The organism is Enterobacter cloacae complex sp. IR53041 (assembly GCF_049238285.1).
Classification (GTDB): Bacteria; Pseudomonadota; Gammaproteobacteria; order Enterobacterales; family Enterobacteriaceae; genus Enterobacter; species Enterobacter roggenkampii.
Map to the genome: position 1 here is coordinate 113,549 of NZ_JBMKHB010000006.1, position 55,476 is coordinate 169,024.

60 protein-coding genes (2 of these 60 only partly in view) are annotated in these 55,476 nt (G+C 57.0%); 40 read left to right on the forward strand and 20 right to left on the reverse strand.

Features of this window, described 5'->3' with window-relative positions; all coding sequences use genetic code 11:
* The 3 genes in view from gsiB to gsiD are tightly spaced (at most 5 nt apart) and all read left to right on the forward strand, a layout consistent with a single transcriptional unit that may run on beyond the window.
* Positions 1–579 carry the 3' portion of a glutathione ABC transporter substrate-binding protein GsiB gene (gene gsiB, locus ACOTXF_RS06620; RefSeq protein WP_023292928.1) on the forward strand. Its footprint begins 960 nt before the window's first position, so only the last 579 of its 1,539 coding nucleotides appear in the window; its start codon lies off the left edge, out of view; it ends in the stop codon at positions 577–579.
* Between the two features lie 5 nt (positions 580–584).
* Positions 585–1,505, forward strand: coding sequence for a glutathione ABC transporter permease GsiC (gene gsiC / locus ACOTXF_RS06625; RefSeq protein ID WP_021240949.1), 921 nt, complete (start codon positions 585–587; stop codon positions 1,503–1,505).
* 1 nt (position 1,506) lies between these two features.
* Positions 1,507–2,418, forward strand: coding sequence for a glutathione ABC transporter permease GsiD (gene gsiD / locus ACOTXF_RS06630; RefSeq protein ID WP_021240948.1), 912 nt, complete (start codon positions 1,507–1,509; stop codon positions 2,416–2,418).
* 64 nt (positions 2,419–2,482) lie between these two features.
* Here gsiD and rimO read toward each other — a convergent pair whose 3' ends face one another.
* Positions 2,483–3,808, reverse strand: a complete 1,326-nt coding sequence (gene rimO / locus ACOTXF_RS06635) for a 30S ribosomal protein S12 methylthiotransferase RimO (RefSeq protein WP_008501203.1) — start codon at positions 3,806–3,808, stop codon at positions 2,483–2,485.
* A gap of 216 nt (positions 3,809–4,024) precedes the next feature.
* On the opposite strand from rimO, the gene bssR reads away from it, so the two are divergent.
* Both bssR and ACOTXF_RS06645 read left to right on the forward strand, forming a co-directional pair.
* Complete coding sequence (gene bssR, locus ACOTXF_RS06640) at positions 4,025–4,408, forward strand: biofilm formation regulator BssR (protein ID WP_021240947.1); 384 nt, start codon at positions 4,025–4,027, stop codon at positions 4,406–4,408.
* A gap of 106 nt (positions 4,409–4,514) precedes the next feature.
* The gene (locus ACOTXF_RS06645) at positions 4,515–5,633 is read left to right on the forward strand and encodes a PQQ-dependent sugar dehydrogenase (protein WP_023326977.1); all 1,119 of its coding nucleotides are present in this window, start codon (positions 4,515–4,517) and stop codon (positions 5,631–5,633) included.
* Here ACOTXF_RS06645 and ACOTXF_RS06650 read toward each other — a convergent pair whose 3' ends face one another.
* A complete protein-coding gene (locus ACOTXF_RS06650; RefSeq protein WP_023326978.1) occupies positions 5,634–6,260 on the reverse strand; it encodes a glutathione S-transferase family protein in 627 nt (208 codons plus the stop codon).
* Positions 6,261–6,501: 241 nt separating this feature from the next.
* Here ACOTXF_RS06650 and dacC point away from each other — a divergent pair, with 241 nt between their 5' ends.
* Positions 6,502–7,707 carry a serine-type D-Ala-D-Ala carboxypeptidase gene (gene dacC / locus ACOTXF_RS06655; RefSeq protein ID WP_008501207.1) on the forward strand — a complete coding sequence of 402 codons (1,206 nt, stop codon included), beginning with the start codon at positions 6,502–6,504 and terminating at the stop codon, positions 7,705–7,707.
* An 87-nt stretch (positions 7,708–7,794) separates the two neighbouring features.
* Here the strand turns inward: dacC and deoR are convergent, their stop codons facing one another.
* The 3 genes from deoR to ACOTXF_RS06670 form a co-directional block, all read right to left on the reverse strand.
* Positions 7,795–8,553 carry a DNA-binding transcriptional repressor DeoR gene (gene deoR, locus ACOTXF_RS06660; RefSeq protein WP_023292922.1) on the reverse strand — a complete coding sequence of 253 codons (759 nt, stop codon included), beginning with the start codon at positions 8,551–8,553 and terminating at the stop codon, positions 7,795–7,797.
* Positions 8,554–8,620: 67 nt separating this feature from the next.
* The gene (ybjG, locus tag ACOTXF_RS06665; protein WP_021240944.1) at positions 8,621–9,229 is read right to left on the reverse strand and encodes an undecaprenyl-diphosphate phosphatase; all 609 of its coding nucleotides are present in this window, start codon (positions 9,227–9,229) and stop codon (positions 8,621–8,623) included.
* A 7-nt stretch (positions 9,230–9,236) separates the two neighbouring features.
* A complete protein-coding gene (locus ACOTXF_RS06670) occupies positions 9,237–9,965 on the reverse strand; it encodes a phosphatase PAP2 family protein (protein ID WP_048961937.1) in 729 nt (242 codons plus the stop codon).
* 168 nt (positions 9,966–10,133) lie between these two features.
* Here ACOTXF_RS06670 and ACOTXF_RS06675 point away from each other — a divergent pair, with 168 nt between their 5' ends.
* Positions 10,134–11,366: an MFS transporter gene (locus ACOTXF_RS06675; protein ID WP_021240942.1), complete on the forward strand. Its 1,233-nt coding sequence runs from the start codon at positions 10,134–10,136 to the stop codon at positions 11,364–11,366.
* 59 nt (positions 11,367–11,425) lie between these two features.
* On the opposite strand, the gene ACOTXF_RS06680 is transcribed toward ACOTXF_RS06675, so the two are convergent.
* Both ACOTXF_RS06680 and ACOTXF_RS06685 read right to left on the reverse strand, forming a co-directional pair.
* On the reverse strand, positions 11,426–12,238 hold the full coding sequence (locus tag ACOTXF_RS06680; RefSeq protein ID WP_008503431.1) for a Cof-type HAD-IIB family hydrolase: 813 nt from the start codon (positions 12,236–12,238) through the stop codon (positions 11,426–11,428).
* Complete coding sequence (locus ACOTXF_RS06685) at positions 12,228–13,442, reverse strand: MFS transporter (protein WP_048961936.1); 1,215 nt, start codon at positions 13,440–13,442, stop codon at positions 12,228–12,230. Before ACOTXF_RS06685 ends, ACOTXF_RS06680 begins: the two co-directional genes overlap by 11 nt.
* Before the next feature lie 81 nt (positions 13,443–13,523).
* Between ACOTXF_RS06685 and ACOTXF_RS06690 the strand changes: the two genes are divergently transcribed.
* Together ACOTXF_RS06690 and ACOTXF_RS06695 are read left to right on the forward strand one after the other, a co-directional pair.
* On the forward strand, positions 13,524–14,087 hold the full coding sequence (locus tag ACOTXF_RS06690) for a TetR/AcrR family transcriptional regulator (RefSeq protein WP_021240939.1): 564 nt from the start codon (positions 13,524–13,526) through the stop codon (positions 14,085–14,087).
* Positions 14,088–14,251: 164 nt separating this feature from the next.
* Positions 14,252–15,709 carry a sensor domain-containing diguanylate cyclase gene (locus ACOTXF_RS06695; protein ID WP_223861889.1) on the forward strand — a complete coding sequence of 486 codons (1,458 nt, stop codon included), beginning with the start codon at positions 14,252–14,254 and terminating at the stop codon, positions 15,707–15,709.
* A gap of 69 nt (positions 15,710–15,778) precedes the next feature.
* Here the strand turns inward: ACOTXF_RS06695 and arsC are convergent, their stop codons facing one another.
* From arsC to ACOTXF_RS06715, 4 genes are all read right to left on the reverse strand, one after another.
* Positions 15,779–16,210, reverse strand: a complete 432-nt coding sequence (gene arsC / locus ACOTXF_RS06700) for a glutaredoxin-dependent arsenate reductase (RefSeq protein ID WP_048961934.1) — start codon at positions 16,208–16,210, stop codon at positions 15,779–15,781.
* Positions 16,211–16,222: 12 nt separating this feature from the next.
* Positions 16,223–17,512 carry an arsenic transporter gene (locus ACOTXF_RS06705; RefSeq protein WP_232926448.1) on the reverse strand — a complete coding sequence of 430 codons (1,290 nt, stop codon included), beginning with the start codon at positions 17,510–17,512 and terminating at the stop codon, positions 16,223–16,225.
* 40 nt (positions 17,513–17,552) lie between these two features.
* Positions 17,553–17,873, reverse strand: a complete 321-nt coding sequence (locus tag ACOTXF_RS06710) for a metalloregulator ArsR/SmtB family transcription factor (RefSeq protein WP_008503437.1) — start codon at positions 17,871–17,873, stop codon at positions 17,553–17,555.
* Positions 17,874–18,126: 253 nt separating this feature from the next.
* Positions 18,127–19,812, reverse strand: coding sequence for an aspartate:alanine antiporter (locus ACOTXF_RS06715; RefSeq protein ID WP_008503440.1), 1,686 nt, complete (start codon positions 19,810–19,812; stop codon positions 18,127–18,129).
* A 273-nt stretch (positions 19,813–20,085) separates the two neighbouring features.
* On the opposite strand from ACOTXF_RS06715, the gene ACOTXF_RS06720 reads away from it, so the two are divergent.
* On the forward strand, positions 20,086–20,460 hold the full coding sequence (locus tag ACOTXF_RS06720) for an inner membrane protein YbjM (RefSeq protein WP_025912901.1): 375 nt from the start codon (positions 20,086–20,088) through the stop codon (positions 20,458–20,460).
* Between the two features lie 35 nt (positions 20,461–20,495).
* Here ACOTXF_RS06720 and ACOTXF_RS06725 read toward each other — a convergent pair whose 3' ends face one another.
* Positions 20,496–20,765, reverse strand: a complete 270-nt coding sequence (locus ACOTXF_RS06725; protein ID WP_006809455.1) for a GrxA family glutaredoxin — start codon at positions 20,763–20,765, stop codon at positions 20,496–20,498.
* Between the two features lie 185 nt (positions 20,766–20,950).
* Between ACOTXF_RS06725 and nfsA the strand changes: the two genes are divergently transcribed.
* From nfsA to ACOTXF_RS06780, 11 genes are all read left to right on the forward strand, one after another.
* Positions 20,951–21,673: a nitroreductase NfsA gene (gene nfsA, locus ACOTXF_RS06730; RefSeq protein WP_232926449.1), complete on the forward strand. Its 723-nt coding sequence runs from the start codon at positions 20,951–20,953 to the stop codon at positions 21,671–21,673.
* Between the two features lie 69 nt (positions 21,674–21,742).
* Positions 21,743–22,645 (forward strand): 30S ribosomal protein S6--L-glutamate ligase, encoded by a 903-nt coding sequence (gene rimK / locus ACOTXF_RS06735; protein WP_021240931.1) that lies wholly within the window; start codon positions 21,743–21,745, stop codon positions 22,643–22,645.
* A 63-nt stretch (positions 22,646–22,708) separates the two neighbouring features.
* The gene (locus ACOTXF_RS06740; RefSeq protein WP_003858385.1) at positions 22,709–23,185 is read left to right on the forward strand and encodes a YbjN domain-containing protein; all 477 of its coding nucleotides are present in this window, start codon (positions 22,709–22,711) and stop codon (positions 23,183–23,185) included.
* A 351-nt stretch (positions 23,186–23,536) separates the two neighbouring features.
* Complete coding sequence (gene potF / locus ACOTXF_RS06745; protein WP_008503444.1) at positions 23,537–24,649, forward strand: spermidine/putrescine ABC transporter substrate-binding protein PotF; 1,113 nt, start codon at positions 23,537–23,539, stop codon at positions 24,647–24,649.
* 98 nt (positions 24,650–24,747) lie between these two features.
* Positions 24,748–25,881: a putrescine ABC transporter ATP-binding subunit PotG gene (gene potG, locus ACOTXF_RS06750; RefSeq protein WP_021240929.1), complete on the forward strand. Its 1,134-nt coding sequence runs from the start codon at positions 24,748–24,750 to the stop codon at positions 25,879–25,881.
* Positions 25,882–25,891: 10 nt separating this feature from the next.
* Complete coding sequence (gene potH, locus ACOTXF_RS06755; RefSeq protein ID WP_021240928.1) at positions 25,892–26,845, forward strand: putrescine ABC transporter permease PotH; 954 nt, start codon at positions 25,892–25,894, stop codon at positions 26,843–26,845.
* A complete protein-coding gene (gene potI / locus ACOTXF_RS06760) occupies positions 26,842–27,687 on the forward strand; it encodes a putrescine ABC transporter permease PotI (protein ID WP_008503447.1) in 846 nt (281 codons plus the stop codon). Before potH ends, potI begins: the two co-directional genes overlap by 4 nt.
* A 65-nt stretch (positions 27,688–27,752) precedes the next feature.
* Positions 27,753–28,226, forward strand: a complete 474-nt coding sequence (locus ACOTXF_RS06765; RefSeq protein ID WP_021240927.1) for a YbjO family protein — start codon at positions 27,753–27,755, stop codon at positions 28,224–28,226.
* A 40-nt stretch (positions 28,227–28,266) separates the two neighbouring features.
* The gene (gene rlmC / locus ACOTXF_RS06770) at positions 28,267–29,394 is read left to right on the forward strand and encodes a 23S rRNA (uracil(747)-C(5))-methyltransferase RlmC (protein WP_232926451.1); all 1,128 of its coding nucleotides are present in this window, start codon (positions 28,267–28,269) and stop codon (positions 29,392–29,394) included.
* A 72-nt stretch (positions 29,395–29,466) separates the two neighbouring features.
* On the forward strand, positions 29,467–30,174 hold the full coding sequence (locus ACOTXF_RS06775; RefSeq protein ID WP_021240925.1) for a response regulator transcription factor: 708 nt from the start codon (positions 29,467–29,469) through the stop codon (positions 30,172–30,174).
* Positions 30,158–31,627 (forward strand): sensor histidine kinase, encoded by a 1,470-nt coding sequence (locus tag ACOTXF_RS06780; protein WP_232926453.1) that lies wholly within the window; start codon positions 30,158–30,160, stop codon positions 31,625–31,627. The genes ACOTXF_RS06775 and ACOTXF_RS06780 overlap by 17 nt, the downstream gene beginning before the upstream one ends.
* An 86-nt stretch (positions 31,628–31,713) precedes the next feature.
* Here ACOTXF_RS06780 and artJ read toward each other — a convergent pair whose 3' ends face one another.
* The 6 genes from artJ to ACOTXF_RS06810 all read right to left on the reverse strand — a co-directional run bounded on the left by artJ (position 31,714) and on the right by ACOTXF_RS06810 (position 36,235).
* On the reverse strand, positions 31,714–32,445 hold the full coding sequence (gene artJ / locus ACOTXF_RS06785; protein ID WP_015571008.1) for an arginine ABC transporter substrate-binding protein ArtJ: 732 nt from the start codon (positions 32,443–32,445) through the stop codon (positions 31,714–31,716).
* A 174-nt stretch (positions 32,446–32,619) separates the two neighbouring features.
* On the reverse strand, positions 32,620–33,288 hold the full coding sequence (gene artM, locus ACOTXF_RS06790) for an arginine ABC transporter permease ArtM (RefSeq protein WP_008500034.1): 669 nt from the start codon (positions 33,286–33,288) through the stop codon (positions 32,620–32,622).
* Positions 33,288–34,004 (reverse strand): arginine ABC transporter permease ArtQ, encoded by a 717-nt coding sequence (gene artQ / locus ACOTXF_RS06795; RefSeq protein WP_232926455.1) that lies wholly within the window; start codon positions 34,002–34,004, stop codon positions 33,288–33,290. The genes artM and artQ overlap by 1 nt, the downstream gene beginning before the upstream one ends.
* Before the next feature lie 6 nt (positions 34,005–34,010).
* Positions 34,011–34,742, reverse strand: a complete 732-nt coding sequence (gene artI, locus ACOTXF_RS06800; RefSeq protein WP_008500032.1) for an arginine ABC transporter substrate-binding protein ArtI — start codon at positions 34,740–34,742, stop codon at positions 34,011–34,013.
* 19 nt (positions 34,743–34,761) lie between these two features.
* A complete protein-coding gene (gene artP, locus ACOTXF_RS06805; protein ID WP_232926456.1) occupies positions 34,762–35,490 on the reverse strand; it encodes an arginine ABC transporter ATP-binding protein ArtP in 729 nt (242 codons plus the stop codon).
* Positions 35,491–35,716: 226 nt separating this feature from the next.
* On the reverse strand, positions 35,717–36,235 hold the full coding sequence (locus tag ACOTXF_RS06810; protein ID WP_023292915.1) for a lipoprotein: 519 nt from the start codon (positions 36,233–36,235) through the stop codon (positions 35,717–35,719).
* A 97-nt stretch (positions 36,236–36,332) separates the two neighbouring features.
* Between ACOTXF_RS06810 and ACOTXF_RS06815 the strand changes: the two genes are divergently transcribed.
* From ACOTXF_RS06815 to ACOTXF_RS06825, 3 genes are all read left to right on the forward strand, one after another.
* Positions 36,333–36,656 carry a heavy metal-binding domain-containing protein gene (locus ACOTXF_RS06815; RefSeq protein ID WP_008500028.1) on the forward strand — a complete coding sequence of 108 codons (324 nt, stop codon included), beginning with the start codon at positions 36,333–36,335 and terminating at the stop codon, positions 36,654–36,656.
* Positions 36,653–37,483 (forward strand): N-acetylmuramoyl-L-alanine amidase, encoded by an 831-nt coding sequence (locus ACOTXF_RS06820; RefSeq protein ID WP_025912908.1) that lies wholly within the window; start codon positions 36,653–36,655, stop codon positions 37,481–37,483. The genes ACOTXF_RS06815 and ACOTXF_RS06820 overlap by 4 nt, the downstream gene beginning before the upstream one ends.
* A gap of 275 nt (positions 37,484–37,758) precedes the next feature.
* Positions 37,759–38,382 carry a helix-turn-helix domain-containing protein gene (locus ACOTXF_RS06825; protein ID WP_047747287.1) on the forward strand — a complete coding sequence of 208 codons (624 nt, stop codon included), beginning with the start codon at positions 37,759–37,761 and terminating at the stop codon, positions 38,380–38,382.
* Here ACOTXF_RS06825 and ACOTXF_RS06830 read toward each other — a convergent pair whose 3' ends face one another.
* Both ACOTXF_RS06830 and ACOTXF_RS06835 read right to left on the reverse strand, forming a co-directional pair.
* Entirely contained in the window at positions 38,383–39,015 is a 633-nt protein-coding gene (locus ACOTXF_RS06830) for a hypothetical protein (protein ID WP_232926458.1), read from the reverse strand.
* Positions 39,015–40,580 carry an ExeA family protein gene (locus tag ACOTXF_RS06835; protein WP_232926459.1) on the reverse strand — a complete coding sequence of 522 codons (1,566 nt, stop codon included), beginning with the start codon at positions 40,578–40,580 and terminating at the stop codon, positions 39,015–39,017. Before ACOTXF_RS06835 ends, ACOTXF_RS06830 begins: the two co-directional genes overlap by 1 nt.
* On the opposite strand from ACOTXF_RS06835, the gene ACOTXF_RS06840 reads away from it, so the two are divergent.
* The 16 genes from ACOTXF_RS06840 to ACOTXF_RS06915 all read left to right on the forward strand — a co-directional run.
* Complete coding sequence (locus tag ACOTXF_RS06840) at positions 40,566–40,931, forward strand: hypothetical protein (protein WP_133059710.1); 366 nt, start codon at positions 40,566–40,568, stop codon at positions 40,929–40,931. The two genes, ACOTXF_RS06835 and ACOTXF_RS06840, sit on opposite strands and share 15 nt — an antisense overlap.
* On the forward strand, positions 40,882–41,613 hold the full coding sequence (gspC, locus tag ACOTXF_RS06845) for a type II secretion system protein GspC (protein WP_039025170.1): 732 nt from the start codon (positions 40,882–40,884) through the stop codon (positions 41,611–41,613). Before ACOTXF_RS06840 ends, gspC begins: the two co-directional genes overlap by 50 nt.
* A 13-nt stretch (positions 41,614–41,626) precedes the next feature.
* On the forward strand, positions 41,627–43,549 hold the full coding sequence (gspD, locus tag ACOTXF_RS06850; protein ID WP_232926460.1) for a type II secretion system secretin GspD: 1,923 nt from the start codon (positions 41,627–41,629) through the stop codon (positions 43,547–43,549).
* 14 nt (positions 43,550–43,563) lie between these two features.
* Positions 43,564–45,042: a type II secretion system ATPase GspE gene (gspE, locus tag ACOTXF_RS06855; RefSeq protein WP_270588824.1), complete on the forward strand. Its 1,479-nt coding sequence runs from the start codon at positions 43,564–43,566 to the stop codon at positions 45,040–45,042.
* Positions 45,042–46,250: a type II secretion system inner membrane protein GspF gene (gene gspF / locus ACOTXF_RS06860; protein WP_023343664.1), complete on the forward strand. Its 1,209-nt coding sequence runs from the start codon at positions 45,042–45,044 to the stop codon at positions 46,248–46,250. The genes gspE and gspF overlap by 1 nt, the downstream gene beginning before the upstream one ends.
* A gap of 3 nt (positions 46,251–46,253) precedes the next feature.
* Positions 46,254–46,703 (forward strand): type II secretion system major pseudopilin GspG, encoded by a 450-nt coding sequence (gene gspG, locus ACOTXF_RS06865; RefSeq protein ID WP_008500018.1) that lies wholly within the window; start codon positions 46,254–46,256, stop codon positions 46,701–46,703.
* Positions 46,703–47,188 carry a type II secretion system minor pseudopilin GspH gene (gene gspH, locus ACOTXF_RS06870; protein ID WP_232926461.1) on the forward strand — a complete coding sequence of 162 codons (486 nt, stop codon included), beginning with the start codon at positions 46,703–46,705 and terminating at the stop codon, positions 47,186–47,188. The genes gspG and gspH overlap by 1 nt, the downstream gene beginning before the upstream one ends.
* Positions 47,181–47,564, forward strand: coding sequence for a type II secretion system minor pseudopilin GspI (gspI, locus tag ACOTXF_RS06875; protein ID WP_023292909.1), 384 nt, complete (start codon positions 47,181–47,183; stop codon positions 47,562–47,564). The genes gspH and gspI overlap by 8 nt, the downstream gene beginning before the upstream one ends.
* Complete coding sequence (gene gspJ / locus ACOTXF_RS06880; RefSeq protein WP_021240909.1) at positions 47,561–48,190, forward strand: type II secretion system minor pseudopilin GspJ; 630 nt, start codon at positions 47,561–47,563, stop codon at positions 48,188–48,190. Before gspI ends, gspJ begins: the two co-directional genes overlap by 4 nt.
* Positions 48,187–49,197, forward strand: a complete 1,011-nt coding sequence (gspK, locus tag ACOTXF_RS06885) for a type II secretion system minor pseudopilin GspK (protein WP_232926462.1) — start codon at positions 48,187–48,189, stop codon at positions 49,195–49,197. Before gspJ ends, gspK begins: the two co-directional genes overlap by 4 nt.
* A 15-nt stretch (positions 49,198–49,212) precedes the next feature.
* Entirely contained in the window at positions 49,213–50,355 is a 1,143-nt protein-coding gene (gspL, locus tag ACOTXF_RS06890; protein ID WP_232926463.1) for a type II secretion system protein GspL, read from the forward strand.
* Positions 50,352–50,837 (forward strand): type II secretion system protein GspM, encoded by a 486-nt coding sequence (gene gspM, locus ACOTXF_RS06895; RefSeq protein WP_232926464.1) that lies wholly within the window; start codon positions 50,352–50,354, stop codon positions 50,835–50,837. The genes gspL and gspM overlap by 4 nt, the downstream gene beginning before the upstream one ends.
* Positions 50,834–51,631 carry a prepilin peptidase gene (locus ACOTXF_RS06900; RefSeq protein ID WP_045352075.1) on the forward strand — a complete coding sequence of 266 codons (798 nt, stop codon included), beginning with the start codon at positions 50,834–50,836 and terminating at the stop codon, positions 51,629–51,631. Before gspM ends, ACOTXF_RS06900 begins: the two co-directional genes overlap by 4 nt.
* Before the next feature lie 257 nt (positions 51,632–51,888).
* Positions 51,889–54,621 (forward strand): glycosyl hydrolase family 18 protein, encoded by a 2,733-nt coding sequence (locus tag ACOTXF_RS06905; RefSeq protein ID WP_008500009.1) that lies wholly within the window; start codon positions 51,889–51,891, stop codon positions 54,619–54,621.
* A 136-nt stretch (positions 54,622–54,757) separates the two neighbouring features.
* Positions 54,758–55,192 (forward strand): type III secretion system invasion protein IagB, encoded by a 435-nt coding sequence (iagB, locus tag ACOTXF_RS06910; protein WP_232926466.1) that lies wholly within the window; start codon positions 54,758–54,760, stop codon positions 55,190–55,192.
* Positions 55,193–55,342: 150 nt separating this feature from the next.
* Positions 55,343–55,476 carry the 5' portion of a glycoside hydrolase family 19 protein gene (locus ACOTXF_RS06915; protein WP_316937115.1) on the forward strand. 1,678 nt of this gene lie beyond the right edge of the window, so the window shows 134 of its 1,812 coding nt (coding positions 1–134); its start codon is at positions 55,343–55,345; its stop codon lies beyond the right edge, outside the window.

The following is a 55,476-nucleotide window of genomic DNA, read 5'->3' on the forward strand; positions in this document are numbered from 1 at the left end:
GCGCAAAGCTATCAGCCGTGGCCGTACGATCCGGCCAAAGCGCGCGAGCTGCTGAAAGAGGCGGGCTATCCGAACGGCTTTAGCACCACGCTGTGGTCGTCGCATAACCACAGTACCGCCCAGAAGGTGCTGCAGTTTACCCAGCAGCAGCTGGCACAGGTGGGGATTAAGGCGCAGGTTACCGCCATGGATGCCGGACAGCGTGCGGCAGAGGTCGAGGGGAAAGGGCAGAAAGAGAGCGGCGTGCGGATGTTCTACACCGGCTGGTCGGCCTCGACCGGTGAAGCCGACTGGGCGCTGTCGCCGCTGTTTGCCTCGCAGAACTGGCCGCCAACCCTGTTCAATACCGCATTCTACAGCAACCCGCAGGTGGACAAAGACCTGGCTGACGCGCTGAAAACCACCAAACCGGAGGAGAAAGCACGCCTCTACAAGGACGCGCAGGACATCATCTGGAAAGAGTCGCCGTGGGTGCCGCTGGTGGTGGAGAAACTGGTGTCAGCCCATAACAAAGCGTTGACCGGGTTCTACATCATGCCGGATACGGGCTTTAGCTTTGACGATGCGGATTTAAAATAACGCCCATGCTGAACTATGTTTGCAAACGCCTGCTGGGGCTTATCCCGACGCTGCTGATTGTGGCGGTACTGGTGTTTTTGTTTGTCCACATGCTGCCGGGCGATCCGGCGCGTCTGGTTGCCGGGCCCGAAGCGGATGCCACGGTCATTGAGCTGGTGCGTAAACAGCTGGGTCTTGACCAGCCGCTGTATATGCAGTTTCTGCACTATATTGGCAACGTTCTGCAGGGCGATTTTGGTATCTCGATGGTGTCGCGTCGTCCGGTGTCGGAGGAGATCGCCAGCCGCTTTATGCCCACGTTCTGGTTAACGATAGCCAGCATGAGCTGGGCGGTGGTGTTCGGACTTGGCGCCGGGATTGTGGCGGCCGTCTGGCGCAACCGCTGGCCGGACAAGCTCGGCATGGCGCTGGCGGTGACCGGCATCTCCTTCCCGGCGTTCGCGCTGGGGATGCTGCTGATGCAGATCTTCTCCGTTGAGCTGGGCTGGCTGCCCACCGTCGGGGCCGATACCTGGAAGCATTACATTCTGCCCTCGATGACGCTGGGGGCTGCCGTGTCGGCGGTGATGGCCCGCTTTACCCGCGCCTCGTTCGTTGACGTGCTGAGCGAAGATTATATTCGCACCGCGCGGGCGAAAGGGGTCAGCGAGAAGTGGGTCATTCTCAAGCACGGGTTCCGCAATGCGATGATCCCGGTGGTGACGATGATGGGGCTGCAGTTTGGCTTCCTGCTGGGCGGCTCTATCGTGGTGGAAAAGGTCTTCAACTGGCCCGGGCTGGGACGTCTGCTGGTCGATTCCGTCGAGATGCGCGACTACCCGGTGATTCAGGCGGAAGTCCTGCTTTTCTCGCTGGAGTTTATTCTTATCAACCTCGTGGTGGACGTGCTCTACGCCGCCATTAACCCGGCCATCAGGTATAAGTAAGATGCGATTGTTGAACTGGCGGCGTCAGGCCGTATTAAACGCCATGCCGGGGCTAAAACCGGACCACATCCGCACCCCGTGGTCTGAATTCTGGCGGCGCTTTCGCCGTCAGCCGGTCGCGATGACCGCGGGGCTGTTCGTGCTGCTGCTGATCGTGGTGGCGATCGTGGCGCCGTGGGTGGCGCCGTTTGATGCGGAAAACTATTTTGACTACGACCGCCTGAACGACGGGCCCTCAATGCTCCACTGGTTCGGCGTGGACTCTCTCGGGCGGGATATCTTTAGCCGGGTGCTGGTGGGGGCGCAGATCTCGCTCGCCGCCGGGGTGTTTGCGGTGCTGATCGGCGCGGCAATCGGGATCGTGCTGGGGCTGGTCGCCGGCTATTACGAAGGCTGGTGGGACCGCATCATCATGCGCATCTGCGACGTGCTGTTTGCCTTCCCCGGCATTCTGCTGGCGATTGCCGTGGTGGCGATCATGGGCAGCGGCATGGCCAACGTCATCATTGCGGTCGCGGTGTTTTCGATTCCGGCCTTTGCCCGCCTGGTGCGCGGCAACACGCTGGTGCTGAAACAGCAGACCTTCATCGAGTCGGCCCGCAGTATGGGGGCCAGCGATGCGACCATCCTCTTCAGCCATATTCTGCCGGGGACGGTGTCGTCCATCGTGGTCTACTTCACCATGCGTATCGGCGTGTCGATTATCTCGGCGGCGAGCCTGTCGTTTCTGGGGCTGGGGGCACAGCCTCCGACGCCGGAGTGGGGCGCGATGCTGAACGAGGCGAGGGCCGATATGGTGATTGCGCCGCACGTGGCGATCTTCCCGAGTCTGGCGATTTTCCTGACCGTGCTGGCGTTTAACCTGCTGGGGGATGGGCTGCGCGACGCGCTGGATCCGAGGATAAAGGGGTAGTGCAGTGAAATGTGCCGGGTGGCGGCTACGCCTTACCCGGCCTACAAAAGCGGAGTGGGGGGAATTAAACCCGGCTACCCCACAGGTCATACTCATCCGCGTTTTCAACCTTCACGCGAATAATATCACCCGGCTTAACGTTGGTTTCGCCATTCAGGTACACCGCACCGTCGATTTCAGGGGCGTCCGCCATGCTGCGGCCAATCGCGCCTTCTTCGTCCACTTCGTCGATGATAACCATGATCTCGCGGCCCACTTTCTCCTGCAGACGTTCGGCAGAAATCTGCTGCTGCAGCTGCATGAAGCGGTTCCAGCGCTCTTCCTTAACCTCTTCCGGCACCTGATCCGCCAGCTCGTTGGCGGTTGCGCCTTCCACCGGGCTGTATTTGAAGCAGCCGACGCGGTCCAGGCGCGCTTCCTTCAGGAAGTCGAGCAGCATCTGGAAGTCTTCTTCGGTTTCACCCGGGAAGCCGACGATAAAGGTGGAGCGCAGGGTCAGATCCGGGCAGATCTCACGCCACTGCTTGATGCGCGCCAGCTGACGGTCAACGGAGCCAGGACGTTTCATCAGCTTCAGGATACGCGGGCTGGCATGCTGCAGCGGGATGTCCAGGTACGGCAGAATCTTGCCTTCCGCCATCAGTGGGATCACGTCGTCAACGTGCGGGTAAGGGTAAACGTAGTGCAGACGCGTCCAGATACCGAGTTTGGACAGCTGCTCGCACAGGCCGACCATGCTGGTTTTCACCGGCTCGCCGTTGTGGAAGCCGGAGCGGTGCTTAACGTCCACGCCATAAGCTGAGGTGTCCTGGGAGATGACCAGCAGTTCCTTCACGCCCGCATCGGCCAGACGTTTGGCTTCCGCCAGCACTTCGCCGATTGGACGGCTCACCAGATCGCCACGCATGGACGGGATGATGCAGAAGGTGCAGCGGTGGTTGCAGCCTTCGGAAATTTTCAGGTACGCGTAGTGACGCGGCGTCAGCTTCACGCCCTGTTCCGGCACCAGGCTCAGGAACGGGTTGTGTTTTGGTTTTGGCACGTAGTGATGAACATGTTGCAGCACCTGCTCGTAGCTGTGCGGGCCGGTAATCTCCAGCACCTTCGGGTGCACTTCGCGGATCTGGTCTTCTTTCGCGCCCAGACAGCCGGTCACGATCACTTTGCCGTTTTCGGTCAGCGCTTCACCGATGGCTTCCAGTGACTCCTGGACCGCGCTGTCGATAAACCCGCAGGTGTTAACGATCACCATATCGGCGTTGTCGTAGCTTGGCACCACGTCATAGCCCTCGGTGCGCAGTTCGGTCAGGATGCGTTCTGAATCCACCAGGTTTTTCGGGCAGCCCAGGGAGACGAAGCCGATTTTCGGCTGGTGCGTAACATTGCTCATAGGTTAAAAATTCATCAATTATGGAGTTATCAGGGCGGGATTTTACAGCGTATCGCGGGGGATTTATACACTCTTTGCAAGGTGGATGCGCCGGGCAGAGGTTGTAACATTGTAAATAATGTTAATCAGTTAATAAAAATTGATCCCAGGCATTAAACTGTACAAAAAATGTACTTATCCTGACTATGCACCATGGCTGACAGAGGAGGAAAGAGCATGACCGTTGACAGACTAAAACGCGATCTGCTGAACAAGCTGATCAACGCCCGAATCGACCTGGCCGCGTACCTGCAGTTGAGGAAGGCAAAAGGGTATATGTCAGTCAGCGAAAGCGAACATCTGCGTGATAACCTGTTTGAACTTTGCAATTTCATGCGTGAAAAAGCACCGGCCCTGCAGGCGAACTACGGCGAAAGTGAAGAAGTCGCGCTGCGCCGCGCCGCCGAGGTGCTCTCCATTGCAGGGGTGTGTCTGATGAACGGACGCCACGACTGCCCGAATTTTATCGCCGTAAACGCGGAGAAGCTTGAAAACTGCCTGACAACGCTCTCTCTATGCATCATGTGCCTGAACGAGCACAAACAGCTCGAACAGCACTGATCCCGGGGGAGGCAACTCCCCCTTCTGATTAAGCTTTTGTAAAAGTGGTAACGCGCCCGGACGCAGTGGCTAATCTTTAAGCCATATGCCGATAAAGGAGCGCATTATGCCTCGATCCTCGCTGATTTCCCTGCCTGCGTTATTTATTCCGTTTTCACTTCTAGCTGCGCCAGAGGCGGTGAAGGTCGAGGTGCTGCAAAACAGACTCGATCACCCCTGGTCCCTGGCGTTCCTGCCGGATAATAATGGGCTGCTGGTGACCCTGAAGGGTGGCCAGCTCAAACGCTGGCAGGCCGGAAAAGGGCTCTCCGATCCGATTGTCGGCGTACCGAAGGTCTGGGCAAACGGGCAGGGAGGATTGCTGGATGTGGTGCTGGCGCCGGATTTTGAAACGTCGCGCCGCGTCTGGCTGAGCTACGCCGAGGCCGGGCATGACGGCAAAGCCGGAACGGCGGTGGGCTTTGGCCGCCTGAGCGACGACTATTCCCGCATCGAGGGATTCCAGGTGGCGTTCCGCCAGATGCCGAAACTCTCAACCGGTAACCATTTCGGCGGACGGCTGGTGTTCGACGGCAAAGGCTCCCTCTTTATCGGACTCGGCGAGAATAACCAGCGTCCGACGGCGCAGGATCTGGATAAATTGCAGGGCAAAGTGGTGCGCCTCACCGAAGACGGAAAAGTCCCGCCGGATAACCCCTTTGTGAATACCCCCGGTGCGCGACCTGAAATCTGGTCTTACGGCATCCGCAACCCGCAGGGGATGGCGATGAACCCCTGGAGCGACACGCTGTGGCTGAACGAGCACGGCCCGCGCGGCGGGGATGAGATCAATATCCCGGAGAAGGGTAAGAACTACGGCTGGCCGCTGGCAACGCACGGCATTAACTACAGCGGTCTGAAAATCCCGGAAGCCAAAGGCGAGCACGTTGAGGGCACCGAGAAGCCGCTGTTCGTCTGGAAAGTCTCACCCGCGGTAAGCGGCATGGCGTTCTACAACAGCGACGTCTTCCCGCAGTGGAAAAACAAGCTGTTTATCGGCGCGCTGAAGGAGAAGGACGTGATCGTGCTGAGCGTGGAGGGTAACAAGGTGACAGAGGACGGGCGCATTCTGGGCGACCGGGATCAGCGTATTCGCGATGTGCGGGTGGGGCCGGATGGGTATCTGTATGTCCTGACCGACGAGACGGACGGGCAGCTGTTGAAAGTCAGCCCGTCCGGCGCGTAATCAGGTAACCGGGATCATCACGACGTTACGGTACGCCGGGCGATCGCTCAGCTGTTTAAGCCAGCGCTCCAGGTGCGGGCGCGGCGTCCACTTCAGGCCCATGTTGGTCAGGTTCCAGACGAATGGCGCCACGGCGATATCGCCGGTGCCGAACGCCTCGCCGGAGAACCAGGCGTGCTTCGCCAGCTCGTCATCCATCATCGCAAACAGATTTTCGCAGGCATCCTGCGCGGCGTGAATCGCGGGATAATCGCGTTCCGCTTCCGGCGTGCGGATAAGCCCCATCAGGATCACTCGGTGGGTTGGGGACAGCGTCTGGTTCGCCCAGTCCATCCACTTTTCGCCCTGGGCGCGGCGGGCCGGGTTTTCTACCCACAGGCGGCCCTGACCGTACTGGGCGGCGAGGTAACGCACAATCGTGTTGGACTCCCAAAGCGTCGCGTCCGTTTCATCATCGCGCAGCAGCGGCACCAGGCCATTCGGGTTCATGGCCAGATAGTCGGCCTCCTTGTTCACGCCGAACGCCATGCCTGCCATGATTTGATTGAACGGTAAATCCAGCTCTTCCAGCGTCCAGAGCACTTTCTTAACGTTGGTCGAATTATTCCTGCCCCACAGCGTAATCATATTTACTCCCGATGAGATGTGAATCCGAATCAGCTTTTCGCCATGGTGAGATAAACCTAACAATTACGCAACAGAAGACAAAAAAATCGTCTTAATCAAAGCGTATGTGAATGTTATTGCATAAACTTTAATAACTTTACCCTCGTTGGGTTTCTTTAACGGTTTTAGTGCGCTATTACTCATCGCTTCTTGCGACACGGTGATGTGACGTAATTTTTGAATGGACACTCGGGTGGCATTTATGACGCGTAAAATGACTTCTCTGCGCAGCCTGGCGGCAGGCTCTGCGCTTCTTTTCCTGTTTGCACCAACGCTCTACGCAGCTGAACAGGCTGCGCCCGAAGCGCCGCCTGTGGATGCGCGCGCCTGGATCCTGATGGACTACGCCAGCGGTAAAGTGCTGGCGGAAGGGAATGCGGATGAGAAACTCGATCCGGCAAGCCTGACCAAAATCATGACCAGCTATGTGGTGGGCCAGGCGCTGAAAGCGGGCAAGATCAAGCTGGACGATATGGTGACCATCGGGAAAGACGCCTGGGCGACCGGCAATCCGGCCCTGCGCGGATCTTCCGTGATGTTCCTGAAGCCAGGGGACCAGGTCTCCGTTTCCGATCTGAATAAAGGGGTGATTATTCAGTCGGGAAATGATGCGTGCATCGCGCTGGCCGACTACGTTGCCGGCAGCCAGGATTCTTTCATTGGCTTGATGAATGGTTACGCGCAGAAGCTGGGCTTAACCAACACCACGTTCAAAACGGTTCACGGCCTGGATGCGCCGGGCCAGTTCAGCACCGCGCGCGACATGGCGCTGCTGGGGAAAGCGCTGATCCACGACGTGCCGGATGAATACGCCATCCACAAAGAGAAAGAGTTTACCTTCAACAAAATTCGCCAGCCGAACCGCAACCGCCTGCTGTGGAGCAGCAACGTCAACGTGGACGGGATGAAAACCGGCACCACGGCGGGTGCAGGCTATAACCTGGTAGCCTCCGCGACCCAGGGCGACATGCGCCTGATTTCGGTAGTGCTGGGCACCAAAACCGACCGCATTCGCTTTAACGAATCAGAAAAACTGCTGACCTGGGGCTTCCGCTTTTATGAAACCGTGACGCCGATTAAACCGGATGCCACGTTCGTCAGCCAGCGCGTCTGGTTTGGTGACAAGAGCGAGGTAAACCTGGGCGCCGGTGAGGCGGGCTCGGTAACCATTCCGCGCGGCCAGCTGAAGAACCTGAAGGCCAGCTACACTCTGACCGACCCGCAGCTCACCGCCCCGCTGAAAAAAGGCCAGGTGGTTGGGACGATTGATTTCCAGCTTAACGGTAAGTCGATTGAACAGCGTCCGCTGATTGTGATGGAAGCAGTGGAAGAGGGCGGCTTCTTCAGCCGGATGTGGGATTTCGTGATGATGAAATTCCACGGGTGGTTTGGCAGCTGGTTTAGCTAAGTTTTTTGCCGGGTGGCGCTGCGCTTACCCGGCCTACGTTCGAGCCGTTGTAGGCCGGGTAAGGCGAAGCCGCCACCCGGCATAACCTCAATACATCAACTTCACCTGCTGCGCTTTCGCGTGGGCCACAATCTCGTCGTCCGGGCGGCAATCGCTGACGATGGCATCGAACTGCGCCAGCTCGCCCATTCTTGCCGGACGCACCTTACCAAACTTACTGTGATCGACCACCAGCACATGGTACTGCGCGGCGCTCAACGCCCAGTGCTTGACCGGTAATTCTTCCAGATTAAAGCAGGTTGCCCCCTGACGCACATTGACGCCCGCGGCAGAATAAAACGCGATATCCGGACAGAGATTGCTGAGCGTGTCCTGCAGGTTGAGCGGCTTAAAGATCGCGTTGCTGGCGTGAAACTCACCGCCGCAGAGGATCACCCGGCACTCGGGTTTCTCCTGAAGCGCCAGAAAGGTGTTCAGGGAATAACAGACGGCGGTAAACGGAATGCTGCTGTCGATGGCTTCGATAATCCACGGCGTGGTGGTACCGCAGTCAAAAAACAGCGTCTGGTGCGGCTGTACCAGGGAAGCCGCAAGCCGCGCGGCTTTGCGTTTCTCTTCCACCAGGCGCGTCTTCTGGTCGCTGATCAGATAATGGCTGGCGCTACGCGGCTCAAGCACAATGTATCCGCCCAGCAGCACGACGGGCGCGCTCTCGCTGTTCAGATCCCGACGAATGGTCATCTCCGAGACGCCGAGGAGGTTGGCGGCTTCCTTAAGATGCAGCTTATCGCTGCGCTTCAGCGCCTGCAGCAGCTGAGCAATGCGGTCATCGCGACGTGTTTCCATAGTTCCTCGGCATAAAAAAATGAACCCCCGCAGGGCGGGGGTTCAAGTGTAACCTGTCAGGTCGGGGTTAGTCACGTATCCAGCCTTTGCGGATCGGGATGGCGAAAATGGCGCGATAGAGTGAAGAAAGCGCACGGTAGAGCGCTTCCCCGATGAGGCTCCACAGGATAGCCGCGCTCACGCAGCCAATCAGCCCCACCAGGAAGCCGCCAACCATATCCAGCGGCCAGTGGACGCCCAGATACACGCGAGACCAGGCGATGGCCACAGCGACCACCATCAGCACCGCACCCGACCACAGGCGATGCCAGAACAGGAAGGCCAGTGCGAAGGTGAAGATCACCGTACCGTGATCGCTCGGGAAAGAGTCATCCGGCGCATGGTGCAGGAAGGTATAGCCGACGTGATCGACAAACGGACGATCGTGCGGGAACGCATGGCCCAGAATGTAACTCGCCAGGACGCTTACGCCGAGAGCCATCGCCACTTTGATTACAAGCTTGCGCTGCGCTTTCACCTGGCTACGAGGTCCCCACAGCCAGAGGATGGCTGCCAGCGCGGGCACGATACTGATCAGATCTTTTGCCAGAAAGGTGGCGAAGTCGATCATCCACTCGGGCGAGGCCGGGGTGGCGTTGATCAGATAAAACAGCTGATAATTCAGATTCTCTAGCATAGCGTTATCACTCTTTAGCAAACCGGGTGGAAACCAGCCCGTAGACTGCCACCTGGGAAAACCAGACCCACCACCCGGCCCACAGGTTGTGAGAGAAAAAATGCGCCCCGCGCATGACCTGACCGAAGCCCATCGCCAGACCCAGCAAAATGCCGAGAACGACAAAGCTCCAGGCCAGACGCGGCCGCTCGCGCCAGAAGGCAAAAAACAGTCCCATCACCATAAAGCCGCTGGAAGAATGGCCGCCGGGGAAGCAGCGCCCCGGGCCGCTCTCCGCCGGGACAGCGCTGAACAGGGGATAGGACATCGCCTTACCGCCATATTCCACCAGGTCCCACGGGCAGCTGTGATGGCTCATGCTTTTCAGCACGCCCACGACCAGCGCGCCAAGCCCCATCAGCAGCGCCGCCGTAACCAGCCTCGCGTTACGCTTGTACGCGCCGTAAAACAGCGCCACGGCGCCTAAAGCGATGGCAATGTACTTCGCCAGACGATGGTTGAGCAGATCCAGCAGGTGGTCTTTCTGCAGCGGGAAGCTCTGCGTCGCCGCGTCATACCAGAAGCCGGTGATCCATCTGTCGAGCGCTTCATTGCGCGATAGCCACGTAAACACCACGGCAAGGACTATCAGTATGAAAAGCTGATAACCATAAAAGCGGGCCGGCAAGCGGTAAAGGCGTTTTGTCTTATTTGTCTGTAACTTAGACAATTCTGAACGGCTGGAGGTGAGTGACATAATTTGGGGTCGTTGACGAGTAATGGGGCTATCATAAATCTGTCAAATTAAGGAAACCTTAAACGAAGACGATATGTGCTTTATTTCTGTTTATCCTCGATAAATCACTATCTCGGGCTGCGGCATTTCATTACACTCGTCGCGATTTTGTCATTATAAAGAGATTGCATGTTAAACCGTTCTTCTTCAGGTTCACGTCTGGGTCGTCAGGCGTTGCTTTTCCCCCTGTGTCTGGTGCTCTACGAATTTTCTACCTATATCGGCAACGATATGATTCAACCCGGTATGCTGGCCGTGGTGGCGCAGTACAACGCCGGAATTGAGTGGGTACCGACCTCCATGACCGCCTATCTGGCCGGCGGCATGTTTTTGCAGTGGCTGTTAGGCCCGCTGTCGGATCGTATTGGCCGTCGCCCGGTGATGCTGACGGGCGTGGTGTGGTTCATCGTCACCTGCCTTGCCACGCTGCTGGCGCAAAATATTGAACAATTTACCCTGCTGCGCTTCCTGCAGGGGGTGAGCCTGTGCTTTATCGGCGCCGTGGGGTATGCGGCCATTCAGGAGTCGTTTGAAGAGGCGGTGTGTATCAAAATCACCGCGCTGATGGCGAACGTGGCGCTGATCGCTCCCTTACTCGGGCCGCTGGTGGGCGCCGCATGGGTGCATATGGCCCCCTGGGAAGGGATGTTTGTGCTGTTTGCCGTTCTCGCCGCCATCGCGTTCTTTGGTCTGCACCGGGCAATGCCGGAAACCGCCACCCGCATCGGCGAGAAACTCTCGCTGAAAGAGCTGGGTCGGGATTACAAAGAAGTGCTGAAGAATGGCCGCTTTGTGGCGGGCGCGCTGGCGACCGGGTTCGTTAGCCTGCCTCTGCTGGCGTGGATTGCCCAGTCACCGGTCATTATCATCAGCGGTGAAAAGCTGAGCAGCTACGAGTACGGCCTGTTGCAGGTGCCGATTTTTGGCGCGCTGATTATCGGTAACCTGGTGCTGGCGCGTCTGACGTCACGCCGCACCGTGCGTTCACTGATTATCATGGGCGGCTGGCCGATTGCGGCCGGGCTGATTCTGGCGGCGGTGGCGACCGTTGCGTCATCACACGCTTATCTGTGGATGACGGCAGGACTCAGCATTTACGCCTTCGGGATTGGCGTGGCGAACGCCGGGCTGGTGCGCCTGACGCTGTTTGCCAGCGAGATGAGTAAAGGCACGGTCTCCGCGGCGATGGGGATGCTGCAGATGCTGATTTTTACCGTCGGTATCGAGGTGAGCAAGCATGCCTACGCGATGGGCGGTAACGGGCTGTTCAGCCTGTTTAACCTCGCCAACGGCGTGCTGTGGGTTGGCCTGATGGTGGTGTTCCTGAAAGACAAGCGCGTCGGAAACGCCCTGCAACCTTAACTGTTTATTCCCTCTCCCGGTGGGAGAGGGTTAGGGTGAGGGCACCAGACCGCACTGTGTTAGTTAAACGGTGCCTCCCCGTTCAACACCTTCTCAATCACATCCAGCACGCCTTCCTCGTTATTATGCGGCGCTTCAAAACGCGCCGCCGCTTTGATATGCGGTCTGGCATTCGCCATCGCAAAGCTGAACCCGGACTGGCGCAGCATCTCCACGTCGTTGCCGCTGTCGCCGAAGGCCACCACGTCGCTGTTCTCTATCCCCCAGCGCTGTTGCAGGATCCGCAGGCCGTTGGCCTTATGCACGCCGGGGATAATCAGGTCGATACTGCCGTGACCGGTGGTGACGGGCACCATGATGTCGCTGAGTTTTTCATGCAGCAGCGCCTGAATACGCGGAATTTCATCATCAGACACGTTAAGCCCGAACTTGAAGAAAATATCGTTCAGGTTGCCGAAATCGCTGACCATTTCCAGACGGTGATAGTATTTTGCCGCGATGGCCTTAAAGCCCTCGTCATAGCACTTCAGCGTATAGGCGCTGCTCTTCCCGCAGGCGATAATCTCAATGCCCGGCACGTCGTTTAACACGTTCGCGACAGTCTCGAAATGGGCTTTCGACAGTTCACCGTTGAAGACGTCTTCACCCTCACTCACGACCCAGCCGCCGTTTTCGGCGACGAATGAAATTTCATGCGCAATCTCCGGGAAAAAGGAGATCAGCTGGTAGTACTGGTTGCCGCTGGCGACCACGAAGCGAATGCCTTGCGCCTTCATGCGCGCGTACTGCGCCAGAAAGCGCGGGCGATTGTAGGTCTTGGCATCACTCAGGAATGTGCCATCCATGTCGACGGCGATCAGTTTAACGCTCATATCCCTTCTCCAGTGTCGTGTGTTTCGTTTCCGGCTTTGCCACCGCGCGCGCCACCAGCGCCGCGACGATCACCAATCCTAATACCACCAGCATGGCGCTGCGCAGCCCGTAGTGCTCCCCGAGGAAGCCGAGCAGCGGCGGCCCGACCAGGAAGGCGAGATAGCCGGTTGTCGCCACCACGCTGACGCGCGTCGGGGCATCCGGGCCGGTGTCGCTGGCGGCAGAGATGGTCAGCGGGAAGCCGAGGGATGCACCCAGCCCCCAGAGGATCACCGAGACGCCGGCAATCCAGTCCACGTCCACAAAGATGATCATCGCGATACCCAGCCCGCCGAGCAGGGCGCTGGCGCGCACTACCGCCACGCGGCTGTAGCGGTCGATAAACCAGCCGCCGGTGAAGCGCCCGACGGTCATCCCCAGCGTAAACCCGGCGTAAATCAGCGAGCCGGAGGTCGGGCTAAAGCCGTGACCGTCCACCATCAGCAGGGGCAGCCAGTCGTTGGCGGACCCTTCCGCGAACGCCATCGCCAGCACCACCACGCCGATCAGCATCAGCTGGAAATCGCGGTAGAAGGGCAGCCCTTTTTCGGCTGAGTGCTGTTCGTCAGCGGAGTTTTTACCGGTGCCGTCCGGGATGGCCCGGATGCCGGTCAGAATGGGAATGATGCACACCAGCGCCGCCAGCAGAATATGCAGATTCGCGCTCACGCCAGTGGCCGTCAGCGCCATCCCCACGCCCGCACCGGCCAGCGTGCCGAGGCTATAGAAGCCGTGCATCATTGGCAGCACGGTTTTGTTCATCTCGCGTTCGACCGCTGCCCCTTCCACATTTATCGCCACTTCCGCCGAGCCGAAGCTGCCGCCAAATACCGTCAGCCCGAGGGCAAACAGCACCGGTGAGGCAAACCACAGCGCCGCGCTCAGCACGATCATCCCGAACACCGCGAAGCACATGGTGGTGCGGATCACCGCTCGCGTACCGAAGCGCTTTACCAGCCACGCGGAGCAGAGAATGCCGCTCATGGAGCCTATCGACAGGCCGAACAGCACGATGCCCATTTCCGCGGTAGAGACGGACAAAATATCGCGAATGGCGGGGGTGCGCGTGGCCCAGGAGGCCATCAGCAGGCCGGGAATGAAGAAGAACATAAACAGCGCCCACAGGCGGAGCTGCAGGGCTTTGCGGGGAGAGGTCAGCGTCATCGGGATAGCACCAGAAGTACAACAATAGCGACAACACTAGCAAGTTTGTGTACATTTGTACACAAACCAGGTGAGGAATTGATGAGCAGACCACCCAACGATCCGCATCGCCGGGAGAAGATCCTGCAGGCGACGCTCGACACCATTGCTGAACACGGTATTCACGCCGTCACGCACCGTAAAATCGCCACCTGCGCGGGCGTGCCGCTGGGGTCGATGACCTACTATTTCGACGGCATGGAGCCGCTGCTGGAGGAGGCCTTCACGTGGTTTACCCGCCAGATGTCGCAGCAGTACCGGGATTTCTTCGCGGGCGTCACCGGGCCGGAAATGGCGTGCGAATCCATCACCACCCTCATCCACAGCTCGCAGGTGACGACGCCGCACAACATGGCGCTGATGTATCAGCTTTACGCCTTTATGCACCGCAGCGCGGCGCTGAAAACGGTGATGCAGGACTGGATGAAGATGAGCCAGACCACGCTGGAGCAGTGGTTCGACCCGGTCACCACCCGCGCGCTGGACGCGTTTATCGAAGGGATGACGCTGCACTATGTCACCGACCGGGCGCCGTTAAGCCGGGAGGAGATTCGGGCGATGGTGGGGAGGATTGCGGGCATTACACCGTTAAATAAAGAAAATTAGTTCATATTTTTCAATGTATTACGATTTTTCTCCATATTGACAATCCGGACCGAACACGTGACTATCCACCGCGGTGGTTATTTACTGTTCAGTGGTTGAGGTTGGCGTTGGGTGAAAAAGTAAGTACCTGGTTCGTACAGGTCAGTCTGGCAAAAAAGAGAGCGTTGTTAGTACTGTTGATTTTGGTTCAGGCGAGTCTGCTGATTGGGCATCTGCTCTACCAGCGCGGCTATGTGGAGGATAACGCTGCACGTATCCTTCGCAATACGGCCATACTCCAGTCCCAGCAGTTTGATACCAGCCTTAACGCGATGCGCTACCAGATGCGCTTTATCGGGAATGCCTTTCTGCTCAACCGTACGGTCACGCCTGAAAACGCGCAGCCATTCCTGCAAGGGGAGCTCAAGCGCGCCTGGCTGGATGGCGTTGTCGTCTTTGATGAAGACGGTGATTTTCTCAGCAGCCGCGCGCTATTTCCTTTTGAGCGCGCTCTGGACGCCTCTACGCTTGCGCAGGCCAGCTTTCGGCAGCACCCTCTGTTTACCGATTTTCGCCGGGATGAAGTTACCGAAAGTTTGTTTTACTGGCAGAGCAACAGCACGGATAAAAACATGTTGGGCTTCGTGATGTTCCGTGCAGTGCGCGACGCACATGGTCGCTTTCTAGGTGGTGCGTTGGGTTTCTTCAATGGTAACACCATGAACGATATGTTTCGCAAAATGGAAGCGCAGGGCTTCGATTTAGGTCAGGGTGGGGCGATGGCGGTCCTTGATCGTGACAATGCGGTGCAGCTTGCCCGTATGGGGGCGAATGACGGTTCGCAATTGAACACCTTCGACCCGCGCCTCGCGAAGCTGCTGGAATACGCAAGCGATACCGCACAGGTCCAACGATATACTTCTCCGATTGATGGCGTTGAACGTATGGGAGTATTTCTTAACCTCAACGAACGCAAATGGGTGCTGGCCGTCGGGCTGGCCAGAAAAGACGTGCTGCACGGCTGGTATTATCAGGCTCTGTGGACGGCGCTGGCGATTCTGGTTATCTCCATTACGCAGTGGTTTCTGATGCATTACATCCACGTCAACGCCCTGCAGCGGGCGCGTTTCCAGCAGGAGGCGCGGCTCGATCCGCTCACCGGGCTGGCAAACCGTCGCCAGTTTGATGAGTGGTCTTTGCGGGCCTGCAATCTTGCCCGCCGGCATCAGCAGCCCCTGTGCCTGATGAGCATGGATCTGGATTTCTTTAAGCATATTAACGACACCTGGGGCCATGACGGTGGCGATGCGGTGCTGAAGCATATTGGCAACGCGCTTCCGGCACTGGTGAGAGGCAGCGACATTGTCGCCCGCTTCGGCGGGGAAGAGTTTGTCGTGGCAATGCCGCAGACCTCTCTGGAGACGGCCGCTGAGATCGCCGAGCGCGTACGGATGAGCCTTGCCAGCCAGAACGTCGACTTCAACGGGCAGACGATCCGCTTCACCGCCAGCATGGGGCTCGTATGTATGACGCCGGATGAACTGGAGATTGAACATGGCGTGCAGTCAGCCCTGGCGCGAGCCGATCGTGAGCTTTATCGTGCAAAACGTGAGGGGCGCAACCGGGTCTGCGTGGCGAGCTAGCGGGCGGTTGTTTTCTCCTGGCGTTCAGGGCCCGCCGGGCGCTGGCCCTGTCGTCGACCTGAGGAAGGATTATTTTTTCAGGATATTCTTCCCGCTGGCGTCCACCACCGCTTCGCCATCTTCTTTCGTAAACGCCCCTTTCTGCGCGTCCGGCAGAATGTCGAGGACGACTTCAGACGGGCGGCACAGGCGGGTGCCCAGCGGCGTCACCACGATCGGACGGTTAATCAGGATCGGGTGTTGCAGCATAAAATCGATAAGCTGGTCGTCGGTGAACTTATCGTCGGCAAGGCCGAGCTGTTCATAGGGCTCCACGTTTTTACGCAGCAAATCGCGCCCCGAAATGCCCATATCGGCAATCAGGGCGGTCAGCGTATCGCGCGACGGCGGCGTTTCCAGATAGAGAATAATCTCTGGCTCCGCGCCGCTGTTGCGGATCATCTCCAGCGTGTTGCGCGAGGTGCCGCAGGCGGGGTTGTGGTAAATGGTGATGTGGCTCATATTAGTGGCTCATTACAGTGTGAAGGAGAGACGTAGCGCCAGCGCGGCGAGCGTCACAAACAGGACCGGCAGCGTCATGATGATGCCCGTCCGGAAATAGCCGCCCCAGGTAATCGTCATGTTTTTCTGCGCCAGCACGTGAAGCCAGAGCAGGGTGGCGAGACTACCAATAGGCGTGATTTTTGGCCCCAGATCGCAGCCAATCACGTTGGCGTAAATCATCGCGTCCTTTATCAATCCTGTTGCCGTGCTGCCGTCAATGGAGAGCGCGCCAATCAGCACCGTGGGCATATTGTTCATTATGGATGACAGGAACGCGGTGATGAACCCGGTTCCCAGCGTGGTGGCCCACAGCCCGTGTCCGGCCAGGCTATTCAGTACGCCTGTGAGAGAGTCCGTCAGCCCGGCATTACGCAGGCCATACACCACCAGATACATCCCCAGCGAGAAGATGACAATCTGCCACGGCGCGCCGCGCAGCACTTTTCCGGTATTTATCGCATGTCCGCGTTTTGCGACAGTGAATAAAATCAGCGCGCCGACGGTCGCAATGGCGCTGACCGGAATGCCGAGAGGTTCAAGCACGAAGAAACCGACGAGCAGAAGGAGGAGGACGATCCAGCCCGTTCTGAACGTCGGGAGGTCGTGAATGGCCCGCGCAGGCTCCTGGAGTTTCGCCAGGTCATATTCTGGAGGAATTTCCTTGCGAAAGAACAGGTGCAGCATAACCAGCGTTGCGGCAATCGCGGCGATATCCACCGGAATCATCACCGAAGCGTACTCGCTGAACCCCAGCGCGAAGAAATCTGCGGAGACGATGTTGACCAGGTTGGAGACAATCAGCGGCAGGCTGGAGGTATCGGCGATCAAACCTGCCGCCATCACAAACGCCAGCGTGGCCTGCTTGCTGAACCCCAGCGCCAGCAGCATGGCGATGACGATAGGCGTGAGGATCAGCGCCGCGCCGTCATTAGCAAACAGCGCTGCGACGGCTGCGCCCAGCAGGATAATCCAGGTAAACAGCAATCGCCCGCGACCTTTCCCCCAGCGAGCGACGTGCAGCGCTGCCCACTCGAAAAAGCCGGACTCATCCAGCAGCAGGCTGATAATGATAACGGCGATAAACGTTGCCGTGGCGTTCCAGACGATATTCCAGACTACCGGAATATCGTTAATGTGAATCACGCCGCTGGCCAGCGCCAGCACGGCGCCAATAGTCGCGCTCCAGCCGATACTCAGTCCTTTGGGCTGCCAGATGACCAGCACCAGCGTAAACAGAAAAATTGCCCCTGCCAGAAACATCGCTTACTCCGTTATATCTGTTTTTGTGAATTTGTTTTGATTAGCACGAACCCGGAAGCCGGTTTTTCAGCTTCATACGCGTCTCTTCCCGCAGGCAATTCCAGCTGGTGTCAATAACGGCTGCCGCCCATGCAGGCATGTTGGGAGAGAGACGGTAATGGACCCACTTACCCTCGCGACGGTCGATCACCAGCCCGGACTCGCGCAGCAGCGCCATATGGCGGGAAACCTTCGGCTGAGATTCGGCGGTGGCGGCGCAGAGATCGCAGACGCACAGCTCGCCCGCTTCGCGGAGCAGCATGACGATGGCGAGCCGCGTTTCGTCGGAGAGGGTTTTGAAGAGGTGGAGTGGGTGGAGCATGGGTGTTCCTGCAGGTGTGATTTTTATATGCGTTTAATCATATATGTTTTGGTGGCGGGCGAGAAGAAAATATTAGAAGGTGGGGAATTTCAGGCAACAAAAAACCCATCAACCTTGAACCAAAACGGCGGGGTTGATGGGCTCCACAAATTGGGGACATCAAAGAAAAGCAGTGGCACTAGTTATGACTGCCCCCTGATAAAAAAGTTCTGCGCGTAACGAAAATATTTTCCGCCACGCGCATTCTTAGGAGTTATCCGAGCCCCGGCCAGATGATGATGATCAGCGTACCCGCCAGCGTGAGCAGTACGTTAGCGATAGCATAGGTGCCCGCATAGCCCAGCGCCGGAATGTTGCTGCGCGCGGTGTCGCTGATGATTTCCATAGCAGGCGCACAGGTACGCGCCCCCATCATCGCCCCGAAGAGCAGGGCGCGGTTCATGCGCAGCACGTAGGCGCCGAACAGGAAGCAGATCACCACCGGCACCAGGCTGACGATAAGTCCGGAAACCAACATCTGCCAGCCAACGGCACCCAGGCTGTGGCCAATGCCGCTGCCCGCGCTTAAGCCCACGCCCGCCATAAAGACCATCAGACCGAACTCTTTCACCATGTTCAGCGCGCCCTGCGGAATGTAGCCGAAGGTCGGGTGGTTCGCTCGCAGGAAGCCCAGCATGATCCCGGCGAACAGCAGCCCGGCGGCGTTACCAATGCCGAAGCTAAAGTTGCTGAACTGGAATGTGATCATCCCGATCATCAGGCCAACGATAAAGAAAGCGCAGAAGGCCAGCAGGTCGGTGACCTGGCTGTGAATGGAGATAAAGCCGATGCGGTCGGCCACGGTCTTCACGCGTCGCGCGTCGCCGCTGACCTGCAGCACGTCGCCTTTGTTGAGCACGACGTTGTCGTCGATAGGCATCTCAATCTGGCTGCGGATCACCCGGTTGAGGAAGCAGCCGTGGTCGGTCAGCTTCAGCTGCGCCAGGCGGCGGCCAACGGCGTTATGGTTTTTCACCACGATCTCTTCGGTGACGATGCGCATGTCGAGCAGGTCGCGGTCGAACACCTCTTTGCCGTTACGGAAGCTCGGGTCGAGACGGGCGTGGGCGTCCGGGTAACCCACCAGCGCGATGTCGTCCCCCATCTGCAGCACCGCGTCGCCGTCCGGGTTCGCCAGAATGCCGTTGCGGCGGATACGTTCGATGTAGCAGCCCGTCTGGCGGTAAATCCCCAGTTCGCGCAGGTTTTTGCCGTCAGCCCACGCCACCAGCTCCGGCCCGACGCGGTAGGCGCGGATCACCGGGAGATAAACTTTACGTTTGGAGTCGGTATCCAGACCGCGCTCGCGGGCGATTTGCTGGGCGCTGGTCTGCAAATCCTGATGCTGTAGTTTTGGGAGGTAGCGTGCGCCAACGATAAGGCTCACCAGACCAATCAGATAGGTCAGGGCATAGCCCAGGCTCAGGTGATCGAGGGCGGTAGAGAGCTGTTCCCCGGCCATACCGGAGTGGCGCAGGGTATCACCGGCACCCACCAGCACCGGAGTGGAGGTCATCGAGCCCGCCAGCATACCGGCCGTTAACCCGATATCCCAGCCAAACAGTTTACCCAGTCCTAAGGCGATCAGCAGCGCGCTGCCGACCATCACCAGCGCCAGCATCAGATAATTTTTGCCGTCGCGGAAGAAAATTGAAAAAAAGTTCGGTCCCGCTTCCACGCCAACGCAAAAAATAAACAGCATAAAACCTAAGTTTAGCGCGTCCGTGTTAATGCTGAAGTGCTGCTGGCCTAATAATAAGGAGACGACTAAAACGCCAATGGAATTACCGAGTTGAACTGAACCCAGGCGCAATTTACCCAGGCAAAGGCCCAGTGCCAGTACCACAAATAATAACAGGATGTAATTCCCATTTAACAAGTCTGCGACGTTTATATTCACGGAGGCTAACTTCTTGTTTACCAGTAAGTTGTTGAATGAAAGGACTTTTTGGGCTACTGTTTTTTGGGTCAGGGAAAAGCGTTAACGCTCCCTGTTTCCTGCTTTATTCCCTAAAACATTAGCTGGCGTGTAGTTTAATCGCATTAGCTACTGACAGCTACTGATTATCGCATCACCCTGTGCGTACTTTGGCAAGGATTGCCGCATTGCTTTATCTGACTGGGCGTCTACCCGACGAAAGTGTATTTGATAGAGATAAGTCAGGAGGATAGGTTGAATATGAAACGAAACTGGGCGGGGGTGATCAGCTGCTTTTTGCTGTTCACGGTCGTATGCATGTCGCTTGCTTTTAACGTGAAAGGGGCATTCAGGGCGTCGGGTCATCCGGAGCTCGGGTTGCTCTTTTTTACCCTGCCGGGGGCAGCTGCCAGTTTTCTCTCCCGTAAAGGGGAGGTGGTGAAGCCACTGCTGGGCGCCATGCTGGCCGCGCCGCTCTGTTTGCTGATGATGCGCTTGCTGTATATCTCTACACGAAGTTTCTGGCAGGAGCTGGCGTGGTTGATGAGCGCTGTTTTCTGGTGCGCCCTTGGCGCGCTCTGCTACTTATTTGTGCGCAGTCTGCTTCATAACCGACGGCACCACAAATAAAAACGCCCTCTCGGTGAGGGCGTCCTTTCATTTCATTACTGGGCAGCAAACAGGCCCAGGTGCTCTTTGGCGTAAGCTTCAAAGTCGGTGCAGCCGCCAATGTGTTTCTGATCGAGGAAGATCTGCGGTACGGTTTCAACCGGCTTACCGACAGTTTTTTCCAGATCGGCTTTGGTGATGCCTTCCGCGTGGATGTCCACATAGCGGAAGTTGAAGTCATCGCGCTCTTCGGTCAGTTTCTCAGCAAGCTCTTTCGCGCGCACACAGTAAGGGCACCCTGGACGACCAAAAATAACTGCAAACATTTCTCTCTCCTCAAAAAAACAAGCCTGACGGCGAATGACACGTATAGTGCCCCATAACCTGTCGTCATTAAAGAAGGTTTCGCCTGTCGTTATAATATCTATGAGCTATGTTTCGCCAATTACACCGCGCATATCATTGCCTATACTGGCTGCCATACGGTTTAAGCAAGACAAAGAGAGACAAGATGACGCCAACCATAGACCTGCTCCTTTCCCATCGTTCCATTCGCCACTTCACCGATGAGCCGATTACCGATGCGCAGCGCGAAGCGATTATTAACAGCGCAAGGGCGACCTCCAGCTCCAGCTTCCTGCAGTGCAGCTCCATTATCCGCATTACCGACCCGGCGATGCGTGAACAGCTGGTGACGCTGACCGGCGGGCAGAAGCATGTGGCTCAGGCAGCCGAGTTCTGGGTATTCTGCGCCGACTTTAACCGCCACCTGCAGATCTGCCCTGAGGCCGAGCTGGGGCTGGCCGAACAGCTGCTGCTGGGCGTGGTGGATACCGCGCTGATGGCGCAAAACGCCTTTACGGCCGCGGAGTCGCTGGGGTTAGGCGGCGTTTACATTGGCGGCCTGCGTAACAACATTCAAAGTGTGACCGACCTGCTGAAGCTGCCAAAACACATGCTGCCGCTGTTTGGCCTGTGCCTTGGCTGGCCGGCGGATAACCCGGATCTGAAGCCGCGCATTCCTGCGGCGATGCTGGTGCATGAAAACCACTACCAGCCGGTCGATCAGGATGTCCTGAATCACTACGATGAAGAGCTGGCGAATTACTACATGACGCGCGGCAGCAATAACCGCCGCGACACCTGGACTGACCATATTCGCCGCACCATCATTAAAGAAAATCGCCCGTTTATTCTTGATTACCTGCACAAACAGGGCTGGGCGACGCGATAGTCCATTTATCCTGCGCCTGCCTGCGTATATGATACGCAGGCTTTTTCCATGTCTTCAGAGAGGTGCAGGGTGAAAATTGCCATATTGTCCCGGGATGGAACGCTCTATTCATGTAAGCGCCTGCGAGAAGCGGCGGCGAAACGCGGGCATCAGGTTGAAATCCTCGACCCGATGTCCTGCTATATGAACATCGATCCGGCCGCCTCGTCGATTCACTACAAAGGCCGCAAGCTGCCGCACTTTGATGCGGTGATCCCCCGCATCGGCTCCCAGATTACCTATTACGGCACCGCCGCGCTGCGCCAGTTCGAGATGCTGGGCAGCTACCCGCTCAACGAATCCGTCGCCATTTCCCGCGCCCGCGACAAGCTGCGCTCGCTGCAGCTTCTTGCCCGTCAGGGGATCGATCTTCCCGTCACCGGGATTGCCCATTCCCCGGACGACACCAGCGATCTGATCGACATGGTGGGCGGCGCGCCTTTGGTGATCAAGCTGGTGGAAGGCACGCAGGGCATTGGCGTGGTGCTGGCGGAGACCCGTCAGGCGGCGGAGAGCGTGATTGATGCCTTCCGGGGCCTCAATGCCCACATTCTGGTGCAGGAGTATATCGAAGAGGCGAAAGGGCGCGATATTCGCTGTTTTGTGGTGGGTAACGAGGTGGTGGCGGCTATCGAGCGTCAGGCCAAAGAGGGCGATTTCCGCTCTAACCTTCACCGCGGCGGCATTGCCAGAATCGCCGATATCAGCGATCGCGAACGGGAAATCGCCGTGAAAGCGGCGCAAACCCTGGGGCTGGACGTGGCGGGTGTAGATCTTCTGCGCGCGACGCGCGGGCCGCTGGTCATGGAGGTGAACGCCTCGCCGGGGCTGGAAGGTGTGGAAAAAACCACAGGGGTCGATATTGCGGGTAAAATGATCTTATGGATCGAGCGTCATGCGACGCCGGGCTACTGTCTGAAAACGGGTGGTTAAATGGATTACCGCGCGCTTTTTAAGTACCCTATGCGAAGTTTTTATTAAAGAGGCTGCATCGCGATGGATTTACAGGTCGTACCTACACTGGATACGTTACGTCAATGGCTTGATGATGCCGGAATTACGTTCTTCGAATGTGATTCCTGCCAGGCGCTGCATCTGCCTCATATGCAGAATTTCGACGGCATTTTCGATGCCAAAATCGATCTGATTAACGACGTGATCCTTTTCTCCGCGCTGGCCGAAGTGAAGCCCTCCGCGCTGCTGGCGCTGGCTTCCGACCTGTCGGCAATCAATGCCAGTTCTTTGACGGTGAAGGCATTTCTCGACATACAGGATGATAATCTGCCAAAACTGGTCGTTTGCCAGTCTTTATTCTCCGGGGCAGGGCTGTCGTTCAAGCAGTTCGCCTGGTTTATGCGCTTGAGCGAAGAGCAAATTTCCATGGTTATGATGGAAGCCAATGCACACCATCTGCTGTATAGCGCGGAAGATGATGCAGAGAATAATGATGCATCTCCCAATTTTCTTCACTAAGCCTGTCTGACTTTTGCGCAGTCGCTGCCATAGCGGCTGCAGAAGGCCATTTTTTCTGCTGCTTTTAACCTTTCTTTAAAGAATTATTCACCTCCCTGAAGGCCGTTTCGGCTTATCACGTAGACTTAACCTGCATAAAAAATTGATAAAAGGCGTTTTTTCGTCTGGGCTATAGCCGGGGACACGGGCTACAGTTATTCTTGCGATGCTTAAAAAAGCGAGCGGAAGCTGCCGGGTAAAGAGGTTTCTTTTTATTTTGAGCAGAGCGACAAACTATGCATGATTTTTGCATATATCCTGATTGCACAGTTTTAGTTCGTTTGTTAACGAGCTTTCAGAAGGAATAACACTATGATCGCCTTGAATAAAAAATGGTTATCGGGTCTGGTTGCGGGTGCTCTGATGGCCGTCTCTGCCGGCACGCTCGCTGCGGAACAAAAAACGCTGCACGTTTATAACTGGTCTGACTATATTGCGCCGGACACGGTGGCAAATTTTGAAAAAGAGACCGGCATTAAAGTCGTCTACGACGTGTTCGATTCCAACGAAGTGCTGGAAGGAAAGCTGATGGCGGGCAGCACCGGGTTTGACCTCGTGGTGCCTTCCGCAAGCTTCCTGGAGCGCCAGCTGACGGCAGGCGTCTTCCAGCCGCTGGATAAGAGCAAATTACCGAACTGGAAAAATCTCGATCCGGAAGTGCTGAAGCTGGTGGCTAAGCACGACCCGGACAACAAATACGCGATGCCTTACCTGTGGGCGACCACCGGTATCGGCTACAACGTGGATAAAGTCAAAGCCGCGCTGGGCCCTGACGTGAAGCTGGACAGCTGGGACGTGGTGCTGAAGCCGGAAAACCTTGAGAAGCTGAAAAGCTGCGGCGTCTCCTTCCTCGATGCCCCGGAAGAGATTTTCGCGACCGTGCTGAACTACCTGGGCAAAGATCCGAACAGCAATAAGGCCGATGATTACACCGGCCCGGCGACCGATCTGCTGCTGAAGCTGCGTCCAAACATTCGTTACTTCCACTCGTCCCAGTACATTAACGACCTGGCGAACGGCGACATCTGCGTCGCGATCGGCTGGGCAGGGGACGTATGGCAGGCGGCAAACCGCGCGAAAGAGGCGAAAAACGGCGTGAACGTCTCCTACTTCATTCCGAAAGAGGGGGCGCTGGCGTTCTTCGACGTCTTCGCGATGCCGGCTGATGCGAAAAACAAAGACGAAGCCTATCAGTTCCTCAACTACCTGATGCGTCCTGAGGTGATCGCCCACATCAGCGACCACGTTTACTATGCGAACGGTAACAAGGCCTCCGTGCCGCTGGTGAGCGAAGAAATCCGTAATAACCCGGCTATCTATCCGCCAGCGGATGTGTTCGCCAAGCTCTTCACCCTGAAAGTTCAGGATCCAAAAATTGACCGCGTGCGTACCCGCGCGTGGACCAAGGTGAAAAGCGGTAAATAACCCTTTGTCACAGGCCGGGCAAGCGAAGCGCCCCCGGCAACAGGCGCACCGTTCTGGTGCGCCTGCACCATGATTTGATCTCTACCGGAGAACACCCCGTGAATGACGCGATCCCCCGCCCGCAGGCGAAAGTCCGTAAAGCGCTGACCCCGCTGCTTGAAATTCGTAACCTCACCAAATCTTTCGATGGCCAGCATGCCGTGGACGACGTCAGCCTGACGATCTATAAAGGCGAAATTTTTGCCCTTCTGGGGGCCTCTGGCTGTGGTAAATCGACCCTGCTGCGTATGCTGGCCGGTTTTGAACAGCCCACCGCCGGGCAGATCGTGCTCGACGGCGTGGATCTCTCCAGCGTGCCGCCGTATCAGCGCCCGATCAACATGATGTTCCAGTCCTACGCGCTGTTCCCGCATATGACGGTGGAGCAGAACATCGCCTTTGGCCTGAAGCAAGACAAGCTGCCGAAGGCTGAAATTACCGCGCGCGTGGCCGAGATGCTGAGCCTCGTGCACATGCAGGAGTTCGCGAAGCGTAAGCCGCACCAGCTCTCCGGCGGCCAGCGCCAGCGCGTGGCCCTGGCCCGCAGCCTGGCAAAACGCCCGAAACTGCTGCTGCTTGATGAGCCGATGGGCGCGCTGGATAAAAAGCTGCGCGACCGTATGCAGCTTGAAGTGGTCGATATCCTCGAGCGCGTGGGCGTGACCTGCGTGATGGTCACCCACGACCAGGAAGAGGCCATGACCATGGCCGGACGTATCGCCATCATGAACCGCGGGAAGTTCGTGCAGATTGGCGAGCCGGAAGAGATTTATGAGCATCCGACCACCCGCTACAGCGCGGAGTTCATCGGCTCGGTTAACGTCTTCGAGGGGCTGCTGAAAGATCGTCAGGAAGACGGTCTGGTCATCGAATCGCCGGGGCTGCAGCATCCGCTTAAGGTCGATCCGGATAACTCGGTGGTGGATAACGTGCCGGTTTACGTCGCGCTGCGTCCGGAGAAGATCATGCTCTGTGAGGATCCGCCTGCTGATGGCTATAACTTTGCCGTGGGCGAAGTGGTGCACATTGCCTATCTGGGCGATCTCTCCATCTATCACGTGCGCCTGAAAAGCGGGCAGATGCTCAGCGCGCAGTTACAGAACGAACATCGCTACCGCAAGGGGCAGCCGACCTGGGGCGACGAAGTGCGCCTGTGTTGGGATGCAGACAGTTGCGTTGTGCTGACGGTATAAGGAGCGGCCAATGAGTACACTTGAACCTCCAGCCCGCGTCGAAAAGCCGGGCGGCTTTGCCCACTGGCTGACGCGCATGCAGATGAAGCACGGGCGCAAGCTGGTGATCGCCATGCCATACGTGTGGCTGATCCTGCTGTTCCTGCTGCCGTTCCTGATCGTTTTCAAGATAAGCCTGGCGGAAATGGCGCGGGCGATCCCGCCTTACACCAACCTGCTGGACTGGGCCGACGGGCAGCTGACGCTGACCTTAAACCTGGGTAACTTCCTGCAGCTCACCGACGATCCGCTCTATTTCGAAGCCTATCTGCAATCGCTGCAGGTGGCGGCGATCTCGACGCTTTGCTGTCTGGTGATGGGCTATCCGCTGGCGTGGGCGGTGGCGCACAGCAAGCCGTCGACGCGAAACATCCTGCTGCTGCTGGTGATCCTGCCGTCGTGGACCTCGTTCCTGATCCGCGTTTACGCGTGGATGGGGATCCTGAAAAACAACGGCGTGCTGAACAATTTTCTGATGTGGTTAGGCGTTATCGATCAGCCACTGACGATCCTGCACACCAACCTCGCGGTCTATATTGGCATTGTGTACGCCTATCTGCCGTTTATGGTGCTGCCGATCTACACGGCGCTGACGCGTATCGACTACTCGCTGGTGGAAGCGTCGCTCGATCTCGGCGCCCGTCCGTTAAAAACCTTCTTCAGCGTCATTGTCCCGCTGACCAAAGGCGGCATTATCGCCGGGTCGATGCTGGTCTTTATCCCGGCGGTGGGGGAGTTTGTGATCCCGGAACTGCTCGGCGGGCCAGACAGCATCATGATTGGCCGCGTGCTGTGGCAGGAGTTCTTCAATAACCGCGACTGGCCGGTGGCGTCGGCGGTGGCGATTGTCATGCTGCTGCTGCTGATCGTGCCGATCATGTGGTTCCACAAGCATCAGCAGAAACAGATGGGAGATCGCGGATGAATAACTTACCGGTAGTGCGTTCCCCGTGGCGAATTGCGATCCTGGTCATCGGCTTTACCTTCCTGTATGCGCCGATGCTGATGCTGGTGATCTACTCGTTTAACAGCTCCAAACTGGTGACGGTCTGGGCAGGCTGGTCGACGCGCTGGTACAGCGAGCTGTTCCACGATGATGCGATGATGAGCGCGGTGGGGCTGAGCCTGACCATTGCGGCGCTGGCGGCGACCATGGCGTCCGTGCTGGGCACGATCGCCGCGCTGGTGATGGTGCGCTTCGGGCGTTTTCGCGGTTCGAACGGCTTCGCCTTTATGATCACCGCCCCGCTGGTTATGCCGGACGTGATCACCGGTCTCGCGCTGCTGCTGCTGTTCGTGGCCCTGGCGCACGCCATCGGCTGGCCGGCGGATCGCGGGATGCTCACCATCTGGCTGGCGCACGTCACCTTCTGTACCGCCTATGTCGCGGTGGTGATCGCCTCGCGCCTGCGCGAGCTGGATCGCTCCATTGAAGAGGCGGCGATGGATCTCGGCGCGACGCCGCTTAAGGTCTTTTTCATCATCACGCTGCCGATGATTATGCCGGCGGTGATCTCCGGCTGGCTGCTGGCGTTTACCCTGTCGCTCGACGATCTGGTGATCGCCAGCTTTGTTTCCGGACCGGGCGCGACGACGCTGCCGATGCTGGTCTTCTCCAGCGTGCGCATGGGGGTCAACCCGGAGATCAACGCCCTGGCCTCTATCATCCTCGGCGTGGTCGGAATTGTCGGATTTATCGCCTGGTATTTGATGGCGCGCGCGGAAAAACAGCGCGTGCGCGATATCCAGCGTGCAAGACGCGGCTGAAGGATTTAAAATTTCCAGTGATATGCCGCGCATGACGCGGCACTGTTTTTCAGGGAAGTAAAACATTGGGATTATTAAAAAAATCACGTATTACGCACGCGCGTCCTAACGTACCTGCACTGGTTCAGGTGGCGGCGCTCGCCATTATTATGATCCGCTGCCTGGACGTGCTGATGATTTTAAACACCCTGGGCGTGCGCGGCATCGGTGAATTCATTCACCGCAGCGTGCAGACGTGGAATCTGACGCTGGTCTTTTTGAGCAGCCTGGTGCTGGTGTTTATCGAGATTTACTGCGCGTTTTCGCTGGTCAAAGGGCGCAACTGGGCGCGCTGGGTCTATCTGCTGACGCAGATTACCGCGGCGAGCTATCTGTGGGCCGCCTCGCTGGGCTACGGCTACCCGGAGCTGTTCAGCATTGCCGGTGAATCCAAACGTGAGATCCTGCGCGCGCTGTTTATGCAAAAGCTGCCGGATATGCTGGTGCTCTGTCTCCTCTTCGTTCCGGCCTCCAGTCGGCGGTTCTTCCGCCTGCAATAATGTGTATAATCGCAGCCCTCGTAATTCTTAAGGTTTTGATATGCAGTGCGCACTCTATGACGCCGGACGCTGCCGCTCCTGTCAGTGGATAGAACAGCCGGTCTCTCAACAACTCACCGCCAAAATGGCCGACCTGCAACAGCTGCTGGCAGCACACGCGGTGGGCGAGTGGTGCGCACCCTTCAGCGGCCCGGAACAGGGTTTTCGCAACAAAGCCAAAATGGTGGTCAGCGGCAGCGTAGAAAAACCGCTGCTGGGGATGCTGCACCGCGACGGCACGCCGGAAGACTTAACCGACTGCCCGCTGTATCCCGACTCCTTTGCACCGGTCTTTGCCGCACTCAAGCCGTTTATTGCGCGGGCGGGGTTAACGCCCTACAGCGTGGCCCGCAAGCGCGGCGAGCTGAAATACCTTCTGCTGACCGAAAGCCAGATCGACGGCGGCATGATGCTGCGCTTCGTGCTGCGCTCTGAAACTAAGCTTGAGCAGCTGCGCGCCGCCCTGCCTTGGCTGCAGGCGCAGCTTCCGCAGCTGAAGGTCATTACGGCGAACATTCAGCCGGTGCATATGGCGATTATGGAAGGAGAGAAAGAGATTTTCTTCACCGACCAGCACGCGCTGGCGGAGCGCTTCAACGACGTGCCGCTGTGGATCCGCCCGCAAAGCTTCTTCCAGACCAACCCGACCGTGGCAAGCAGCCTGTACGCCACCGCCCGCGACTGGGTGCGTGCGTTGAACATCCATCATATGTGGGATCTTTTCTGCGGCGTGGGCGGGTTTGGCCTGCACTGCGCCACGCCGGAGATGCAGCTCACCGGGATTGAGATCTCTGCCGAAGCGATTGCCTGCGCGAAGCAGTCTGCCTCTGAGCTGGGGTTAACGAATCTGCGCTTCCAGGCGCTCGACTCCACGCAGTTCGCCACCGGCCAGGGCAACGTGCCGGAACTGGTGCTGGTTAACCCGCCGCGCCGCGGCATCGGGAATGCGCTATGCGACTACCTGAGCCAGATGGCGCCGGAATACATCATCTATTCCAGCTGCAACGCGCAGACCATGGCGAAAGACATCGCTCAACTGCCGGGCTATCGCATTGAACGCGTTCAGCTTTTCGATATGTTCCCGCACACCGCGCATTATGAAGTGTTGACGTTGCTCGTAAAATCTTAAACAAAATGTGAACTCTTCATCCCGGCGAAATCAGGTAAGCTTACGTCATAAGACATGAATATAGGCTTACCCATGAAGCAGATCCTGCTGGTAGAAGACGACCACGATATCGCGGCGCTTCTGCGACTCAATTTAGAAGACGAAGGCTACGCCATCACCCACGAGCCCGACGGGGGCAACGCCTTACAGCGTCTTGACGCCCAGACGTGGGATGCGGTGATCCTCGACCTGATGCTGCCCAACGTTGACGGTCTGGAGATTTGCCGCCGCATCCGTCAGATGACGCGCTACCTGCCGGTGATCATCATCAGCGCCCGCAGCAGCGAAACCGACCGCATTACCGGGCTGGAAACCGGCGCCGATGACTATCTGGCAAAACCGTTCTCCGTGCAGGAGTTGATTGCGCGGATCAAAGCGCTGTTTCGTCGCCAGCAGGCGATGGGGCAGGCGCAAACCGACGGACACATTCAGGCGCACGGGCTGACCATCGATCCGCTGGCGCGCAGCGTGCTGCTTCACGGCCAGGTGGTGGACCTCACCCCGCGCGAGTTCGAGCTGCTCTACTTCTTTGCCCGTCATCCCGGTGAGGTGTTCTCCCGTCTGGCGCTGCTGGAGCAGGTCTGGGGCTACCAGCACGAAGGCTACGAGCACACCGTCAACACCCATATCAACCGCCTGCGCATCAAGATAGAGAAGGACGCCGCCGAGCCGGAGATCATTCGCACCGTCTGGGGCAAGGGCTACAAATTTGCGGAGCCGCAGCATGATGCGTCGCTTTAGCCTGAGCCAGCGTCTGACGCTGCTCTTCATCCTGCTGATGATGCTCTGCGCCGCCGTCGCCTGCGCGGTCCAGCTCTACAGCAGCATGCAGTACGGTAATGCGATGGTGCAGCGGTTATCGGGTGGGCTGGCGCAGCAGATCGTTCAGCGCGAACCGATTCTGGACGCGCAGGGCAGGGTCGACCGCAGCGCGCTGAAACCGCTGTTTGGCCGGCTGATGACCTTTAATCCGAGCGTTGAGCTCTACGTTGTCTCCCCGGACGGCGATATCCTCGCCGACGCTGCCCCGCCGGGCCATATTCAGCGGCAAAAAATCGATCTGGCGCCGGTGCAGAGTTTCCTGAGCGGCACGGCCATGCCGGTACTGGGCGACGATCCGCGCAGTCAAAATCAAAAAGTCTTTAGCGCTACGCCGCTGCGGCAGGACGGCGAGCTAAAAGGCTATCTGTACATTATTTTGCAGGGTGAGGAGTCAAACGCCCTGGCGGAAATGGCCTGGCACAAGGCGCTGTGGAGTACCGTCCTGTGGTCGCTGCTGTGGGTCGCGCTGTTTGGGCTGCTGGCAGGGCTGCTGGTCTGGTACTGGGTCACGCGTCCGGTCAAACAGCTGACGGTGGAGGTCGCCGGGCTGGAGCAGGACAGCATAAGCGCCATCAGGCTGCTGGCGGCACAGACGCCGGACGCGGCGGCAAAAGATGAAGTGGCGATCCTGCGCAACAGCTTTATCGAGCTGGCGCGCAAAATCACCCAACAGTGGGATCGGCTGGCCGACAGCGATCGTCAGCGTCGTGAGTTTATCGCCAATATTTCGCACGATCTCCGCACGCCGCTCACCTCGCTGCTGGGCTATCTCGAAACCCTGTCGCTCAAATCCGCCACCCTGACGCCGCAGGAGCATCAGCAGTATCTCGCCACCGCGCTGCGTCAGGGGCAAAAAGTCCGGCATCTTTCGCAGCAGCTGTTTGAGCTGGCGCGCCTTGAACACGGCGGTATTAAACCCCAGCGCGAGCGGTTCGCAATGGCGGAGCTGATTTCCGACGTGGCGCAGAAGTTTGAGCTCACGGCCCGCACGCGAGAGGTCAATCTGCATATTGACGTGCCGGGGCCGCTGCCGATGGTAAACGCCGATGTGTCGATGATTGAACGCGTGGTGACCAACCTGCTGGATAACGCGATGCGCCATACGCCTGGCGGCGGAGAAATTCGCCTGGCGGTGTGGCAGGAAAATGAACAGCTGCAGGTCGAAGTGTCCGACAGCGGAACGGGCGTGGATGCCTCGCTGCGCGACGATCTGTTCCAGCGGCCGTCGGCGCTCAACACCCAGGCGTCGAGAGAGAATCGCGGCGGGTTAGGGCTGCTGATTGTGAAACGGATGCTGGAGCTGCACGGCGGCGGGATCAGGCTGATGGAGTCGGCGAGAGGGGCACGGTTCAGGTTCTTTGTGCCGCTGTGAGAGAGTGCCGGGTGGCGCTGCGCTTACCCGGCCTAAAACTCCCCCCGTAGGCCGGGTAAGGCGAAGCCGCCACCCGGCAAAAGACATTACTGCGGGAACCACTGCTCGCTGATTTTCTGGTACGTTCCGTCCGCTTTAATCGCCTTAAGCGCGCCGTTCAGTTTTTCCAGCAGGGCTTTATTATCCGGACGTACCGCGATGCCGAGGCCCGTGCCGAAGTACTGCGGATCGGTCACTTTTTCCGTTGCGGTGCCCAGCTGCGGGTTGGTTTTCAGCCATTCGTTCACCACGGCGGTATCGCCGAACACGCCATCAATACGGCCATTTTTCAGGTCGATAATCGCGTTCTGGTAGCTGTCATAGGCCACGGTTTTCACTTCCGGATGTTTGTCCTGCAGGTACTTCTGGTGGGTGGTGCCGTTTTCCATCCCGATGCGTTTGCCTTTCAGCTCGTCGAAGGATTTGTATGCCCCTTTCTTCGCAATCACCACCGCCGAGTTGGCGTAGTACGGGTCGGTGAACGCGACCTGCTTGCTGCGCTCAGGCGTGATGTCCATCCCGGAGATCACCGCGTCGTATTTTTTGAACTTCAGCGACGGGATCAGGCTGTCAAAAGCATGGTTAGTAAAGGTGCAGTCGGCCTGCATCTGTTTGCACAGCGCTTTCGCCAGATCGATATCGAAACCGACGATCTGGTTGCTGGCATCCAGCGATTCAAACGGCGGATAGGTGGCGGACACGCCAAAATTGATTTTATCCGCAGCGGACGCGCCAGCGGCGAAGGTGGCAAGTAATGCGGCCAGAACTAACTTTTTCATTGTAATGCTCCCGTCTGTCTTATTGATGCGCCGTGTCTGCGGCCTGGATGTACAATGCCAGTTAATGAATTTGTATGCAATAAAAATGATTAAGTATTGTGTTGGGCGCGAAAAAAAAGCGGATAACCCATCAGGTTACCCGCTCCATGAATACCGTTTTATGCACTTGCGTGGTTAATTCCTGCGCTCAAACGCCAGCGCTTTACGCTCAATAAGGCGCATCATCAGCGTCAGCAGACCGTTCACCACCAGATAGACCACGCCCGCCGCGCCGAACACCATCACGTCATAGGTGCGCCCGTACAGCAGCTGTCCGTGTCCCATCACCTCCATCAGGGTGATGGTGTAGGCCAGCGAGGTACTCTTGAACACCAGCACCACTTCGTTGGAGTAGGAGGAGAGCGCGCGCTTAAAGGCGTACGGCAGCAGGATCGCCAGCGTGTCCTTCTTGCTCATGCCCAGCGCCCCGCAGGACTGCCACTGGCCTTCCGGAATGGCGCGGATCGCACCAAAGAACAGCTGGGTGGTATAGGCCGCGCTGTTCAGCGAAAGGGCAATCAGGGCACACAGCCACGGCTCAGAGAGCAGATGCCAGATAACCGGATATTCCTGCAGCGACGGGAACTGGCCCGGGCCGTAGTAAATCAGGAAGATCTGCACCAGCAGCGGCGTACCGGTAAACAGGGTGATGTACCCGCGCACAATCCACACCAGCACCGGCGTTTTCAGCGTCAGGATGATGGTGAAAATAAGGGCCAGGATCAGCGCCACGATAATGGACGCCACGGTCAGCGTCAGGCTGGTGTGCAGCCCTTTCATCAACTCGGGAAAGTATTCAAGCATCAGCCTGGTCTCCGTTCAAAGCGCGTCGCTCGCAGGTCAATACGCTTGAGGATGTACTGACTGAGCAACGTGATCACCAGGTAGATTGCCGCCGCCACAATGTACCAGGTAAACGGCTCCTGGGTACGGGTGGCGATGCTTTTGGTTTGCAGCATCAGATCGTTAACGCTTATCAGGCTCACCAGCGCGGTATCTTTCAGCAGCACCAGCCACTGGTTGCCGAGGCCCGGCAGGGCATGGCGCCACATCTGCGGCATGACCAGACGGAAGAAGATGGCTGACTTCGACAGGCCTAACGCCTGACCCGACTCCCACTGTCCCTGCGGCACGGCCTTCAGCGCACCGCGCAGGGTTTGCGACGCGTACGCGGAGTAGAGCAGGGAGAGCGCAATGACGCCGCACAGGAACGGGCTGACGTCGAAGTTGTCGATCTGCATCTGCACCGGGATCTGCGCAAAGCCGAGATTAATCGTGAAGCCGTCCGACAGTGTGAGCAGCAGCTGCGAGGAACCGAAATAGATGAACAGGACCACCAGAATTTCCGGTAGCCCACGCAGCACGGTGACCAGCGCGGAGCCTGTCCAGGCGACGGGGAACCATTTCGCGGATTCCCACATCGCAAAGAACATCGCCAGCACCAGGCCGATAATCAGTGCGCAAACGGCAAGGCCGACGGTCATCCCGGCGGCGCTTGCTAAAGGAAAAATTTCATTCATCAGGAATTACTTCTGGAACCATTTTTTGTAGATGGTTTCGTAGGTGCCGTCTTTCTTCACTTTTTCCAGCGCAGCGTTGAATTTCTGCTGCAGCTCAGTGTTGCCCTGACGAACGGCAATCCCCAGACCGGTACCGAAGTAATCCTTATCGGTCACTTTGTCGCCCACTGGCGCCAGCTTGTCGTTGGCTTTCAGCCACTCGGTCACGACAGCGGTATCGCCAAATACGCCGTCGATACGGCCATTCTGCAGATCCAGCTTCGCGTTCTGGTAGCTGTCATACGGCACGGTGGTGATTTCCGGATGCTTATCCATGATGAATTTCTGGTGCGTGGTACCGTTCTGCACGCCCACTTTTTTGCCTTTCAGCTGATCGACAGAGGTGAATTTGCCTTTCTGACCAATGAACAGGGCAGAGTTATCGTAGTAAGGGGTGGTGAACAGCACCTGCTTTTCACGCTCCGGGGTGATGTCCATACCGGCCATTACGGCGTCGATACGGCGGAACTTCAGGCTTGGGATCAGGCTGTCGAACGCCTGGTTGCTGAAGGTGCAGGTCGCATCGATCTCTTTACACAGGGCGTTAGCTAGGTCCACGTCGAAGCCAACAATTTTGTTGTTTGCATCAATGGATTCAAACGGAGGGTAAGAGGCTTCCGTGGCGAAACGAATGGTCTGAGCTGCGGTAGCGGAAAGGGTAACGCCAGCAAGCAGCACGGCAAGTAATACTTTTTTCATTATATTTCCCCTGACACAATCAATGAGATAAATAGTTTTTGAAGGCATCGGTTTTCGGGTTAGCGAAGCAGCTCGCATCACCTTGCTCAACGATATACCCGTTTTCCATGTACACCACACGGCTGGCGGTTTTACGCGCCACTTCCACTTCGTGGGTAACGATAACCTGCGTAATGTTGGTTTCCGCCAGCTCGCGAATAATGCTGACGATCTGAGCGGTGATTTCCGGGTCCAGCGCGGCGGTGGGTTCATCAAACAGCAGTACCGCAGGTTCCATCATCAGCGCACGGGCAATGGCCACGCGCTGCTGCTGACCACCGGACAGGTGCAGCGGGTAGCGGTCACTGTAGGGCTTAAGGCGCAAACGCTCCAGCAGCTTTTCGGCACGCGCGATGGCTTGATCTTTGCTTAAGCCCAGCACGCGGCACGGGGCTTCAATCAGGTTTTGCAGCACCGTCAGGTGCGGCCAGAGATTGTATTGCTGGAAGACCATGCCGACGTTTTGACGCAGCTCGCGAATCGCTTTATCAGACGGCGTCTTTGCGAAATCAAAATGGTTACCGGCAATTGCCAGCGTACCTGAACGAGGCATTTCAAGCAGATTAAGGACGCGCAGAAGGGAACTTTTGCCTGCACCGCTTGGGCCAAGCAAAACCAGCGTTTCGCCTTCCGGGCAGTTCAGCGTGATGTCAAACAGCGCCTGGTGTGCGCCGTAGAAGCAGTTAATGCCGTTTAGTTTAATACTCATCGGGGCAGTCTTTACTCATCCAGGCAATCTATAGCAATTGAGGCCGCAGATAGTACCGTTGACAGAATAGTTATGCAATATTTCTGCGTTAAAAGTTAAATATAACCCGTATTTCCTCTTAAACATAGCACAAAATAGCGAAGGGCAAAGGCGGCGAGTATAAATGTCGGCATTCCGCGAGAAATGCCGGACATTTTACGGGGGTAACATTTTTATCACTGATGAATCAGCGGTTCTCAATCGACTGGCGCAGCGTGCCGGCCGGGGCATGCACGCTGCCGCCCACGTAGCGTACGTCGTCCACCGCCCAGCACTGGCCTTCACGGATCATCAGCACTTCGTCCTGCCAGGTTTGGCTGCCCTGCGTCAGCTTCACGCGCAGCGGAATGTTACGGGCATCCGTGTTCGGGATGGTTGACGCGCTGGCCACTTCTGCGCTGTCCGGCAGCGTGGTGCGGCTGGAGAACGGGTCGGATTTCAGCAGCGCGTTGTGCTGCGGATCGCGGGTGGCATCGTTAAGCAGTTTTGCCAGACCATCGCTCAGATACGGGCGCAGGCCGGTGAGGTCGTTGCTGCGGTGCTGAATCCGGTAATCATAGAACTGCTGCGCCACGGTGTCCGGGCCGCCCTCAATGCAGGGGCCGCTGCGGGTACCGATATCCTTAAAGGCTGGCGTGACCGTGGTGGTACAGGCGCTGAGCACCAGCGCGCAGGGCACGAAAAGTGTTAAAGCTGAATAGCGCATGTTGATTTCCTTATTTATTAACTATCCTTTCAATCATAGCGTAACGAACCGATAATGCTGTGCCTAAGGCATTGAACGCTAAAGAAGGAGAGAAACCATGCAGTTTTCAACAACGCCAACCCTGGAAGGACAGACAATAACCGAGTATTGCGGCGTGGTCACCGGCGAAGCGATTCTCGGCGCCAATATCTTCCGTGACTTTTTTGCCGGTATCCGCGATATCGTGGGTGGCCGCTCTGGCGCATACGAAAAAGAGCTGCGCAAAGCACGCGAAATCGCCTTTAAAGAGCTCGGCGAGCAGGCGGAAGCCCTCGGCGCGGATGCGGTCGTGGGAATCGATATTGACTACGAAACGGTCGGGAAAGATGGCAGCATGCTGATGGTGAGCGTAAGCGGTACGGCGGTGAAAACCCTGCGATGAGGCGTGCGTTTGCCACGCTCCTGCTGGCGCTGCTGCTGGCAGGGTGCGTTACGGAAAAGGGGATTATCGATAAAGGTGCCTACGAGCTGGATACGCGTCATCAGGCGCAGGCGGCTTACCCGCGCATCAAGGTGCTGGTGATCCACTACACCGCGGATGATTTTGACAGCTCGCTGGCCACGCTGACGGATAAAAACGTAAGCTCTCACTATTTGATCCCTGCCAGCCCCCCGGCGCCGGACGGCAAGCCGCGCATCTGGCAGCTGGTTCCCGAGAGCGAGCTGGCCTGGCATGCGGGCATTAGCTTCTGGCGCGGCACCAACCGGATTAATGATACGTCCGTGGGGATTGAGCTCGAGAACCGCGGCTGGCAAACGCGCGACGGCGTGAAAACCTTTACCCCGTTTGCGCCTGCGCAGATTGCAGCGCTGATCCCGCTTGCCAGGGACATTATTGCCCGCTATGACATTCAGCCGCAGAACGTGGTTGCCCATGCCGACATTGCCCCGCAGCGTAAAGACGATCCCGGCCCGCTGTTTCCGTGGCAGCAGCTGGCGCAGCAGGGGATAGGAGCCTGGCCCGATCCCGCGCGCGTGGCGTTCTATCTTAACGGGCGGCCGCGCTATCAGGAGGTCGAGCGCGGTGCGCTGCTTGATGTGCTGAAACGCTATGGCTACGAGGTGCCGGACAACGCCACAGAACAGCAGCAGAAGAGGGTGATCAGCGCGTTTCAGATGCACTTTCGCCCCGCGCTGTGGAACGGCGTGGCTGACGTAGAAACCCTGGCCATCGCCGAGGCGCTTTTAGAGAAGTACGGGCAAGGGTAGTCCTCAGGGCTGCCCCTGACCAGGCCGTATTACCTTAGTTTTCTTGAGATTAATCTTAAGTACATTCTCAATTCATTTTTAGTTAATTGACTTAAAAGTACCCTCATTTAAGATAGACGTATAGCTTGCTAAGTATTTATAAAAAATAACACCTGCATAGTGATTTTTATTATCACTTCTCCTTGAAGTTTTTTATCAGGATTAAACGAATAGTTTCGGTGGTTCCACCGTGGCCATTTTTTATCTAAAATTTACATCTTAATTCGGGTATAACAATGTTAAGCATTTACGGCAGAAAATTACGTCCTTATCATGAAATAGAAAAAATCATTTCCGCAACGGAAGGATTTGAAGAAAAATCGTTAAAGAAATGGCAAAAAATTTCCACCGTCGAAAATGAATTTATTCATATTATCGTCAGCGGTGAAGTGGAATTCCGCCGCGAATCCGACGAGCTCTGCTTGTTCACCCTGCAGGGGCAGTGCATTTTTGGACTCTCTTCCATTATTTATCATTCGTCCCATATGTATGGCCTGGTCCGTTCGAATACCGTGGTGCGCTCGATTCCTAAAGACGCCTTTTCTCAGCTTATGACGGAGAAAGGCTTATGGCCTGAGCTTACCAAAGTGCTGGCCTGGTATATCTGCATGCTGAGCAAGCGTGATGACGTGCTGGTTGCCCGCAGCGCCTATTCTGTCGTGCGCGAATTTTTGCTGGAAATTAATGAACTGATTGTACATCATCAACGCGATATTAATGTTTATGATTATATTCAGGAATACACCAGCCTGGCACGCAGTACGATTATAAAAATCCTCTCCGATCTGAAAAAAGGTCAATACATTGTGGTGGAAAAGGGTCGACTCCTTAATATCACCAACCTGCCTGAAAAATATTAACTATTCCAGCCGGTCTCCCTTTTTACTTAATGGAGACCGGGAACTTTCTTTATGTAATGCGCCCGCCTGAGTATTATCCTGCGTTTCGTCAACCGGCGGTGCGGGTATTTTCCCTTGCGAATAATCCTGCTCTTGTTCTTTTAACGCCTGCTTAAACAGTTCGGTTAATGATGCGTCGTCACCCTCCGGGCGGGGGGAGACGGCATCGTCGTGCGCTTCCGTTCCGGGGAGGGTATCCCGCGAGGTATCGTGCGGCACCGTGCCGTCAGGCATCTGCTGCCAGTCGGCGTCGTCGCTGTTAATCGGCAGATCCTGCATGGCAGGGACGTCGGCCTGCACCGGGACGGGTTTCGGGTGCGGATGCGGAAACGGCTTGCTCACGTACACGTAGTGCATATCGGAAAGCTGCGTCTCGGGCTTCGCCACGTTCACTTTTTTTACCGGCTCCGGCGCAGGGTGGCGCAGTTGCCAGTATACGTGGGCGTACAGCCCCGCCATCAGCATGACGCAGAGGCTTACTATTCCTAACAAGGCGTTAGAAGCGATTTTTCTCAGGCGGGGAATGCGGTACGAAAACCAGACCGCCTCCCCGGAAACGTAGCTGCGCTGAGCCGCAAGACAGATGGTAGACATTAGGAATGCTTCTCCTGCGTTTTCGCGTCCGGTGCGGCATGGGGGGTCTGAAGCAGCACGCTCGGCGTGGTGTTAGTGTCGCGCATCAACTGCATCAGCGTCTCTTCACCCGGGATACCGTCGACGCGCAGATGCATTTTTTGCTGGAACTCGCGGGTACGTTTCATCATCTCCGTCGTCCAGGTTTGAGCGTGGGTTTCCGGCTCGGCAAGGGCCTGGCTCAGCTGCTGATCCAGCCACCCCATGTCCTTCGCATCGCTGGCGGCGCTGATGGCGTCTTTGCCTTCCGGCGTCAGGCGGTGGAGTTGGGTATAATTGCCGGTGGCATGCTGGTTAAACCAGTGACGGCTTACCTGCCAGGTGCGGTTATTCATCAGCAGGTCGAGTGAGTTATCCCCGACGCGGGCGACCACGGCATAGTTAAGGTGGTTGCCGGTTTTCAGTTCACTCACCCATGGATACCCTTCCTGTGCCAGCGCGTCCGGTGAGGCATTTCCCTGCTTACACATCAGGTTCACCTTCGCGGCGTTCTGGCACAGGGCATCGTCCGCCGAGGCGTCATACCCCCACATCAGATAGAGCTGATGCATCGCATCCGGCTGATTAACCACCTCGTTGTCGATAGCCGGCACCACCGGCGCCTGCTCGATGGGCGTCTGCTGTTTCCAGCTCGCGGGCACCGGCAGTTGAATCGGAAGTCTTGCTCCGATCGAGGAGGTCAAATACCAGCCGCAGGCAGCGAACAGCACGGAGGCGAACAGCCCCACGGTAGCCAGGCGCATACCGTGTTTTTTCGCAGGTAGGATCTCACCGGCCGCCAGGCGCAGATGACGCGGGCTAACCTGTTCTGCGCGTTCGGTCCAGGCGGCGAGCATCGACAGGTGCGCCAGCTCGTTCAGCTTGCTGATATTCCCTTTGGTCAGCGCATGCATTTTACGCACGCGCGCCGGGGTCAACGGCGAGTGCTCACACCCGTGCGCTTCACACTGCGCCTGAACGTAGCTGAGAAACTCCCGGCAGGTAAGGGGTCGCAGGGTGTGGCAGGTATGCGCATATTCACGCAGTTCAGACTGCTGCATCAGAACGGCTTCCCGATCCGCTTCACCCATCAGTACGACGGACAGACGAAACTCCAGCTCCTGCGCGCGCGTCAGCAGCAGAGCCAGCACCTCCCGACAGGTCTCTTTCATGGCATCGGTATGGCTAATCACCAGCACTTTCGTCCTGCTTTTTCCCCCCTGCCACTGGTGCAGGAGGGCATCCACCGCCTGAAGCCGGTTTTTGCTCTCTTTCGTTCCCGGGTTGAGTTTATACAGCAGGCTACTGGCACTCAGTTTTGGAAACGCGTTGATGGCAATAACGTCAGGGGGTGCGGATTTCAGGGCGTCGCTGAACTGGCCCAGCAGCGGGGCATCATCAGCAAAGAGCCCAATAATCCCCGCCTGTTGGGTTTTCTCTTTCAGCAGGTTGAAAATATCCTGGTGATACGGCACGAAGAAATCGCCCGAGGCGCGGGTAATTTTTCGAAAAGGCGGGTGATTAAATTTAAAATGACTCTGATACATAACGACTTACCGTCTCTGGGCATGAATAGCAATGGTCCAGAAAAGTACGGCAAGGGTGCGTCATGGTCAATTTACGGGCAGGGTAAAAATAACCTGCCGGCTTCCTCTAACACTGGTTTTTTTGACGGTCAATCTTTTTCTTTATCAAAGTTAACGGCGAAGCAGGTGGTCGATTGTCAGGCCGCTAATTACTATTTATGTCACATATTGGCGCAGCATGACGCTGCTTATTTCCGCTTTGCTAAAGGCCAGATGAATAATGAGGCTCTCACTTTTTTCACGGTGGATAACGCCCTGTATTATGTTTGTATTGCTGATTTTTTGCGGTCAGCAAGGCTACGTCATTTTTAAAGATTATAAAAAATTGACGAATAAACTCGCGAACGCAGCGGCGAAACCGCAAAAAAAACGTCAGGAAGAAAAGACATTTTCACTTTTCACCGCCGCCGTGCGTCAGGACAACCTGCCAGCAGCCGGAAAAGCCCCGCTCGCTGCCGAAATTGAGGGGATCGTCCGCAGCGACGATGCCTGGTTGTCCTTCGCCGTGATCAAAACGCCGGGTGGTCAAAAGAGCTATCGCGAAGGCGAGGCGTTGACCGGTTTTAACGATGCCTTTATTCAGGAAATAAACAAAGACAATGTGGTGGTTAATTACGAAGGTGCTACGCAGGTACTGGCGTTAAATAAACCTGACTATTTTAAGGGCGGCGTTGACAGCGGCCCGGTAACCCAATCGACGAAAGATGCTGGTGCTGAAAGCGTGCATCTGGATGATTATCTGGTGTTAAAGCCACTTATCGAAAAGGGCCAACTGGAAGGCTACAACATTAATCCAAGGAATGCCTCTGACTTCTACAGTCATGCCGGTCTGGAAAAAGGTGATGTGGCCGTAAAAGTCAATTCTGTCGATATGACCGATGCAGAAAAGGCAAAAGATATTATTGCCAACTGGTCGAAAATGAAAGAAGCGGAGGTCGTCGTCAGACGTCACGCTCACCTTGAAAATATTCGGGTCAATGTTCTAAACAATTAACAAGTGTACAGACATGAAGAAATTTCCTTGGGCGTGCGTGGCGCTGACCGCATTGTCGTTATATTCCAGTTCGCTGCTCGCAGCTAACTTTAGCGCCAGCTTTAAAAACACCGATATCCGCGAATTTATTGATACGGTAGGCCGCAATCTGAACAAAACCATTCTGGTCGACCCGTCCGTTCAGGGCACGGTGTCGGTCAGAACCTATAACGTGTTGACGGAAGACGAATATTACCAGTTTTTCCTGAGCGTGCTGGACCTGTACGGCCTGTCGGTGATCCCGATGGATAACGGCATGGTTAAAGTGGTGCGCTCGAGCATTGCCCGCACCGCCGGTGCGCCGCTGGCCGACGGTAAAAATCCGGGCAAAGGCGACGAGATCATCACCCGCGTTGTGCGCATGGAAAACGTGCCTGTTCGCGAGCTGGCGCCGCTGCTGCGTCAGCTCAACGATGCCACCGGCATCGGTAACGTGGTCCACTTTGAGCCGTCCAACGTCCTGCTGCTAACCGGTAAAGCCTCGGTGGTGAACCGCCTGGTGGATCTGGTCCTGCGCGTGGACAAAGACGGTATTCAGCGTCGTGAAATCGTGCCGCTGCGCTTTGCGTCCGCCAAAGAGCTCTCGGAGATGTTGAATAACCTCAACAACGAAGAGCAGAAAGGGCAGAACGCGCCGCAGCTGGCGACCAAAGTGGTGGCCGATGACGAAACCAACAGCCTGGTGATCAGCGGTTCGGAAGATGCGCGCGCGCGGACCCGCTCCCTGATCCATCAGCTGGATCGCGAGCAGAACAACGAGGGGAATACCCGCGTCTTCTATCTCAAGTATGCCAGCGCCACCAAGGTGGTGCCGGTACTCACCGGCATCGGCGAGCAGCTGAAGGACAAGGCCGGCGCGCCGAAGTCGAAAACCGCGCCAGCGTCCAGCGATCTGAACATTACCGCCGACGAAGCAACCAACTCGCTGGTGATTACCGCCCAGCCTAACGTGATGAACTCCCTTGAGAAGGTGATCGACAAGCTGGACATCCGTCGTCCGCAGGTGCTGGTGGAAGCCATCATCGCGGAAGTGCAGGACGGGAACGGCCTGGATCTCGGCGTGCAGTGGACCAGCAAGCACGGCGGCGTGCAGTTCGGCTCCACCGGCCTGCCAATCAGCCAGATTAAAAATGGCACCATGAAAGGGGCGAGCTTCACTGGCCTGGCGACCGGCTTCTTTAACGGTGATTTTGGTGCGCTGGTGACTGCGCTTTCCACCGACGGCAAAAATGACATCCTCTCCACGCCAAGCGTGGTCACGCTGGATAACAAAGAAGCGTCGTTCAACGTGGGCCAGGATGTGCCGGTACTTTCCGGTTCGCAAACCACCAGCGGCGACAACGTCTTTAACTCCGTTGAGCGTAAGACGGTCGGTACCAAGCTGAAAATTGTGCCGCAGATTAACGATGGCGACATGATCCATCTGAAGATTGAGCAGGAAGTCTCCAGCGTCGACAACAGCGCGACGGAAGACTCCAGCCTCGGCCCGACCTTCAATACGCGCACGATCAATAACGAAGTGATGGTCCACAGTGGCCAGACGGTGGTGCTTGGCGGTCTGATGGAAAATGTGACCAAACAGTCCGTGTCCAAAGTGCCGCTGCTCGGCGATATCCCGCTGGTCGGTCAGCTGTTCCGCTACACCTCCCAGGATACCTCCAAGCGCAACCTGATGGTGTTCATTCATATCACCGTCCTGCGTGACGACGACAACTACAGCGCGGCCTCGAAAGAGAAATATGACCAGATCCGGGTGCGCCAGATGCAGCGCGTGGAAGAGAAAAAGCTCGGTATTGTTGAGCCGAGCGACAATGCCGTCCTTCCCGCGTTTCCTTCAGCAAGCCCTCACGCCGCACCGGTGAAAACCCGCGCGACACGCAATCCGTTTAAAGAGTAAGGCGGAGGGGCAACGTGGACGAACTGAGTAAAACACTGTGTAGCAGCAGCTACGCAAAAGATAACGGCGTTCTGCTTTACAACAATGACGTCTATATCCGTGAGGACACCCCGGCGTTAGCACTGCTGGAAGTGCGCCGGGTGTTGGGCCGCGCGTTCGTCCCGGTTACTGTGACGCCGGAAGCGTTTGACGAGATGCTGGCCAAAATCTGGCAGCAGAGCAGCGGCGTTTCACAGCAGCTGGTGGACGACATGGATGCGGATATCGACCTGATGGCGTTAACCGAAGAGATCCCGGATAACGAAGATCTGCTTGATAACGACGAAAACTCGCCGGTGATCCGCCTGATCAACGCCATTCTCGGCGAGGCGGTTAAGGACGGCGCGTCGGATATCCATATCGAAACCTTCGAGCGCACGCTGAGCATTCGCTTCCGCGTTGACGGCGTGCTGCGCCCGGTGCTGCAACCGGCGCGTAAGCTCGCCCCGCTGCTGGTGTCGCGTATCAAGGTGATGTCGAAACTCGACATTGCCGAAAAACGTCTGCCGCAGGATGGCCGTATCTCACTGCGCATTGGCCGCAAGGCGATCGACGTGCGCGTCTCGACCATTCCGTCCCAGTACGGCGAGCGCGTGGTCATGCGCCTGCTCGATAAAAGCAATCTCAAGCCCGACATCAACAAGCTGGGCCTGATCGATGAAGAGCTGGAGAGGTTAAAAGGGCTGATTGAGCGCCCGCACGGCATTATCCTGGTCACCGGGCCGACAGGCTCCGGTAAAAGTACCACCCTGTACGCCATTCTTTCGGCGCTGAACGGTCACGAACGCAACATTCTGACCGTGGAAGACCCGATCGAATATGAGCTGGAAGGGGTGGGGCAGACGCAGGTTAACCCGCGCGTGGACATGACCTTTGCCCGCGGGCTGCGCGCTATTCTGCGTCAGGACCCGGACGTGGTGATGATCGGGGAAATTCGTGACGGTGAAACCGCGCAAATTGCGGTACAGGCGTCGCTCACCGGTCACCTGGTCATGTCTACGCTGCACACCAACAGCGCCGCCGGGGCGATTACGCGTCTGCGGGACATGGGGCTGGAGTCCTTTTTAATCGGTTCATCGTTGCTCGGTGTCATTGCCCAGCGTCTGGTGCGTCGGCTGTGTACGCACTGCCGGACCACCAGTCCGCTGGATGCCAATGAAAAAGCGCTGTTCAGCTTTATGGACGCGCCGCCAAAAGCCATTTATCGCGCGGTGGGCTGTGAACACTGCCGCCAGAGCGGCTATCAGGGCCGTGCCGGTATTCACGAGTTCCTGGTGGTGGACAGCGCCATGCGCCGCGCCATTCATGAAGATAAAGACGAAATGTCCATCGAGACGCAGCTCTTTAAGCAGGCTTACAGCCTGCGCGAAAACGGGCTGCTGAAGGTGATTAGCGGCGTCACCTCGCTGGAAGAGGTGATGCGTGTGACCGCCGAGCGCGGGGGGGATGCGTAATGGCCTTCTACGCCTGGACGGCGACGGATGTCGCAGGCAAAACCCAGCGCGGCACGCTGCAGGCCGAGGGGCAAAAGCAGGTTCGCCAGATGTTGCGCGAGCAAAAGCTGATGCCCGTCAGCATCAGCGAAACCCGTGAAGCGGCGTCTGCCGGAAAAGCAAAAACCGGAGCCAGGCTCTCCACGCCGGTGCTGTCGATGTTTACCCGTCAGCTCTCCACGCTGGTCAACGCCGCACTGCCGCTCGAGAGCGCGCTGAAGGCGATCTCGAAGCAAACGGAAGACAAAAAGCTGGCGGCAATGGTGGTTGAGATCCGCGAGAAGGTGGTGGAAGGTCACACCCTGTTCGACGCCTTCAGCCAGTTCCCGCGCACCTTTGACAAGCTCTACTGCACGCTGGTGATGGCCGGTGAAAAAACCGGCCACCTGGGCGACGTGCTGGAGAAGCTGGCGGAGTACAACGAGCAGCGCCAGAAGATGAAGAGCAAGCTGACGCAGGCGATGGTCTACCCGATTACCCTCACCGTGGTCGCCATCGCGGTCATCAGCATTCTGCTGGTGGCGGTGGTGCCGCAGGTGATCGAGCAGTTCACCCACATGAAGCAGCAGCTGCCGATCACCACCCGCACGCTGATTGCGGTGAGCGATTTCCTGCAGGCGTACGGGATCTACATCGTGGGGATCCTCGGCGGCGGGTTTGTTGGTTTTAAGACCTGGCTCAGAAACGCCAAAAACCGTTTTCGCTGGCACAGCTGGCTGGTGAACGGCTCGCCGATTAAAAAGCTGGTGTGCGCGATCAACAGCGCTCGCTATATCCGCACGCTCAGCATCCTGCAGGCGAGCAGCGTGCCGCTGCTTGAAGGGATGTATATCGCGATGGACGGTATCGAAAACCTCTACGCCCGGCAGGTGCTGGAGCAGGCGGCGGATACCGTGCGTCAGGGGGCCTCGCTCTATGCCGCGCTGGAGCAGGCGAAATTATTCCCGCCCACCATGCTGTACATGATTGCCTCCGGCGAAGAGAGCGGCGAGTTAGGCAACTTAATGGACCGCGCGGCGGAAAACCAGGAGTCGGCGCTACAGCATCGTATTACGTTAACGCTCTCGGTATTTGAACCGGCGCTGGTGGTCTCCATGGCGACGATTGTTTTATTCATCGTGCTGTCAATATTACAGCCGCTTCTGCAACTTAATAATATGGTAGGTTAAATCATGGCTATAAAAACAAAACGTCTGGCTCGCCAGGCGGGGTTCACCTTGCTCGAATTAATGGTGGTGATCGTTATTCTCGGCGTTTTAGCGAGTATGGTGGTGCCCAATTTAATGGGTAACAAAGAAAAAGCGGACGCGCAAAAGGCGACCAGCGATATTGTTGCGCTCGAAGGCTCGCTGGATATGTATAAGCTCGATAACCACCGCTACCCAACGACCGAGCAGGGGCTGCAGGCGCTGGTGACCAAGCCTGAGATCGCGCCTATTCCCAACGGCTACCGCGCCGACGGCTATATTCGCCGCCTGCCGCAGGATCCGTGGGGCAACGATTATCTGCTCGTCAGCCCGGGTGAACACGGCGCCGTAGACGTCTTCTCTGCCGGTCCTGATGGCGAAGCCAACACCGCAGACGATATTACGAACTGGTCTCTGGATAAGAAAGAGAAATAATGAAGAATCAACGCGGCTTTACGTTGCTGGAAATTATTCTGGCTCTGGTGATATTTGCCAGTTGCGCCATGATGGTTGTCTCAACAATACCCTCACGCAGCGGTGCGGATATATTTGGTCAGCAATTAAAAGCCCTCGTTGATTATGGTTCAGACCGCGCGGTCATGGACGGAAATATTGTCGGGCTGGTGATCGCTACCGATAAATATCAGCTGGTCACGCTCGACGATAAAAACGGCGAACGTCACTGGGTGCCGTTATCCGCCGGCCGTATTACCACGAAAGGCGATTTCCCGGAAGAGATGCACGTGTCGCTCTCGCCTCAGCGTCTGGCGGCTAACGTCGAGGCCGCCCCCCAGATCCTCTTTCTGCCGGACGGTGAGATTGGGCGTTTTACGCTGACGCTGCAAAGTTACGACAAACAGCATCACTTCCGCGTGGTGTCGCAGGGCGCGGCCCCGGTTTCGGTAGAGAACGATGACTAAAGGCAAGGTTAAGCAGAACGGGATGACGCTCCTGGAGGTGATGGTGGCGCTGGTCATTTTCTCCACCGCCGCGCTGGCGCTGATGAATTCCGTCTCCCTGAACGTGCGCTTCACCCACGGGCTGGCCGAAACGCTGCAGGCCAGCTGGGTTGCAGAAAATCAGCTGGCTGAAGCCCAGCTCAGCAAAACCGATTTTCCCGATGCCGAGGAGCAGGGGACGGAAATCATGGGGGGGCGCAGCTGGTACTGGCATAAGCAGCGGGTGAAAACCGCCAATAGCGGTTGGGCCAATGCCATCCGCGTTTACGCCGAAGGCGATAAAAGCCAGCCGGTCATTTCGCTTCAGATCATTGGGCCGGGAGAAGAGAGCAAGTGAAGACGAGCCGACGCCAGCGCGGTTTTACCCTGCTGGAGATCATGATTGCGCTGACCATTTTTGCGGTCATCAGCACCCTGGCCTGGCAAATTCTCGACGGCGCGATGCGCACCAGTTCGGCAACCGATACCCGCGCGGCGAAGCTTAATCAGCTTCAGCGTGCCTGGAGCCTGATGGAGCGCGATTTTTTCCAGCTGCAGGCGCGGGCGCCGCGCAACGCACCGGATCTGTTTTTACAGGATGGCGATGCCGTGGAATTCACCACGCTGAACGGCGTGAGTGGCACGGTCCAGCTGGAGCGCGTGCGCTGGCGGCTGGAAGAAGGGCGTCTGTATCGCGACGTCTGGCCGGTGATTGACAGCCCGGCGGACGTCAAACCCGATGAAGTGCCTATCGTCAGCGAGGTGAAAGCGATGCAGTGGCGGTTTTATCACCAGGGCTGGCAAAAAAGCTGGGGTGACTCTGCCCATCTGCCAGACGGCGTGGAGCTTACGCTGACCATGGAAAATGGCGACACCTGGCGCTGGGTGTTTACCACGCCGGGAGAGATACCAGAAGCGGTGGCACCGGCGGCAGAAAACGTGCCTGCCCCGCAAAATGCGCCTGCGCCGGACGTGAAGCCATGAGCCGGGTCCATCAGCAACGCGGTGTTGCCCTGCTGGTTGTGCTGATCCTGCTGGTCATGATGTCGGCCCTGGCGGCCAAAATCAGCCAGCAGTTCTGCCGTAATTTGCAGAAAACCCACTATCAGGTGAGCCAGCAGCAGCTGCGCTGGGCAATGCAGGCGCAGGAAAAAGTGGTGAAAGACCGGTTGCAGAACGACGCCAGCGGCGAGAGCAAACCGCTCGACCCGGCGGGCGACTGGCACCTGCCGCTGGAGACGCAGGGTGAAGTCTATACGGTGGTCAGCCAGGTCGACGACGCGCAGGACTGCTTCAACGTCAATAACCTGCTGGCCGCAGACAAAGTGGCTCAGGAGCAAAATGCGTCAACCGTGCCGGAAAAACCGCGAAAAGAGAAGATTGTCGAGCAGATCCTGACGGACGGCGGCATCAGCCAGACGGCGGCGGAAGAAATTTATCAGCAGCTGGTGGATTATCTCGACGGCGACGCCACGACGGTGAAAGAGGGCGCGGAGATGGACGCCTGGTCTGGCGTAGTGCCGGCGCGTCAGCCTGCGAATCAGATGATGCGCACCCTTGCCGAGATCAAGCTGCTGCCGGCGTTTCCTGCTGCAGCGTACCCGAAAGTGAGCAAGCTGTTATGCGCGCTGCCGGACTCGGCCAGCAAGGTGGATGTCAATACTCTGACGCCGGAGCAGGCGCCCTTACTGGCAGCCCTGTTCCCGGGAAAACTCACCGCGGACGATGCCGTACGCCTGATTGAGTCGCGGCCGGAAACCGGCTGGGAAAGCATGGACGTCTTCAGCAAAGCGCTGGAACAGGCCTTCCCGCAGTTGAAGGAAGAGTTGCCGCAGGTGGCCGGGCTGCTCTCCATCAACAGCCGGTATTTTCGCGTCAACTACACCGGCAATACCGATGAGTTAACGCTTCGCGTGGTGAGCCAGCTTCAGGTGAATAACGAAGCCGGTGAAATTGTGACGTGGCAACGTCGTTACCGAATGATTGAATAAGAAAAGTAGAACGCTATGAAACAGGTCCTTTTTGTTCGTCCCGACAGCCGTGAGGACGGGAAAATCATGTGGTGTGAGTCGGGAAGCGAACAGGTTACAACCCTGGACACCCCGCAGGCGCTGCATACCCTTGCCGACCATCCTCTGGCTGCGCGCGTGTGTCTGCTGCTGCCCGCCAGTGAGATGATCTTCCGCCACTTTACGCTGCCGAAGAAAATGGCGTCGCAGGCGACCGCCTTCTCGTGGATGGCGGAGGAGACTCTGATTGGTGAGGTGGACGATCTCCACTGGACGGTGCTGAACAAAAAAGGCGCCGAGGTGGACGCCGTGGCGATAGATTCCGCCCGCCTGCAGCAGTGGCTGACCCGCTTTCACGAGGCGGGCCTGAAGGTCATTCAGGTCCTGCCTGACGCCTGGCTGCTGCCGGTCACGGCGGGTGGAAGCACGCTGGTTGCGCGGGAAGAGAACTACTTGTTGCGCTTGTCCCCGCATATCGCCTGTAACGTTGAGGTTGGCCTGTTGCCGCTGCTGATGCAAAAAGCCGGAGAGGGCGAGGTCCGCTGCTACGGGGACATCCCGCCGGGCATTGAGGTTGACGAACAGCTGGCGGCAGAAAATCCGCTGGTGCTGATCCAGCCGCAGTGGCGGGCGTGCCGCGTCAACGTGCTGCACGGTGCGTTCAGCGCGAAAGCGACCAGCGCGAGGGCGGCGAAAGGGATGAAGGCCGCCATCGCGGTGATGGGACTTCTCTCTCTGGGCCTGCTGCTCGGCCCCCGCATCACCCTGGCGTGGATGCTGGCAGATCGGGAAAATCAGGTGCAGCAGGAGATGGTCGAGCTTTATCAACACCATTTTCCGAGTATGCGTCACCAGACCAACCTTAAGTACCATTTTGGACAGAACATCAAGAAGCAGCCTAAAGGCATTTTTTTGCAGATGGACGAACTGGAAAAGATCCGTCAGTCCGTTCCGTCGATGGAAATTACGCTGTTTGAATATGACGACACGCAGGGAGCCCTGACATTAAGCGTGAGTGTGCAAAACGAGCAGGCATTACAGGAATTCATTCATCAGGCCAGCACGAATTTTGATTTTACGTTACAGCCTATTTCAAAGGACGCGCCGTATACGGCCATGATTACAGGGAAATATAAATGAAAGCGCGAATTGCACAGTTTACATCTCGTTATCAACAATACAGCACCAGAGAAAAATTCATTTTAAAAATAGCGGCGGGAGCTTTATGCAGCGCCGTCATCTATTACGTAGGGATAATTCCCCTGGATAATATGATAAAAAATAGCCAGGCGACGCTGGCGCGACAAATTGAAACGGTAAACTGGATGAAAACAGAAATTGATAAAAATCATCTGCCGGTGCTACAGGTGAAAACCGATAATCCACGCAGCGTGGTGGAGAATAGCGCGCATGAAATTAACCTGACGCTGACCGATATTCGTCAGGACGGTCAGACTCTGGCCTTTGTCGTGAACCGGGTCAACGTGTATGAATTAAAAAACTGGCTGCGGGAGATGAACCTCGCGTCAGGCGTCAGGCTGGAGAAAATGAACCTCACGCCCGTGGATCACCTGAGCGACGTGAAGGCCGAAATCCAGCTGACCTGGAAAAAAGTGGCATGAACGGGCTGATACTCGTCCGGGAGAGTTATCCCGTCGGGTTTGCCACGATGAGCGGCGTGTTCGGCGCGATCCTGGGGAGCTTTCTCGGCGTTGTGGTGGATCGCGTGCCGGGGATGGTGCTAGAGGAGGAGAGCCGCAGCAACCTGCTTTTCCCGGCGTCACACTGTCCCGTCTGCCAGCATGCACTGCGCGCATGGGAGAACATCCCGCTGCTGAGCTGGCTGGCGCTGCGGGGACGCTGTCGTTGCTGCAAGTCGCCGATTCCGCTGCGGTTATTTTTACTCGAGCTGTTGACGGCGGTGTTCTTTGGCCTCACCGCCCGGTGGATACCGGACTTGGCATCCCTTTTCTCGCTGTGGGTGCTGGCGGCCTTTCTGCTGCCGCTGGCGATGATTGACGGACAGCACCAGCTGCTGCCCGACTGCCTGACGCAGCCGCTGCTCTGGGCCGGGCTGCTGTTCCACGCCTTCAGCCACGGGCTGCTCCTGCGTGATGCGCTGCTCGGCGCGGTGGCAGGCTATCTTTCGCTCTGGCTGGTGTACTGGGCGTTTCGTCTGCTTACCCGTCGGGAAGGGCTGGGCTACGGCGATTTCAAGCTGCTGGCGGCGCTGGGCGCCTGGTGCGGCTGGCAGTCACTCCCTGCGATTGAATTAATTGCCGCATTAAGTGGCATAGTGGGTTATTTGCTATTAAATAAATCGAATAAAAATAACCTAACCATCGCTTTCGGACCTTATCTGGCTTTTGCTGGAATAGCGCTCTATACCTGCCAGCTATTTGTGAATACCTATTAAATAACCGGGTCAAGTTTTTTTATCAATATTTTCGACGAGGAAAGAGAAGGACGACCTTTTATCCTCAGTGTATCGTAAAAGGCATAAGCTACACGGATTTTTAGCTTGTATCTTTTAATGGGGGAATACAACGCGTCTTTAAGGTTTGGATAACGGCTGTCTGCGTATTTAAAAACGCACTATGTGAATATCATTCCATGTTCTAAAGGAAGACATGGATCAATTTCGTTTACGAATAAATTTATCAGGAAAGAAAAATGAAATTTATTAAGCCTAAATATCTGGCGCTCTTTATTGCAGCGGCAACCGGTTCTGCATTCGCTGCTGCGCCAGGTGCGCCGACCATCGGCTCCGGCAATGACAAATTTGCGCTGGTCGAGGTGGATCAGGCCGCGCAGGATTACAACAGCCTCGTCAAGGTACATAACGACGGCGTGGATGTGAAAGTCGAGTGGAACGTGTGGAGCGGCGACGCGCCAACGTCTGCAAAAGTGCTGCTGGATGGTAAAACCGTGTGGACCGGCGCAGCTGGTGCAAGCGGCTCAGCCACCTTTAAAGTGAAAAAGGGCGGACGTTATCAGGAGCAGGTGGAAGTCTGTAATGCCAGCGGCTGTACCAAAAGCGCCAGCAAGCTGATCATCGTGGCGGACACCGACGGCAGCCATCTGCTGCCGCTGAACGCGCCGCTGCAGGAGAACAACAAAACGTTCGCCAAACATACTGATAAAGTGGTTGCGGCGTATTTCCCTGAATGGGGCGTTTACGATCGTAACTTCCCGGTTGATAAAATCCCGGCAGCGAACCTTAACCACATCCTCTATGGCTTCATTCCAATCTGTGGCGGCGACGGCATCAACGATGGCCTGAAAACCGTTGAAGGCGGTAACAGCTTCTCCGTACTGCAGCGCGACTGCGCGGGCCGTCCGGACTATACCGTCGCCATTCACGATCCGTGGGCTGCGCTGCAAAAACCGCAGTCTGGCGTCTCCAACTGGGACGACCCGTACAAAGGTAACTTTGGCCAGCTGATGGCGCTGAAAAAAGCGCATCCGGACCTGAAAGTGCTGCCATCCATCGGTGGCTGGACGCTGTCCGATCCGTTCTTCCACATGGGCGACCCGGCAATCCGTGCCCGCTTCGTCTCCTCTGTGAAAGATTTCCTGCAGACCTGGAAGTTCTTTGACGGCGTGGATATCGACTGGGAATTCCCTGGCGGCGGCGGCGTGAGCGAACATCTGGGTAACCCGCAGCAGGATAAAGCGACGTATACCGCCCTGATGCATGACCTGCGCACCATGCTGAACGAGCTGTCTGCACAGACTGGCCGTACCTATGAACTGACCAGCGCCATCGGTGCGGGCCGCGATAAGATTGAAGACGTGGATTACACCGCTGCTCAGCAGTACCTCGACCACATCTTCCTGATGAGCTATGACTTCTACGGCGGCTGGAGCAACACCGAGCTGGGCCACCAGGCCGCACTGCGCGCGCCGTCATGGCGCCCGGACACAAACTACACCACCGAGAACGGCGTGGACGCGCTGCTTGCTCAGGGCGTACAGCCAGGCAAGATCGTGGTGGGTGCGGGCATGTATGGCCGCGGCTGGACTGGCGTGCATGGCTACACCGGTGACAATCCATTCACGGGTACCGCAACCGGTATGGTGAAAGGTACCTGGGAACCTGGCGTGGTCGACTACCGTCAGATCGTTAACGAGTACAAAGGCAAGCCTGGCTGGGAATATGGTTACGACGCGAATGCTGAAGCGCCATATGTCTTCAATAAGTCTACCGGCGACCTGATCACCTATGAAGATGCACGCTCTACCGCCGCTAAAGGCAAGTATGTGCTGTCGAAAAACCTAGGCGGACTCTTTGCCTGGTCTATTGACTCTGATACCGGCGACATCCTGAACGCGATGAACGAAAGTCTGCTGGGCGGTTCTACCCCGGTCGATCCGGTCGTCACCAACCATGCGCCAATCGCGTCTTCTGCGGATCAGAACGTCTCTGGCCCGGCAACCGTCACGCTTGATGGTTCTGCTTCCAGCGATCCAGACGGCGATGCGATTACCTACAAATGGACCCAGGTTTCTGGCCCATCTGTAACTCTCTCCAACAGCACCAAAGCGAAAGCCACCTTCAACGTTGCGGCAGCGACCAGCGACCAGACCATGGTGTTCCGCCTGACGGTTACGGATGCTAAAGGCCTGAGCAACGCCATTGATGTGCAGGTTGTGAACAAAGCGCCAAAAGCTAACCAGGCGCCAGTCGTGAACGCAATGGAGGCAGTGACGCTGCAGGCAGGAGAAACCTATGCTCTGCACGCGCAGGCTGTGGATCCAGACGGTGATGCGATGACCTTCTCCTGGAGCGTGCCAGCGGATATGCATGCAACCGGTACCGATACCGCGAACGTGACGATTACTGCACCAGACGTTGCCACCACGTCTACCTATACGCTGAGCGTAGTTGTAGGCGACGGCAAAACCAGCGTGCAGTCTAACGTGCAGGTAACCGTGAATCCGAAACCGGCTGACGTTACACCACCGTCTGATGAGGTTACACCTCCGTCTGATGACGTAACGCCACCCTCTGATGAAGTTACGCCTCCGTCTGATGACGTGACTCCGCCATCTGACGAAGGGTCTGCAACCGGTAGCTGCGATGCGCCTGTCGATGCTAACGCCAGCAAATATGCCGCGTGGGATGCCAGCAAAATCTACAACAGTGGCGATACCGTGAGCTTCGACCATCTGGTGTGGAAAGCGAAGTACTGGACGCAAGGCAACCAGCCTGGGTTCGGTGTGGATGCCTGGGAGCTGGTCAGCAACGTGAAGATGAACTGGCGTTCTGACCTGGTTTATAACGGCGGCGAAACCACAACCTACCAGGGCAACGTTTACCGTGCCAAATGGTGGACCCGCGGTGACAACCCGGCTAACAGCGATGTATGGGTGAAAGAAGGTCCTTCAACAGACTGCAAATAACCTTCTGAACCGTGGATTGCGGGAATGATATCAACCCGCAATAGTTGGTCACACCCCACTTCGGGTGTGACCAACACTTCAGAATTATCGCTAATGATGAGCGGGAAGAGGTTCAGTATTTAAAAAGCAGGTGCTCATGAAACGCGTGATTATATTTTTACTGCTGTTTAGTCAAAGCGTATTCGCGAACTGTTGGGATAACGCCGGACATTATTATCATGTCGATCCGTGGTTATTGTATGCAATTGCCAAAGTCGAGTCCGGAATGAATCCCCACGCGGTAGGCTGGAACCACGACGGCACGCGTGACGTCGGGTTGATGCAGATTAACAGCTCACACTTCAGTGAGTTAGCACGTCAGGGTATTGATGAAGATCAGCTTATTAATGAGCCCTGTACCTCCATTATGGTCGGCGCCTCCATCCTGTCCGGGATGATAAACGTGTATGGCTATAACTGGGAAGCGGTGGGCGCGTATAACGCCGGATTGAAAAAAGAAAATTATCCGCAGCGCATGCGTTATGCCCATAAAGTGTGGGCGAAGTATCAGCAAATAAAGTCGGGTAAATAACCGTAGCATTATTTTTATTTTTTGAAGAATTCCTTTCGGTGTTCTTCAGAAAATGAAAAAGAACCACACTCTCTGGCTTATTTATTAAGGGAGTAATACATAAGCCGGGAATGTACTCACCCTAGTTGCTTAAATACAGGATTATTTGAAATGACGAAAAGGACATTACTGAGCGTTCTCGTGGCGGGGGCATGTATTGCACCCTTTATGGCCCAGGCTGCATCACTGCAGGCGGCCAGCAGTGAGCCGTACACCATGAAAGCCAGCGATCTGGCGAAAAAGGA

Bases quoted from the DNA above. Each gene is read 5' to 3' on its own strand.
- gsiC (WP_021240949.1), top strand. From the start codon at position 585: ATGCTGAACTATGTTTGCAAACGCCTGCTGGGGCTTATCCCGACGCTG.
- gsiD (WP_021240948.1), top strand. From the start codon at position 1,507: ATGCGATTGTTGAACTGGCGGCGTCAGGCCGTATTAAACGCCATGCCG.
- rimO (WP_008501203.1), bottom strand. From the start codon at position 3,808: ATGAGCAATGTTACGCACCAGCCGAAAATCGGCTTCGTCTCCCTGGGC.
- bssR (WP_021240947.1), top strand. From the start codon at position 4,025: ATGACCGTTGACAGACTAAAACGCGATCTGCTGAACAAGCTGATCAAC.
- ACOTXF_RS06645 (WP_023326977.1), top strand. From the start codon at position 4,515: ATGCCTCGATCCTCGCTGATTTCCCTGCCTGCGTTATTTATTCCGTTT.
- ACOTXF_RS06650 (WP_023326978.1), bottom strand. From the start codon at position 6,260: ATGATTACGCTGTGGGGCAGGAATAATTCGACCAACGTTAAGAAAGTG.
- dacC (WP_008501207.1), top strand. From the start codon at position 6,502: ATGACGCGTAAAATGACTTCTCTGCGCAGCCTGGCGGCAGGCTCTGCG.
- deoR (WP_023292922.1), bottom strand. From the start codon at position 8,553: ATGGAAACACGTCGCGATGACCGCATTGCTCAGCTGCTGCAGGCGCTG.
- ybjG (WP_021240944.1), bottom strand. From the start codon at position 9,229: ATGCTAGAGAATCTGAATTATCAGCTGTTTTATCTGATCAACGCCACC.
- ACOTXF_RS06670 (WP_048961937.1), bottom strand. From the start codon at position 9,965: ATGTCACTCACCTCCAGCCGTTCAGAATTGTCTAAGTTACAGACAAAT.
- ACOTXF_RS06675 (WP_021240942.1), top strand. From the start codon at position 10,134: ATGTTAAACCGTTCTTCTTCAGGTTCACGTCTGGGTCGTCAGGCGTTG.
- ACOTXF_RS06680 (WP_008503431.1), bottom strand. From the start codon at position 12,238: ATGAGCGTTAAACTGATCGCCGTCGACATGGATGGCACATTCCTGAGT.
- ACOTXF_RS06685 (WP_048961936.1), bottom strand. From the start codon at position 13,442: ATGACGCTGACCTCTCCCCGCAAAGCCCTGCAGCTCCGCCTGTGGGCG.
- ACOTXF_RS06690 (WP_021240939.1), top strand. From the start codon at position 13,524: ATGAGCAGACCACCCAACGATCCGCATCGCCGGGAGAAGATCCTGCAG.
- arsC (WP_048961934.1), bottom strand. From the start codon at position 16,210: ATGAGCCACATCACCATTTACCACAACCCCGCCTGCGGCACCTCGCGC.
- ACOTXF_RS06705 (WP_232926448.1), bottom strand. From the start codon at position 17,512: ATGTTTCTGGCAGGGGCAATTTTTCTGTTTACGCTGGTGCTGGTCATC.
- ACOTXF_RS06710 (WP_008503437.1), bottom strand. From the start codon at position 17,873: ATGCTCCACCCACTCCACCTCTTCAAAACCCTCTCCGACGAAACGCGG.
- ACOTXF_RS06725 (WP_006809455.1), bottom strand. From the start codon at position 20,765: ATGTTTGCAGTTATTTTTGGTCGTCCAGGGTGCCCTTACTGTGTGCGC.
- nfsA (WP_232926449.1), top strand. From the start codon at position 20,951: ATGACGCCAACCATAGACCTGCTCCTTTCCCATCGTTCCATTCGCCAC.
- ACOTXF_RS06740 (WP_003858385.1), top strand. From the start codon at position 22,709: ATGGATTTACAGGTCGTACCTACACTGGATACGTTACGTCAATGGCTT.
- potF (WP_008503444.1), top strand. From the start codon at position 23,537: ATGATCGCCTTGAATAAAAAATGGTTATCGGGTCTGGTTGCGGGTGCT.
- potH (WP_021240928.1), top strand. From the start codon at position 25,892: ATGAGTACACTTGAACCTCCAGCCCGCGTCGAAAAGCCGGGCGGCTTT.
- potI (WP_008503447.1), top strand. From the start codon at position 26,842: ATGAATAACTTACCGGTAGTGCGTTCCCCGTGGCGAATTGCGATCCTG.
- rlmC (WP_232926451.1), top strand. From the start codon at position 28,267: ATGCAGTGCGCACTCTATGACGCCGGACGCTGCCGCTCCTGTCAGTGG.
- ACOTXF_RS06775 (WP_021240925.1), top strand. From the start codon at position 29,467: ATGAAGCAGATCCTGCTGGTAGAAGACGACCACGATATCGCGGCGCTT.
- ACOTXF_RS06780 (WP_232926453.1), top strand. From the start codon at position 30,158: ATGATGCGTCGCTTTAGCCTGAGCCAGCGTCTGACGCTGCTCTTCATC.
- artJ (WP_015571008.1), bottom strand. From the start codon at position 32,445: ATGAAAAAGTTAGTTCTGGCCGCATTACTTGCCACCTTCGCCGCTGGC.
- artM (WP_008500034.1), bottom strand. From the start codon at position 33,288: ATGCTTGAATACTTTCCCGAGTTGATGAAAGGGCTGCACACCAGCCTG.
- artQ (WP_232926455.1), bottom strand. From the start codon at position 34,004: ATGAATGAAATTTTTCCTTTAGCAAGCGCCGCCGGGATGACCGTCGGC.
- artI (WP_008500032.1), bottom strand. From the start codon at position 34,742: ATGAAAAAAGTATTACTTGCCGTGCTGCTTGCTGGCGTTACCCTTTCC.
- artP (WP_232926456.1), bottom strand. From the start codon at position 35,490: ATGAGTATTAAACTAAACGGCATTAACTGCTTCTACGGCGCACACCAG.
- ACOTXF_RS06810 (WP_023292915.1), bottom strand. From the start codon at position 36,235: ATGCGCTATTCAGCTTTAACACTTTTCGTGCCCTGCGCGCTGGTGCTC.
- ACOTXF_RS06815 (WP_008500028.1), top strand. From the start codon at position 36,333: ATGCAGTTTTCAACAACGCCAACCCTGGAAGGACAGACAATAACCGAG.
- ACOTXF_RS06820 (WP_025912908.1), top strand. From the start codon at position 36,653: ATGAGGCGTGCGTTTGCCACGCTCCTGCTGGCGCTGCTGCTGGCAGGG.
- ACOTXF_RS06825 (WP_047747287.1), top strand. From the start codon at position 37,759: ATGTTAAGCATTTACGGCAGAAAATTACGTCCTTATCATGAAATAGAA.
- ACOTXF_RS06830 (WP_232926458.1), bottom strand. From the start codon at position 39,015: ATGTCTACCATCTGTCTTGCGGCTCAGCGCAGCTACGTTTCCGGGGAG.
- ACOTXF_RS06840 (WP_133059710.1), top strand. From the start codon at position 40,566: ATGACTCTGATACATAACGACTTACCGTCTCTGGGCATGAATAGCAAT.
- ACOTXF_RS06835 (WP_232926459.1), bottom strand. From the start codon at position 40,580: ATGTATCAGAGTCATTTTAAATTTAATCACCCGCCTTTTCGAAAAATT.
- gspC (WP_039025170.1), top strand. From the start codon at position 40,882: ATGTTTGTATTGCTGATTTTTTGCGGTCAGCAAGGCTACGTCATTTTT.
- gspD (WP_232926460.1), top strand. From the start codon at position 41,627: ATGAAGAAATTTCCTTGGGCGTGCGTGGCGCTGACCGCATTGTCGTTA.
- gspF (WP_023343664.1), top strand. From the start codon at position 45,042: ATGGCCTTCTACGCCTGGACGGCGACGGATGTCGCAGGCAAAACCCAG.
- gspG (WP_008500018.1), top strand. From the start codon at position 46,254: ATGGCTATAAAAACAAAACGTCTGGCTCGCCAGGCGGGGTTCACCTTG.
- gspH (WP_232926461.1), top strand. From the start codon at position 46,703: ATGAAGAATCAACGCGGCTTTACGTTGCTGGAAATTATTCTGGCTCTG.
- gspI (WP_023292909.1), top strand. From the start codon at position 47,181: ATGACTAAAGGCAAGGTTAAGCAGAACGGGATGACGCTCCTGGAGGTG.
- gspK (WP_232926462.1), top strand. From the start codon at position 48,187: ATGAGCCGGGTCCATCAGCAACGCGGTGTTGCCCTGCTGGTTGTGCTG.
- gspL (WP_232926463.1), top strand. From the start codon at position 49,213: ATGAAACAGGTCCTTTTTGTTCGTCCCGACAGCCGTGAGGACGGGAAA.
- gspM (WP_232926464.1), top strand. From the start codon at position 50,352: ATGAAAGCGCGAATTGCACAGTTTACATCTCGTTATCAACAATACAGC.
- ACOTXF_RS06900 (WP_045352075.1), top strand. From the start codon at position 50,834: ATGAACGGGCTGATACTCGTCCGGGAGAGTTATCCCGTCGGGTTTGCC.
- ACOTXF_RS06905 (WP_008500009.1), top strand. From the start codon at position 51,889: ATGAAATTTATTAAGCCTAAATATCTGGCGCTCTTTATTGCAGCGGCA.
- iagB (WP_232926466.1), top strand. From the start codon at position 54,758: ATGAAACGCGTGATTATATTTTTACTGCTGTTTAGTCAAAGCGTATTC.